Annotated in this window: 30 protein-coding genes (1 of these 30 only partly in view); 14 read left to right on the top strand and 16 right to left on the bottom strand. The window is 57.0% G+C overall.

The features are described from left to right. The first annotated feature begins 86 nt into the window (after nucleotides 1-86). The 4 genes from blaOXA to AAFH99_RS05080 all read left to right on the top strand — a co-directional run bounded on the left by blaOXA (nucleotide 87) and on the right by AAFH99_RS05080 (nucleotide 3,386). A complete protein-coding gene (gene blaOXA, locus AAFH99_RS05095) occupies nucleotides 87-851 on the top strand; it encodes a class D beta-lactamase (RefSeq protein ID WP_406829165.1) in 765 nt (254 codons plus the stop codon). 44 nt (nucleotides 852-895) lie between these two features. Then, the gene (locus AAFH99_RS05090; protein ID WP_406828849.1) at nucleotides 896-1,702 is read left to right on the top strand and encodes an alpha/beta fold hydrolase; all 807 of its coding nucleotides are present in this window, start codon (nucleotides 896-898) and stop codon (nucleotides 1,700-1,702) included. Nucleotides 1,703-1,867: 165 nt separating this feature from the next. Continuing rightward, entirely contained in the window at nucleotides 1,868-2,317 is a 450-nt protein-coding gene (locus tag AAFH99_RS05085) for a VOC family protein (protein WP_406828848.1), read from the top strand. A 670-nt stretch (nucleotides 2,318-2,987) separates the two neighbouring features. Further along, nucleotides 2,988-3,386 carry a hypothetical protein gene (locus AAFH99_RS05080; RefSeq protein WP_406828847.1) on the top strand — a complete coding sequence of 133 codons (399 nt, stop codon included), beginning with the start codon at nucleotides 2,988-2,990 and terminating at the stop codon, nucleotides 3,384-3,386. Between the two features lie 38 nt (nucleotides 3,387-3,424). On the opposite strand, the gene AAFH99_RS05075 is transcribed toward AAFH99_RS05080, so the two are convergent. Then, nucleotides 3,425-4,129, bottom strand: a complete 705-nt coding sequence (locus AAFH99_RS05075; RefSeq protein ID WP_406828846.1) for an MnmC family methyltransferase — start codon at nucleotides 4,127-4,129, stop codon at nucleotides 3,425-3,427. A 42-nt stretch (nucleotides 4,130-4,171) separates the two neighbouring features. Continuing rightward, nucleotides 4,172-5,041, bottom strand: a complete 870-nt coding sequence (locus AAFH99_RS05070) for an alpha/beta hydrolase (RefSeq protein WP_406828845.1) — start codon at nucleotides 5,039-5,041, stop codon at nucleotides 4,172-4,174. A gap of 215 nt (nucleotides 5,042-5,256) precedes the next feature. Between AAFH99_RS05070 and pgaA the strand changes: the two genes are divergently transcribed. From pgaA to pgaD, 4 genes are read left to right on the top strand one after another with little or no spacing between them, the layout of a single operon-like run. Then, nucleotides 5,257-7,275, top strand: coding sequence for a poly-beta-1,6 N-acetyl-D-glucosamine export porin PgaA (gene pgaA / locus AAFH99_RS05065; RefSeq protein WP_406828844.1), 2,019 nt, complete (start codon nucleotides 5,257-5,259; stop codon nucleotides 7,273-7,275). 2 nt (nucleotides 7,276-7,277) lie between these two features. Then, the gene (gene pgaB / locus AAFH99_RS05060; protein WP_406828843.1) at nucleotides 7,278-9,107 is read left to right on the top strand and encodes a poly-beta-1,6-N-acetyl-D-glucosamine N-deacetylase PgaB; all 1,830 of its coding nucleotides are present in this window, start codon (nucleotides 7,278-7,280) and stop codon (nucleotides 9,105-9,107) included. Beyond that, nucleotides 9,104-10,360, top strand: a complete 1,257-nt coding sequence (gene pgaC / locus AAFH99_RS05055; RefSeq protein WP_406828842.1) for a poly-beta-1,6-N-acetyl-D-glucosamine synthase — start codon at nucleotides 9,104-9,106, stop codon at nucleotides 10,358-10,360. The genes pgaB and pgaC overlap by 4 nt, the downstream gene beginning before the upstream one ends. After that, the gene (gene pgaD / locus AAFH99_RS05050; protein ID WP_406828841.1) at nucleotides 10,357-10,836 is read left to right on the top strand and encodes a poly-beta-1,6-N-acetyl-D-glucosamine biosynthesis protein PgaD; all 480 of its coding nucleotides are present in this window, start codon (nucleotides 10,357-10,359) and stop codon (nucleotides 10,834-10,836) included. Before pgaC ends, pgaD begins: the two co-directional genes overlap by 4 nt. 36 nt (nucleotides 10,837-10,872) lie before the next feature. Here pgaD and AAFH99_RS05045 read toward each other — a convergent pair whose 3' ends face one another. After that, entirely contained in the window at nucleotides 10,873-13,140 is a 2,268-nt protein-coding gene (locus AAFH99_RS05045; RefSeq protein ID WP_406828840.1) for an alpha-amylase family glycosyl hydrolase, read from the bottom strand. A gap of 301 nt (nucleotides 13,141-13,441) precedes the next feature. Between AAFH99_RS05045 and AAFH99_RS05040 the strand changes: the two genes are divergently transcribed. The 4 genes from AAFH99_RS05040 to AAFH99_RS05025 all read left to right on the top strand — a co-directional run bounded on the left by AAFH99_RS05040 (nucleotide 13,442) and on the right by AAFH99_RS05025 (nucleotide 21,093). After that, nucleotides 13,442-15,331, top strand: a complete 1,890-nt coding sequence (locus tag AAFH99_RS05040; protein WP_406828839.1) for a glycoside hydrolase family 13 protein — start codon at nucleotides 13,442-13,444, stop codon at nucleotides 15,329-15,331. Between the two features lie 145 nt (nucleotides 15,332-15,476). After that, on the top strand, nucleotides 15,477-17,936 hold the full coding sequence (locus AAFH99_RS05035; RefSeq protein ID WP_406828838.1) for a TIM-barrel domain-containing protein: 2,460 nt from the start codon (nucleotides 15,477-15,479) through the stop codon (nucleotides 17,934-17,936). A gap of 183 nt (nucleotides 17,937-18,119) precedes the next feature. Then, on the top strand, nucleotides 18,120-20,012 hold the full coding sequence (locus tag AAFH99_RS05030) for an alpha-amylase family glycosyl hydrolase (protein ID WP_406828837.1): 1,893 nt from the start codon (nucleotides 18,120-18,122) through the stop codon (nucleotides 20,010-20,012). Between the two features lie 238 nt (nucleotides 20,013-20,250). Then, nucleotides 20,251-21,093, top strand: coding sequence for a DUF3014 domain-containing protein (locus AAFH99_RS05025; protein ID WP_406828836.1), 843 nt, complete (start codon nucleotides 20,251-20,253; stop codon nucleotides 21,091-21,093). Between the two features lie 65 nt (nucleotides 21,094-21,158). Here AAFH99_RS05025 and AAFH99_RS05020 read toward each other — a convergent pair whose 3' ends face one another. The 3 genes from AAFH99_RS05020 to AAFH99_RS05010 form a co-directional block, all read right to left on the bottom strand. After that, nucleotides 21,159-22,592, bottom strand: a complete 1,434-nt coding sequence (locus AAFH99_RS05020; protein WP_406828835.1) for a DUF1552 domain-containing protein — start codon at nucleotides 22,590-22,592, stop codon at nucleotides 21,159-21,161. A gap of 148 nt (nucleotides 22,593-22,740) precedes the next feature. Further along, complete coding sequence (locus AAFH99_RS05015) at nucleotides 22,741-28,398, bottom strand: PQQ-dependent sugar dehydrogenase (protein WP_406828834.1); 5,658 nt, start codon at nucleotides 28,396-28,398, stop codon at nucleotides 22,741-22,743. Between the two features lie 418 nt (nucleotides 28,399-28,816). Next, nucleotides 28,817-30,571 (bottom strand): alpha-amylase family glycosyl hydrolase, encoded by a 1,755-nt coding sequence (locus tag AAFH99_RS05010; protein WP_406828833.1) that lies wholly within the window; start codon nucleotides 30,569-30,571, stop codon nucleotides 28,817-28,819. Nucleotides 30,572-30,833: 262 nt separating this feature from the next. On the opposite strand from AAFH99_RS05010, the gene AAFH99_RS05005 reads away from it, so the two are divergent. Beyond that, nucleotides 30,834-31,679 (top strand): universal stress protein, encoded by an 846-nt coding sequence (locus AAFH99_RS05005; RefSeq protein WP_043320673.1) that lies wholly within the window; start codon nucleotides 30,834-30,836, stop codon nucleotides 31,677-31,679. 59 nt (nucleotides 31,680-31,738) lie between these two features. Here the strand turns inward: AAFH99_RS05005 and AAFH99_RS05000 are convergent, their stop codons facing one another. The 3 genes from AAFH99_RS05000 to glk form a co-directional block, all read right to left on the bottom strand. Beyond that, on the bottom strand, nucleotides 31,739-33,232 hold the full coding sequence (locus tag AAFH99_RS05000; RefSeq protein WP_406828832.1) for a tryptophan halogenase family protein: 1,494 nt from the start codon (nucleotides 33,230-33,232) through the stop codon (nucleotides 31,739-31,741). 107 nt (nucleotides 33,233-33,339) lie between these two features. After that, nucleotides 33,340-36,126: a TonB-dependent receptor gene (locus AAFH99_RS04995; RefSeq protein WP_043320671.1), complete on the bottom strand. Its 2,787-nt coding sequence runs from the start codon at nucleotides 36,124-36,126 to the stop codon at nucleotides 33,340-33,342. Between the two features lie 226 nt (nucleotides 36,127-36,352). Further along, on the bottom strand, nucleotides 36,353-37,315 hold the full coding sequence (gene glk, locus AAFH99_RS04990) for a glucokinase (protein WP_043320670.1): 963 nt from the start codon (nucleotides 37,313-37,315) through the stop codon (nucleotides 36,353-36,355). 580 nt (nucleotides 37,316-37,895) lie between these two features. Between glk and AAFH99_RS04985 the strand changes: the two genes are divergently transcribed. Beyond that, nucleotides 37,896-39,050: a helix-turn-helix domain-containing protein gene (locus AAFH99_RS04985; protein ID WP_406828831.1), complete on the top strand. Its 1,155-nt coding sequence runs from the start codon at nucleotides 37,896-37,898 to the stop codon at nucleotides 39,048-39,050. A gap of 265 nt (nucleotides 39,051-39,315) precedes the next feature. Here AAFH99_RS04985 and AAFH99_RS04980 read toward each other — a convergent pair whose 3' ends face one another. The 7 genes from AAFH99_RS04980 to AAFH99_RS04950 form a co-directional block, all read right to left on the bottom strand. Beyond that, the gene (locus tag AAFH99_RS04980; protein WP_406828830.1) at nucleotides 39,316-41,865 is read right to left on the bottom strand and encodes a glycoside hydrolase family 3 N-terminal domain-containing protein; all 2,550 of its coding nucleotides are present in this window, start codon (nucleotides 41,863-41,865) and stop codon (nucleotides 39,316-39,318) included. A gap of 232 nt (nucleotides 41,866-42,097) precedes the next feature. Beyond that, the gene (locus AAFH99_RS04975) at nucleotides 42,098-43,639 is read right to left on the bottom strand and encodes a family 16 glycosylhydrolase (RefSeq protein WP_406828829.1); all 1,542 of its coding nucleotides are present in this window, start codon (nucleotides 43,637-43,639) and stop codon (nucleotides 42,098-42,100) included. Between the two features lie 220 nt (nucleotides 43,640-43,859). After that, nucleotides 43,860-46,700 (bottom strand): di-heme oxidoredictase family protein, encoded by a 2,841-nt coding sequence (locus AAFH99_RS04970; RefSeq protein WP_406828828.1) that lies wholly within the window; start codon nucleotides 46,698-46,700, stop codon nucleotides 43,860-43,862. Between the two features lie 168 nt (nucleotides 46,701-46,868). Beyond that, nucleotides 46,869-48,368, bottom strand: a complete 1,500-nt coding sequence (locus AAFH99_RS04965; RefSeq protein WP_043320667.1) for a tryptophan halogenase family protein — start codon at nucleotides 48,366-48,368, stop codon at nucleotides 46,869-46,871. A 39-nt stretch (nucleotides 48,369-48,407) separates the two neighbouring features. Beyond that, nucleotides 48,408-49,448 (bottom strand): cupin-like domain-containing protein, encoded by a 1,041-nt coding sequence (locus AAFH99_RS04960; protein ID WP_406828827.1) that lies wholly within the window; start codon nucleotides 49,446-49,448, stop codon nucleotides 48,408-48,410. Between the two features lie 18 nt (nucleotides 49,449-49,466). After that, nucleotides 49,467-50,198, bottom strand: coding sequence for a SapC family protein (locus AAFH99_RS04955; protein WP_043320665.1), 732 nt, complete (start codon nucleotides 50,196-50,198; stop codon nucleotides 49,467-49,469). A 126-nt stretch (nucleotides 50,199-50,324) separates the two neighbouring features. Then, nucleotides 50,325-51,403, bottom strand: the end of a protein-coding gene (locus tag AAFH99_RS04950; RefSeq protein WP_406828826.1) for a TonB-dependent receptor. Its footprint extends 1,915 nt past the window's final position; the window shows 1,079 of its 2,994 coding nt (coding positions 1,916-2,994); its start codon lies off the right edge, out of view — the gene reads right to left on this strand; its stop codon occupies nucleotides 50,325-50,327.

The following is a 51,403-nucleotide window of genomic DNA, read 5'->3' as shown; positions in this document are numbered from 1 at the left end:
GATCTCCTGATCGTTAAAAATCAGAAGCGTACCGGGCAGGGTTGCCGAGTTTTAGATGGGGTTTATTGAGCGCTTACTTTGTAGCTATATTTTTTGCCATTCTTTCTACTCCGTGCTTTTCCACAGATTGGGAAGAAAGTTCTGCAGTCAATGGTCTATTTACTAGCTCCGACGTCTCTGGAACATTTGTCCTATATGATTCCGGCTCTGGAAAATTCATAGGACATAATCTTCAAAGATCTGAAGTGCGGTTTGTTCCAGCATCTACATTCAAAATTGCAAATAGTTTGATTGGTCTTTCTGTGGGCGCAGTAGAGGGCGTCGACGACATTCTCCCCTACGGCGGGCAGAAGCAATTATTTAAAATCTGGGAAAGGGATATGGGGCTACGTGAAGCTATTTCTATATCCAACATTCCCATCTACCAGGCGCTGGCTCGTCGTACTGGTTTAGAGCGAATGCAGGCGTATGTCACGAAGCTAGGTTTTGGGAATGAAGATGTTGGTACATCTATAGATACATTCTGGCTTGATGGGCCGCTGGAAATCAGCGCTCAAGAGCAAGCTATCTTTCTATCACGACTCGCTCAAGACCAACTTCCGGTATCAAAAGATATCCAAAAAGCTGTTCGAGATATCGTCCTGCTAGAACAAGGTGAAGGCTGGAAGCTTTACGGAAAGACAGGCTGGGAAAATGTACCGAATCCTGGCGTAGGATGGTGGGTCGGATGGGTCACAAAGGGTAACCATGTGTATTCGTTTGCCCTAAATATGGACATCAAAAACACATCCGATGCGAAACAGCGTGTGAAACTAGGGAAAGAAAGTCTCAAAGCTTTGGGGATTCTATAAGCGAGCTGAGACTTGCAAGTACAGATACCGATCGGATTCGACCTATGGAATTGGCCTTAAGTAGCAAGGCTGAATCCTTGAGAGAAATAGCAAGCGCGGCGCTATACGTAGCGCACAGCCCGCTGCACTGGCTGATAGGAGAAGCTATGGAGTTCGTACTCGTACCTGGTGCATGGGCAGGAGGCTGGATATGGGATGAAGTTGCCAAGTCGCTGCGTGATAGAGGACACAACGTTCATCAACTCACCCTTTCGGGCCTCAATGAACAAAGCGAGACGTGCGAAATTGGCCTGAGCACGCATATTGAGGATGTTGAATCGTACATCATTAGGCATGGTCTAGAGTCGATCGTACTTGTCGGTCACAGCTATTCTGGAATTATCGTAGGCCAAGTAGCTACTCGCGGGCGCGTATCTATCCGGCATACCATTTTCATTGAGGCCTTTTTACCTGTGTCTGGCCAATCACTCCTGGACGTGTCGGGCCTGTGCATTGATGAGGAAGAAAGAGCAATTTTAGAGAACGAAGGCATGTGGCCGGCACCCTCCCGGGCGGAGTTAGCGACGCAACCAAGGCTCAATGATGCCGACATTAACTTACTTTGCGCAAAGCAGAGGCCACATCCGGGCAAAACCGTTACCGATGCAGTAAAGCTAGAATCTCCTCTGGTAGATATACCAGCCACATTCATTGCGCACGAGGGTTGGCTGTCTTTCTCCCGCGCACATGACTTACTTGCTACGTTGAAATCCAGTGGATCTTGGCGATTTAAGAATATTGAGGGTGGGCATTGGCCGATGCTTACCATTCCCCAAAAGCTAGCAGAGCTAATACACTCATGCGTGGCTTGATGGCAGAAGCGACCTTACGGTGTACTTTACAGAGCTACAAACGAGTTTACTAACTATTTAACGTCAACAGTGACAGGATAAAATTGAAACACATGAATCCACGGGGACAGTGCGCTCAGCAAGATTCCCCACCGCGGATAAATTCATCGATATTTGGCGGTACATATGACTGTAAAAAGAATGGACAATGTGGCAATTGCGGTCGAAGATCTGGACGCCAGTATTGAGTTTTTTAGTGCCATTGGCCTTTCTCTGGAAGGCCGTATGGTTGTAGAAGGCGACTGGTCTGGCCGAGTAACCGGTGTACGAGGTCAGCGAGTTGAAGTTGCTATGATGAAAACCCCAGACGATATCAGTCGAATTGAACTAACACGTTTTGATTTCCCGGCTGTCGTATCTGACCATCGTACAGCTCCGGTAAACTCTTTAGGGTATATGCGTGTTATGTTTACCGTTGAAGATATAGAGGACACCGTGACCAGTCTTCGTCCACTTGGTGCCACAGTGGTTGATGAAATTGTCGATTACCAGGGGATCTATCGACTCTGCTACATACGGGGCCCAGAAGGAATTCTCATTGGCTTAGCACAAGAGCTGGGTGAATGCAGCCACTGACAAAGCAAAAACATGCCATCTGAATCATTGGTAGTTTTCTTCGCTCACTTCAATGACATTTAGACTTATTCGCTCCTACGCAGGCCATACAACAGATGCCGACGAACATGGATAGCTGCCCGATTTGTAAAAATAGCGTCACCACCCGCCCCAAAGAATGGAGTGGTGGCCGCATGTTCGTCGAGTGCGCAAAGTGTGGAGCTTACGAAATCTCTCCGAATCTATTTGAAGAACTTTCAACTTTGCCAGAGTCCGACTGGCAGATTCAAAAATTGAGCTCGGAGATTGAGCACACTGCTGAACCTAGAATGATCTGCAAGCCATCCAACAATATACCCCAGTTTTTCACTGTCGGTGCCGACAAACCAAGCAAACTTGGAAAAAGCTTTCTTAGAGCCAAGGCTGAAGGAAGGGTGATAACTGTTGGCACAATTGTTCACAAAGAGAGCGAGGACGATAAACCCGGGAAGTAGTATGTGTTGCGGATCGAACGGTACCCGGGGGTGAGCTTACCCTCGACAACTACATCGACAAAGGCCTGCTTATAAATGAGGTCAACAGCTAAATTATTGAGGCGTTTCAGGCAGCGTTACCGATGCCGGTAAAATCCACTTCGATAATCAGCAGATAACAGCCTTGGCACATTAAAACACTTTCAATAAGGATTAATATGAAAAAAACCGTTTTAGCCCTTGCACTTTCCCTGATTAGCACCTTCGCAAGCGCCGATAACCTTACCGGAGCCTGGGAGTTGGTTTCCGGGAATTATGTAGACAACAAGGGTACTCTGATCGATTATCAGGATCTCGATTTTAAGGCGCTGAAGATCATCAGCGATCGTCATTTTAGCTTTACGTCGATGAAAGGCGGCGAGTTCTGGGCATCGGGTACCGGGACTTATGAGGTCGCCGATGGGAGGTATACGGAAACACTCCACTTCAATTCTTTTGGCGAGCAGTCTGGTGCAAAATTTGTGTTTACCACCAGAGTTGAAGATGAATACTGGTATAACGAGCGCTGGAAAGATGGCGAGCGCGCTGAATATGAGATTTGGCGCCGCGTCGAGTAGGCCGGGTCGGGTCACTCTCATAAACTACCGAGTGCAGATTAGCGGCCTCGATTCTTGTTTTCTGTACCCGGTCTTTGGGCGAGAAATATCGCATGGCGGGCGCCCTTCCCCGGTCGCTCGCGCACAGTCTTCACCTCCACCTGAAACCCAGCCTTCTTCAACCGACTGGCGTATACCGTGTCCGGTGACGCCGACCATACGGCAAGCACACCTCCCGGCTTCAGGCATTTATGGATACTACTAGTGCCTTCAATGGAATACAGCCAGTTGTTGTCGCTGTGCGTTAGCCCCTCCGGGCCGTTATCGACGTCCAGCAGCACGGCATCATATTCATTGCTTCGATCTACCAGCAGCTCGCCCACATCGCCGATGTGTACGGCGACCCGGCTATCATCCAGAGGTCGCCCGGCACACTCGCCCAGTGGGCCACGGTTCCACTCCACCACTTCGGGAATCAGGTCTGCGACAATCACTTGTGCCGACGCATGTACGGCTTCCAATGCGGAAGCCAGCGTATAGCCCATCCCCATACCACCGACCAACACCCGGGCATCCTTACGATTTTGCAGATGCGCGCAGCCCAACACAGATAGCTGCTGCTCACTGTGGAACCTGCGACTGTTCATCAGCTCGCCACGAGGGCCAGACAGGGAGATGGAGAACTCCTGGTCGCGCTTTCGTAGGGTCAGCGTACCGCCATCATTGGGAATCTCTGCAGTACCGAGTTGAATCCAGGGTTTCATAGTGGGGTTCGCCTTAGAGGACAGATGAGCATTCTGCTGCTTTTAGTGAGCGGCCGTTAAATTTCCAGGGACCTCTTTTGCCCCATCAATTTCTGCTTTAAACAACAGCCGCAATGCCGCTCGATAACTGTCTGTGCTATTCGCGGCATGCGTACCACCTTCAATATTGACCAAATGTGTAGTCCATGGGGCATCATCACGTGTTGACCAATGGGATTGCCACTCGAATGACCGGGTTCGGTTATCTGTGTACCGGTCCTCTGATGAACTCGCCACTATTACCATTAGGTCCCCCCGCTTGCCGAGTTTTGGCTCTTCGAAGAACTGCTCTCCATCTGGTAGAAAACTGGGGTTACTGGCAATGCGCGCCCAGAAGAGATCCGGATGATTGAAAGCAGAGTACAGCGCCATAAACCCACCGCGACTTTGGCCGAATAGTACGCGTCTTTCTGAGTCCGCACGGTAGCGATTCTCAACTACTGGCAATAATTCGTGCTCCAGAAAGTTATGAAAAGCCTCCGCTCCGCCACTGCGCTTCCAGTCAGCGGCGTAGGTGGAGAAGTCGAAATCTCGCCAATTGGTTTCGGGGTCGAAGCCGCCATAAGCAATCCCTACTACGATGGCTTCCGGAATATCATCGTCGTAGTGCAGAAACATGTGGTTGGCGGCCAAAATTGGGAATAGAGAATCACCATCCAGAAGGTAAATTATCGGATACTGCTTCTGCGAAGAATCTGCATAGTCTTCCGGCAGCCGAATATAGATATGAAATGGGCGGCCAACCTGCTCCGAGTCGAACCGGAAGTAGTCACCGGATAAGGCCGGAAGAAAGTCCATGGGGGTTGGCTTTGCACCTGTCATTTTTGACTCTTCATCCTTAAAAACATCACAAGCCGACAGCAACACGCTCATGGCCACTGCCGCAACTGCCCAGCATATGCGCTTCACCTATCTGGCTCCTCTCAAATCCATCCTGCCACGATACCACTTTCCCAGCACTCATCGCGATTCCGCGCTCTCATTCTTTTCAATGCCTCGCACCGAAGCTGCTAAGTTTTAAAGCTGTGATCTAAAAAAACGAAAAACAGGATTTGGAGCCTGAGCGGCTCTTGGTCCGGAGCGAAGGAATGCGAGCTTTTCTGGGCGCGCTCTATTTGGCGGCAATGGCGCCGCTTAGTGCATTTGCGAACAATGAAGCGCCACTGCCAGCGGAGGCGGCGGCGTTACTACTCGAAGAGGGTCGTGCTGCCTTTCGAGAGGGCGACCGTTACACCGCGCTTCGCCTGATTGGTGAGGCGCGGTTGATTGCGCCTGATAATCCGCATATTCGCCGCGCCCAGGCCGATATTGTGATGGAACTGAATGCGCCATTTGCTGCAGAGCGCGCTCGGGGCTCCAGCGATCCCGGTATCGATGCGCGCCAGGCGGCACTGCTGGTGCGCTGGGGGGAGCAGGTCAATACGGGCGGGCCGGCCCACCAGTACGATGGCACCGACCGGGCCATCTTAGCGCTGCGTTCCCAGTTACAGCGCGCCGAAAACAGCCAGCCTGTGGATCAGGGACTGGTTACCCGGCTGCGGAGAGATCTGGTGATTGCCCTGCGCGACAGGGGTTTCTGGCAGCAGGCACTGGATGAAATTGCCAGGCTTGAACAACACGGCGATGCGCTCCCACTCTATGTCCTTCAGGCCAAAGCGGATGCATTGCTGGCGGTGCGCCTTCCGCTGCGCGCGATTCCCCTCTATCAAAAGGTGATTGCCGAGGGCGATTACAACCGCGATGCCCGCATCGGTCTCTTCTATGCCCAACTGGAAGCAGAGCAGCTGGATGCCGCGCTGGCAACAGCGGATGCCCTGGCGTCGGAAGGCAGTGCCTGGCGACGTATCGGCATCGATGGGCGCCCCGCTCCCAATGAGGAATGGTTGAGTAATCAGACGCTTGCGGCACAGGCGCGTCGCCTCGTCGCCATGCCAAAAGCCGGCTGGCAGCGCCTGCAGCCACTGGTGAAGGCGGCACCGGCGAATGCCTGGCTGCGGGCGGAACGGGGCGAGACCGCCGCCGCCCGCGAATGGCCAAGGCGCGCACATCAGGAGCTGCTGATTGCTCGCAGCCTGTCTCCGGATGCCCTGGCTATCCGTATTTCCACTGCGGAGTCGCTGCTGCGAAGGCGCCATTGGCACATCGCTGAGCAGGAGATTGATGCGCTCGCAGAAGTCGCTCCGGGCAACGGTCAGGTGCGTCGGCTGCAACGGGACCTGGCCATTCACCAGGAAGCGGAGTTACAGCTGGAACTGCGCCCCTCAAAGACCCGGGGAGGCGGCCCCGATGCGGAGGGCGGCGGACTCGATGGCTCTCTCAAGGTATTCACGCCACCGCTGCAAGAGCGCTACCGGCTGTTCGCCGCAGATATCCGCACCAGCTCTACCCCTGAGGGACGCTCGCTGCAACACAATGCGATCGGAGCCGGTATTGAGGGGCGCTGGCCGGATCTCACACTGACTCTGGCGGGCTGGAACCACCGCGGGGAACTGGACGGCGGCGGCGCCAGCCTGTTGGCGGAATGGCAACCGAGCGACCACTGGGGTTTTTCGGCCGACCTGCAGCGCTTCTCGGAGATGACACCACTGCGTGCCCTGGAGGCGGGGATTCGCGCGGACTCCGCCAGTGTGTCCGCTTCGTACACGTTCGGTGATACCGGCAGTGTGTCGGTAAATACCGCAGTGGCGGATTTTACCGATGGCAATCACCGTACCCAGTGGATTATCAGCGGTATGTCGAAGGTGCACGACGGCCATTCCGTGGATGTCTATTTGCGCCCGACCCTGTATACCTCCAACAACAGTCTGAGGGGAGCGCCCTACTTCAATCCGGAGGAGGATTACTCGGCGATGCTGTCCGCCGCGGTGCAACACCGTTTATGGCGCTGGTACGATGCGGATCTGGTGCAGCAGTTTTTTATCGAGCTGGGCAATTACTGGCAGCAGAACTATCCCTCCGGCCCCATCGGTTCCCTGCGCTACAGCCAGTATTGGCAACCCTCGCCGCGCACCTGGTTGCACTATGGTATCGAGCGTTCGATGCGCCGCTACGATGGTGAGAATGAATATTCCTGGGGGCTGTTTCTCGATTACAGCCAGAGGTTCTGACCATGCGCTGCTGGCCGAACCTGCTAGTGGGAATCCTGCTTTGGCTGATAAGCGCCTGCGCTGCCGCGCAAATCCAGACTGCCGCGCCCGGTGTGTTTTACAGTGTGGCGCTGCACGATATTGCGGACTCGGAAGACCAGCTGGACGACTCCGGCATCACCAGTGATCGGCTGGTCGCTTTTTTTGAATGGCTTGCCGGGAACGACTGGACACCCATCCGCCTCGACGATATTGCCCGCGCACAGCGCGGTGAAATCCGCTTACCGGAGAAGGCCATTCTGCTGACCGTAGACGACGGCCGCCGCACCACCTTTACCCGGGTCTACCCACTCGCTTTGACCTATCGCTTCCCGGTGGTGGCGGCCGTTGTGGGGCGGTGGATGGATACGCCTGCGGGGGAGACGGTGACTTACGGGCGCCAGCAATTGCCGCGCAGTGCGTTTATCACCTGGGATGAGGCGCGCCAGATGCAGGCCTCCGGCTTTATCGAATTTGCCTCACACACGTTTAACCTGCACCGGGAAGAAATCGGCAACCCCCAGGGCAATGGTTTGCCCGCAGCCGTCACCCGCCGGTATGACCCGGCGCGGGGATATGAAAACGAAGCGGCATACCGCGCCCGTATCCGCCGCGACCTGCAACGCGCCCGCGACGGCATGCAGAAACAGCTGGGTCGCGCGCCCCGTGCACTGGTGTGGCCTTATGGACGCTATAACCAGACGACGCTGGAAATCGCCCGCGCCATAGGTTTCGAGTTTTCATTAACCCTGGATCCCGAACCCGCGCAGCTGGCGGCACCCTCTTCTGCGGTCCCCATGGAGATCGCCCGCTACCTGCCCACCGAGAACCCGTCGCTCGGTGAGTGGGTATCGGCGATGCAATTTATCGATCCATGGACCAATACCCGACGCATCGTGCCCCTGAACCCGGCAGCCTTCGCCAGTAGCAGTGCACAGGTGACGAATCTGCGACTGGGGACCACACTGGAGAACCTGCTGACGCTGGGTACCACCCATGTTCTGATTGATGCCCTGGCGGCGGACGAACACGGCCGTATCGAGGCCAGCTGGTTCCCCACCCAGACCTTGCCACTGCGCCAGGACCTGCTGTCGCGGCTGGCCGCACAGATAAACGCGCGCGCAGGCACCCGGGTGATTATCCGCTTTCCCCATCGGCAGGCGCTGCACACCCTCGGTTCCACCGGGGCGGTGGAACAACTGTGCCGCGATCTGGGACGCTATGTGCCATTTGACGGACTGCTGCTGGAAGACGTTGCCAGCCTCGCCCGGCAACCCGCCGATCCACAGGATATGCCCTGGCAAATGCGTGCCAGGCGTCAGCGCACAGACTTCAGCCGCTGGCCGCTGGCCGACCGACTGGCGATGCGCTGTTTCGCCATAATTGAGGAGGAGCGATCCGGGCTGCAGCTTTTCTGGCGCGCCCCGCAATACTATCCGCTGATGCGCGGCGCAGCGCTTGCGGATGTCACTCTGGTGCCCGGCCCCACCAGTAACCCCATTCCATTGGCGCGGGATGCGCGCGACCCGGCCCCGCCCGATGGACTTTCGCCCTATCAGCACATTGCACACCGTACTGGCCTGTGGGGCTATACCGGCGGCAAGGCGAATGTGGCGGAAATCCGCAATGCGATTCTGCACTACCAGAGTTATGGCGGTACCACCTTTGGCTGGGAGCCCCAGGATCTGATCGACAACCGCCCCCCGGCAGACACACTGGCGCCCACCAATTCTGCCCGCGCTTTCCCGCCTCGGGGCACCTTTAAAAAAGACACCACGCCCCCCGCCGATCAGCCCGGGGAGAAGGCACCGTGAACTGGGCGTATGTCGAACAGGCCCTGGCCATCTTCTGTTTCGGTTATCCGTTTGTCATGGCCTACTACTGGATGACCGGAGCCCTGCTCTTTTTCATCGTACGCGAACGGCATATGCCGCGTTTTGACCGGCCCCCGGCACTGACCACCTACCCGGGGGTTTCCATACTGGTGCCCTGTTTTAACGAGGGCCCACAGGTCAGGGAAACCATTGAGAACCTGAGCCGCATCACCTATCCGAATTTTGAGGTGATCGCGATAAACGACGGCTCAAGAGACGAAACCGCTGCCACCCTCGACGCCCTGCGCGAAACCAATCCGCGCCTGTCGGTAATTCACCTCAGCAGCAACCAGGGCAAATCCTGTGCACTGAACACCGGCGCTCTGGCGGCGCGCTACCAGATACTGGTGTGTATCGACGGCGATGCACTACTGGATCGCAATGCCCTGCACTGGATCGTGCGGCAGTTTCAGGTCAGCCCGCGGATCGGCGGTATCGCGGGCAATCCGCGCATTCGCAACCGCAGCAGTATTGTGGGGCTACTGCAGGTGGGGGAGTTCTCCGGCATGGTGGGGCTGATCCGCCGCGCACAGAATATTTACGGCAGTTTCTTTACGGTGTCGGGCGCGGTCTGCGCGTTTCGCAAACGCGCCCTGCAGGAAGCCGGCTGGTGGAATACGCAGGCGCTGACGGATGATGTGGATGTGACATGGCGTTTGCAGATGGCGGGCTGGAATGTGGAGTTTGCCCCCAAAGCGCTGGCCTGGATACTGACCCCGGAAACGTTTCGCGGTCTGTGGCGACAGCGGGTGCGCTGGAGCGAAGGAGGCACAACGGTCATCCTGCGCTATTTTCCGCAGCTGTTTACTCGCAAAGGCCTACGCATGTGGCCCATCTGGGCCAACTATGTGGTTTCGATTCTGTGGTCCTACACCATACTTCTGTTTATGGGTGTCGGGCTACTGCATCAGCTGGGAGTTTCGTTTGGGCTGGGTTTTAGCAGCTTGGGGTTCCTGCCTGACAAGTGGGGAATGACCCTTGCACTGACCTACCTCTTGCAGGCGCTGGTCGCCGCATTGCTCGACCGGAGAGTTGAACCGGATATTTTCCGCAGCCTTTACTGGATTATCTGGTATCCACTGATTTTCTGGGTAGTACAGGCGCTGACTGCGATCGTCGGTCTACCTCGCAGTATTCTCTACTTGCGACGTCAAACCGGTACCTGGACGAGCCCTGACCGGGGGTTCCGATGAAAGCAGACTGGCCACCTATTATTGACCGGGCACGCGTCCCCAGATGGTGCCGTTTTCGCGATGGTGTACTCACCTTTCTGGCGTGGGCCCTGATGATCGGGTTGCTGCAACCACTGCTGATCATCGCCTGGCATGCTGCCGAAGTGACGCTTGGTCTGCGCGACGCTCTTCCTCCGGTACACGCAAAACTTTTTTTTCAGGAACTGCTACCTTTCTTCAAATTGATCGTATTGTTTTCTCTATCACTTTCCATTCTTGCGATCAGCCGCCGCGAATACCTCAAGTCGGTTGCCGATGCCAGAAATCCACCCCCACCCCTACCACCGGAGCAGCAGGCGCAGAACTTTTCCCTGCATCCCGGCCAAATGGAAATGCTACAGGTACAGAGAATTTCTCTGGTGCAAATCGACAATGGCAGTATTACCAAAATAGAAAGCCCCGAGCGGCTGCCCGGGGCTTCAGGAAAAGATCGCTAGTCCAGTGTCCTGTGAGCAGGCACGGGACAATGCGGTTTAGTGCAACACGATGACTTCGTTGGCATCCAGATTCAGAACCGCGGAGCCACCACTCACACTCACCGAATCACTGCCCACCAGGCTGCTGTACTGCCCGTCGGCCAGTGCCAGATTGCTCACGTTGATGGAGGTGCTGCCACCGCGGTTTACCGCGACCATTACCGCGTCGTTACCCTGGATCCGCTCGAACACCAGAATGTCCTGGTTCACCCAGCGCTCGTTGTAACTGCCGGAAGCCAGTGCCGGGCTCTGGGCGCGCAGGTTGGCCAGGGCGCTGATCAGCTGAAACGCCTGCGTGGTTTCGCTGAAGGAGGGCATACCCTCGCGGTTGTAGGGGTCGTGACCGATCTGACCGTCGCCGTTGGCGGTGAACCAGGTGCTGTTCTGCTCGCTGCCGTAATAGATGGTGGGAATGCCCGGCAGGGTCATGACCAGGGCCATACCCAGGTTCTGGCGCGCGTCGGCGAGCGCCTTGCTGAAACCTTTGCCGGTACGGCCGTTGTCCACAGGCCCTGTGGTTTGCAGGAATACACTGGTGCGGGTGGCGTCGTGGTTGTCGAGGAAGATAGGCTGCCAGCTTTCGCGGTTGCCCATCGCACCCGCGCGGGACTCGATGTGGGCGTTCAGCTGGGTCATGGAAATATCGCCGGCAATGGCCGCTTCGATGTTGTTGCGCAGCTGGAAGTCCAACAGCTCGGAGCCGCGGTTCTCATTGAGGAAGGTCATCGACAGGCTTTCACCCGCACCGGCGCCGTACCACTCACCGAAGATATACACATCCGGATCCACCGCGCGTACGGCCTGACTGAAGCGATTGATGAAGTTGGGCTCGATATGCTTGATGGCATCGATACGGAAGGCATCCACGCCGTGACTCATCCACTTGATCGCGGCATCAATCAGGTACTGGTCCGCCGCGCTATTGCTGTTAAACCCGTGGTTGAAGTCGGTGAGGTTGAACAGGGTCTTGTTGGTGAAAGACCAGGGGTCGTCCCACTCGCCACCGCAAGTGGTGGCAGGATCACTGTCACCGCAGTCGGCGATAGCGCCGTTGTGGTGATACCAGGTACCGTTATCCTGATTTACATCGGTGATAAAGGTGCCCTCTTTATAGAGCGCGCCAAACTCGTACTGATCGTCCTGGTTGGAGTGGTTGAGGGCGATATCCAGCACCAGCTTCATACCGCGCGCTTCCATTTCCGCATCCAGCTGGTCTACGAGTGCCCAGTCCCCCAGGTGCTCGTCAACCTCGTAGAAGTCGCGCCCCCAGTAGCCGTGGTAGGCCCCATCCGATCCTGAATTGTCGATATTGTCGTTCAGCGGAGTAACCCAGATAGCGGTAACGCCGAGGGACTCCAGATAGTCGAGCTTGTCGATCAGGCCCTGAATATCGCCGCCCCAGTATTTTTTCCACTCGGACAGGCCGCCAGCGGATTTGGTGCTGGAGGTTGCGGCCGGGTTGTTGCCGTTGTCATTACTGGGATCGCCATTGGCGAAGCGGTCCACAAATACGAAGTACATGCTGCGGTTGCGGAAATCGCTCAGTACCGGCTGCTCCACTTCGCAGCCATTGGCATCCACAGTGGCACCAGCGGGCGTGTTGGGGCATTGATCGGTAGAGTCCGGCACGCCGTCGCCATCGCTATCCTGGGGAGCTGTGCCACAGTTTTCGCCGAGATCCACGGTGATGCTCACAAGGCTGTTGCTCTCGCCATTGGCGACAATATGGGTCCAGCCACTGGCGGTGGCATCTTGTGCGGGGAACTGACTCCCGGCCCAGCTGCCGCTGGGATCGATTTTGAAGCGCGGACCACCGTTGCCGTCACCGCTGGTGAAGTTGCGACAGGCTTCGTATTCATCGCTGTCACCGATCCGCGTAAGCAGGTCACCGGCGGCCCAGCCATTGTGCGTCCCGCGCAGGTGCAGGGTGGCCGCGGGGGTTACCGGGTCGTCCGCCGGAATAATGTGATAGTCGTGGGTGTCGGTGTAGAACTTGATGTCCCAGGTGCCGGCAGCGACCGGTATGTTATTGCCGTTCTGCTGGCCGTTGGCACCATAGTTTTCACTCCAGTCTCCCCAGCGGTCGAATTTGATCTCGCCGGCGGTGGTGAAGACCACATCGTCGGCGAGCATGGTGTTGCTGCCGACATCCTGCATCTGATCCGCTTGCCAGTTGTTGTGGGTGCCGCGCAGGAACCACTCCGCCTGCGCCATAGAACTCGTACCCAGCAGCAGTGCCGCCAGGGCCAGGTAACTCTTGTTCATATTCATCATCTCGGTTGATTATTTTTCTTAAATGCGTGCCCGTCGAACTTTCTACTGCAGATCCGCGCTACTACGGGCTCCTGTACATACTGCCGAAATGGCGCTGCGGTACCTCCTCCCCGGGTGGGGCGTGGTGAAATTTCGCGCCAGCCCCACGAAAGGGGAGCCCCGGCGACTCCCCCCGCCGGGAGGGGGATAACAGGGGGGTGCAGAGTGGGCACAATGGTGAAAAAAAGTGCGAACAGTCCCCGGATTAGCGTCCCTTGGGATAGAGCGCCCAGACCAATAACAGGTGACCGCGATGATGATGGATACTCCCCGCCGCCCTCGGGCACGACTGTCCGCCCCGCTGTTTTCGGCGCTGATGGCACTGACCATGGGCGCGAATGCCGCCGACAAGCCCGCGGTTGAACGGGTGGAACCACCCTTCTGGTGGACGCAGATGGCGGAGCCCAATCTGCAGCTGATGCTGCACGGGGACGATATTGCAGACGCTGCAGTCACCATCGACTACCCCGGTGTAACCCTGACCGGTACCGAGCGGGAGCAGAGCCCGAACTACCTGTTTATCAATCTCGCCATCAGCGAGGACGCCAGCCCCGGTACCCTGCCCATAGCACTGCGCAGTGACGACACGCAAATCACTGTGGAGTACACCCTCAAACAGCGCCGCGCCGGCTCCGCCGAGCGCCAGGGGTTCGACAGCAGCGACACCATCTACCTGATCACCCCCGACCGTTTCGCCAATGGCGACACCACCAACGACCGCACCGGGGACACCATAGAAGGCCCGGACCGCAGCAATCCCGGCGGCCGCCACGGCGGTGATATCGCCGGTATGCAGGCGCACCTGGATTACATCGCCGATATGGGCTTCACCCAGATCTGGCCCAACCCGCTGGTGGAAAACAATCAGCCGGCCTACTCCTACCATGGCTACTCCGCCACGGATCTGTACCGCATCGACCCGCGCTACGGCAGCAATGAAAGCTTCCGCGCGTTTGTCGCCGCGGCAAAACAGAAAGGGATCGGGGTGATTCAGGATATGGTGCCGAACCATATCGGTGACGGGCACTGGTGGCTCAAGGATCTGCCGGGCGATGACTGGCTCAATGGCACCGGTATCGAAAAGGGCGAGTTCGAATACACCAATCACGCGCGCACCGTGCACATGGACCCCTACGCCAGTCACAAGGACCACCAGCTGTTTACCGACGGCTGGTTTGTAGATTCCATGCCGGATCCCAACCAGCGCAATCCGCGCGTGGCCAACTACCTGATCCAGAACGCCATCTGGTGGGTGGAGTACGCGGATCTTTCCGGTATTCGCGTGGACACCTATGCCTATTCCGATGCGGATTTTCTTACCCGCTGGTCCGCGCGCCTGATGCGGGAATACCCTAACTTCAATATCGTCGGCGAGGAGTGGACACGGCAGGCGGCGCTGGTGGCCTACTGGCAGGCGGGCAATAAAAACCGCAATGGCTACGTCTCCCACATGCCCAGCATGATGGACTTCCCGCTACTTTACGGCCTGCGCGAAGGACTGGAAAAACCGGAGACCTGGAGTACCGGCCTGATTTCCCTGTACGAGTCACTGGCCAATGATGTGCTCTATCCCGATCCGAACAATCTGGTGATCCTCGCCGGCAACCACGATATGAGCCGGATTTACAGTCAGCTGGATGAAGACCTGGGCAAATTCCGTATGGCGATCGCCTACATCGCCACCATGCGCGGTATTCCGCAGTTCTATTACGGCGACGAGATTCTGGCAAAAAGCCCCAAGCAGCGGGACGACGGCATCGTGCGCAGCGATTTCCCCGGCGGCTGGGCCAGCGACAAGGTAAACGCATTCACCGGTAAAAACCTGAGCGCAGAACAGAAACAGGCCCAGCAATTTGTGCGCACCCTGTTCAATTGGCGCAAGGACAAAGACGTTATCCACAGCGGTAAGCTCAAACACTTTGCCCCTATCGATGGCCTCTATGTGTATTTCCGCTATGACGACAACGACACGGTCATGGTAGCGATCAACAAGAGCGATACAGCCCGTGAGGTGCCGCTGGCGCATCTGGCAGAAATGCTGGGAACAAAGTCCAAAGCAACCGACATTACCTCCGGCAGGTCCACTCCGCTGAGAGAGATGGTGATCCCTGCAGGTGATGTGGCGGTTGTTGAGGTCCACTAGCGAAACCCTCTCACTTCGTCATACCGGACTTGATCCGGTATCCAGATCCAGCACAGCTGGATGCCGGATCAAGTCCGGCATGACGGAGTTGCGGAGCGAGCACCGTAAACCCGAATTAAAATTACAGATACAAAAAGCGAAGACGATGAAAGTAGTAAATTCCAAGAAGCCCACGAGGCTGCTGAAAAAACTCGGGCTGGCTACCCTGCTGCCCAGCCTCCTCGCCACCGCCGCGCAAACAGCGCTCGCAGAACCTGTGCGGGAATATCGCAGCCACCAACTTGTCGATAACCAACTGGTGATCGAAACCAGCGACAGTCAGGTAACCCTGACCCCGGTCAACCCCAGCGCACTGGAAGTGCACTACCAGCGTGACGGCATCAAGCAACTGCCGTCGTTTGCCCGCGCCGATCAACTCAAGCGGGATGTTGCGGCGCAACTGAGCGTTTCCCAGGACGCACTACAGTATGCCCTCGGCGATCTCACAGCAGTTATCCACAAGTCGCCGTTTACTATCGAATACCTGCGCGACGGCAAGCCACTACTGAGTGAAGAACACGGTTTCTTTGCCAATCAGACCATGCGCGGCTTTCGCTTTACTCTGAGTGAAAATGAAAAACTGATTGGCGGCGGCCAGCGGGTACTGGGTATGGATCGTCGCGGCCATCGCCTGCCGCTCTACAACAAAGCCCATTACGGGTATACCACCGAGTCGGACCAGATGTACTTCGGGCTGCCGGCGGTTATGAGCAGTAACAAGTACATCCTGCTGTTTGACAACAGTGCCACCGGTGCTATGGACCTGGGCGCCAGCGAGGCAAACGTACTGCAGTTTGAAGCTCAGGCGGGCCGCACCAGTTATATCGTGGTGGCCGGAGAAACCTACCCGCAGCTGATCGAGAATTATGTGGATGTCACCGGCCGGCAGCCGATGCCTCCGCGTTGGGCGCTGGGCAACTTTGCTTCCCGCTTCGGATACCGCACAGAGCAGGAAGTGCGTGACGTGGTGGAAAAATTCCGCGAGGAAGATTTCCCGCTGGATGCATTGGTACTGGATCTTTACTGGTTCGGGCCGGATATCAAGGGCCATATGGGCAATCTGGCGTGGGATAAAAACGCATTCCCGACACCGGTGGAAATGATGGCCGACCTACGCGCTCAGGGAATCGAAACCATCCTCGTCACCGAACCGTTTGTGCTCTCCACCTCCGAGCGCTGGAGCGACGCGGTGGCAAGCAATGCGCTGGCAAAAAATCTCGTCGGCAACGCCAAGCAGTTTGAATTCTATTTCGGCAATACCGGCCTGATTGACGTTTTCTCCGAGGACGGTCGCGACTGGTTCTGGGGAATCTACAAAGACCTGAAAGAACAGGGCGTTTCCGGCTGGTGGGGCGATCTCGGCGAACCCGAGGTCCACCCCGCAGACACAGTGCACGCTATCGGCATGGCGGATGAGATTCACAACGCCTACGGACACCGCTGGGCCCAGATGCTGTTCGAAAACGAAAAGGCAGACAGCCCGGAACAGCGTCCATTTATCATGATGCGTGCCGGCTTCCCGGGCTCGCAACGCTACGGCATGATTCCATGGACCGGCGATGTGGCCCGGGAATGGGGTGGATTGCAGCCGCAGGTAGAGCTCTCTCTGCAAATGGGTCTGCTCGGATTCGGCTACACCCACTCGGATCTGGGCGGCTTTGCCGGTGGTGAAAAGTTCGACCGGGAACTGTATATCCGCTGGCTGCAATACGGTGCTTTCCAGCCGGTATATCGCCCCCACGCTCAGGAACACATCGCCCCGGAGCCCGTGTTCCACGACCGCAAAACCCGCAATATCACCCGCGAGTTCGTCAAGCTCCGCTATCAGCTGCTGCCCTACAACTACACCCTGGCGTTTGAAAACAGCCAGACCGGCATGCCGCTGATGCGCCCGCTGTTTTTCGAAAACGAAAACGACCTGGCGCTGATGGATAACAAGGACGCCTACCTGTGGGGCAATGATTTTCTGATAGCACCGGTCACTTCCGAAGATGTCGATGAAGTAGCGGTTCAGCTGCCCGGTGGTATCTGGTTCGATTACTGGAACGATAACCAGTACGGTGGGGACCTGGCGAAAATTGATGTGGACCTCGAAACCATTCCGGTTCTGGTCCGTGCCGGCGCCTTTATCCCAACGGTGTCCGGTCTGAACAATACCCGCGATTACTCCAGCGCGAACCTGCGTCTGGATTACTACGCTCACGAATCCGCACCTCGCTCCAGCGGCTATATCTACGACGACGATGGCGTTACCGCGGATGCCTACGCCAAGGGCCAGTACGAAAAGCTGATGTTTTCCAGTGAACGTAGTGAATCGGGTATCGCATTCCGCTTTGACCGTGAAGGCAACGGCTATACCGGCGCACCCGAAACTCGCAGTATCGAGCTGATATTACATAACGTAGCGCAACCCTCTGAGGTACGGCAGGGTGAACAGGCGCTGGCGCTGGTGCGCAAGGAAAGTGCGCTGGCCGAAAATACGGCCTGGTACAACAAGCGCGCCAAGACCCTGCATGTGAAATTCGACTGGTCCGGCCCATCCCAGAGCCTGACCGTTACCCAATAATTCAGACTACAACGTACAGCTTGCAGGGCAAATCTGAGCGCATAGCGAGCACTGCTCGCTGCTCATATTTGCGACCGGCCATGGATGGCCGGGCCGGCGTTTGCTCCATGGAGGGCTGCTTGATTTGCAGCCCGAAAATTCGCCTGCAAGCAGGCTCCTACACCAGAAAAAAACACCGAGCTTATGAAAAAATTTATCCACCTGTTTTTGGCCACTTCCATTGCCGCCGGCACACTCAGCGCCTGCACTCAGAAATCGGAAGATTCCGATGCACAGCCCGCAGCAGCCGAAGAAATTAAAAGTAACGGCAAACCGGTAATCTACCAGGTGCTCCCGCGTCTGTTCGGCAACACCAACCCCACCAACAAGCCCTGGGGTACCATTGAGGAAAACGGTGTTGGAAAATTCAGTGACTTCACACCCAAAGCACTGGAAGAAATTCGCGCACTGGGAGCCGACTACATCTGGTACACCGGTTCCCTGCACCATGCAGTGGTGCGTGATTACACTGCGTTCGGCATCAGTAATGACGATCCGGATGTGATCAAGGGGCGCGCGGGATCTCCCTATGCGGTGAAGGACTACTACAGTGTGAACCCGGACCTTGCCAATGACCCATCCAAGCGGCTGGAGGAATTCAAGGCGCTGATCGAACGCTCACACGAAGCGGGCCTCAAGGTTCTGATCGACATAGTTCCCAACCATGTTGCACGCAATTATCAGTCTCTCGCCAAGCCCGAGGGCGTACGCGATTTCGGGGTGGACGACAACACCAATGTTGCCTACGCCCGCGACAACAACTTCTACTATGTTCCCGGCGAACCCTTCCAGGTGCCGGTGGCGGAAGACGGTTACCTTCCACTGAACGGCGAAGCTCACCCTCTGATTGACGGCACCTTTGAGGAAGTGCCGGCAAAATGGACCGGCAATGGCAGCCGCGCGCCGCAACCGGCTCAGGGGGACTGGTACGAAACAGTTAAAATCAATTTCGGTGTGCGCCCGGATGGCAGCCACGATTTCCCCGAGCTCCCGGCAGATTTTGCGCAGAAAGACTACCGCGCACACGCGGCTTTCTGGGCAGACAAAGACGTTCCCAACAGCTGGGAAAAATTCCGTGAGATCACCGACTACTGGCTCGCCTTCGGCGTGGACGGCTTCCGCTACGACATGTCTGGCATGGTGCCGGTGGAATTCTGGAGCTACCTGAATTCCTCCATCAAAATGCAGAACCCGGACGCGCTGTTATTGGCGGAAATTTATCAGCCGGATCTTTACCGCGACTATATCCAACTGGGGAAAATGGATTACCTGTACGACAAGGTGGGTACCTACGACGCCATCCGCGCGGTAATGGAAGGCAAGTCCGGCACTGATCCTCTGGTGGACATTCAGGAGAGCCTGAGCGGTATCGAGGACAATATGCTGCGCTTTATGGAAAACCACGACGAACAGCGTATCGCCAGTCCGGAATTCGCCGGCAACGCCAAAGCCGGCATTCCCGCCATGGTGGTCTCCGCCACCATCAGCGGCGCACCGACATTGCTCTACTTCGGCCAAGAGCTGGGTGAACCGGGCGCCGGCGACGCGGGCTTCGGCAAGGCCAGCCGCACCACTATCTTCGACTACTGGTCAGTCCCTACCATTCGCCGCTGGAATAACGAAGGCCAGTTCAACAGCGAAAAACTCAGTGAATCGGAACAATCCCTGCGCGACTTCTACGGCAAGTTGCTGACCTTCTCCCGCCAGAGTCCGGCGCTCACCGGGGAATACCTCGACCTGCACCGCTACAACAGGGAACAGAGCGACACCTATACAGACAAGCTCTACAGCTTCGCCCGGTGGGCAGGGGACGATCAGCTGCTGGTGATTGCCAACTTCGCCGACAGCGACGCCACCACTACCCTGCAGCTACCAAAAGCACTGGTTGAGGAGTGGCAGCTAGCGGCCGGTAAGTACACCCTTACCAATGCGCTCCGCGACGGCGGGACAGAACTGGTGGTTACCGATGATTTGTCCGCGCAGGTGTCGCTAACCGCGCCATCGCTCTCCGGGCAAATTCTGAAGCTCTCCCGATAACGCTCCCCCTCAATTCATTAGGGGGCGCACTTGCGCCCCCTCTTCACTCTCTCCGTCTACGCTCTCCCTCTACTCTTTCCTCTCGATCCCGCCCCACACTATTGGTCCGACCCTATAGGCGAAACCTTCCCGACCTGCTACTGTCCTAGACTTCGCAGTCAGTGGTTTACACTGACTTTTGAGGCGCCAGGCTTGGTTTTACAATCGGGCACACGGGAATCAACGGGAGAATGTCGAGATGGGTGGCACGATCAAAGAGTGGCTGATCGCCCTGCTGGTGACAGCGGCGGTTGCCTTTGGTATCTACTGGTTTGCGGTACGCGAAGACATCAAACAGGACGTTCCCGAGCCGGTGCCCGAGACCGCCCCCGAAACCCAACCCAAGGTCGACCTTGATGAGCCGGAAGACGAGCCGGTCATTCCCCCAACGCCGGAACCCGCCGAGCCGGAAGATCCACCGCGCCAGCTGCCCACCCTGAACGACAGCGATGAAGAAGCCCGCAAGGACATCATCAGCCTCTCCGCCGACGGCGCCCTGGCCAAATGGATAGTGCCCGATGAAGTGGTGCGCAAATGGGTCGCGGCGGTGAACACCGCCACCAAGGGCGATTTGATGCACAAGAACCGCCCGTTCAATAACGTGGACGGCAAGCTCGCAGTCAAGGAACTGGAAATCAAAGACGACGGGCAGAAGGTGTATGTGCTGTCCCAGGAGAACTACCAGCGCTACGACCAGCCGGTGCGTCTGTTCGCCATGGTGGATACCGATACCGCAGTGAACCTCTACCAGTTCTGGTATCCGCGCCTGAAACAGGCCTACGGTGAGCTGGGCCTGAAGAACAAAAACTTCCACGCCGCCCTTCTCGCCGCCATCGACCAGGCCCTCGCCGCCCCGGAAATCGAAGGCCCGATCAAACTGGTCCGCCCCACGGTGTACTACAAGTTTGAAGACGAGCAACTGGAAAAAATGCCCGGCCTGCACAAACTGATGATACGCATCGGCCCGGACAATGCCGCAAGAGTGAAAGAAAAACTGCGGGAGCTGAAAAGCGCGCTGCAGAGTATGCCTTCAGAGCAATAAGCTCATTAAATAAACAAAGCCCCGAAATCGGGGCTTTATTTTTTCCGCGAATGTAAATCCCCAGTTTAAACCACCCCACCCGACCAGTGATTTTCCGGCAAAGAATTCACCCCCATATAGCGTGCGATATCCCCGAACAGCTGGTGGGTGCCGTAGATCCGCTGGCCGTTGTTGATGCCATCCCCACAGTTGATGATACGCCCCATCTGCAGGGCGCCGCCGGCGCCTCCGGCCAGGGTTACGGCACCGGCGGCGCCGCCGTGTTTGGAGCCGTCGCCGACTTCGCTGAACATCACCACCAGGGTGTCATCCAGCAGGCCTTTGTTTTCCAGTTGCTGCAGGGTATAAGCGAGGAGTGAGTGGTACCAGCGCACCTGGGCGGTGTGGGGTACATCGCCGGGGCGGTGGGAAGCGCTATGGCTGGCAAATTCGTTATACCAACGGGTCATGGGGCCAACGGGGCCGCTGCCGTTGCTGTGCTGAACACCCTGGCTGATGGCGTCCTGAGCCATCTGCCAGCATTCATCATAGGAGTAGTTCACCAGATTGCCGTTTTCATCGCCTTTGGAAAGCTGCAGGGTGGCGACGCGGTGCAGGCCACAGGAAAAAGCGCCGACGATGTTGTCCACCTGGGCGCGGGCCAGATGCGGGAACATCTGCCACTCGGTGGGCGATAACGGGCTGGAGGATGCGTAATAGGGATCGCTCATTACGTTGGTATTGAAACTGCATTCGCCTACCTGGTTTCCGGCCAGGTCCCGCAACCGCTTCAGCGCATTTTCGTGCAGAGTGAGCTTATCCCTCTGTGCATTTTCCAGAGTGACGTCGGCGAGACTGTCGAAGTCATCCAGAATCGCATCGTAATAGGCCTGCTTGTCGGGGTCATTGCCGCCTGTGCCACCGCCGCCCCCTCCACCAGATATGCCCACCGCCAGTTTCTGTGCAGCGTCCGCCGGATCATTATTTGGAATGGGGCGTGCGCCGGACTCTACATTGCGCGGTTTGGAAATCATGATGTCGGAGCGGTTGCCAGTGCGTACGCCGAGGCTCAGCACACCTTCGCTACCCAGCTGCTCGGCAATCAAATGGTCGATACTGGCACTGCCATACCCGATCTGATTATTGCCGGTAAGAATTCCGCGCATATCGTTGTAGTGGGCACCAGCGCCGTCGCCGATATCCAGAGTGAGGTTCTGCAACACGATCAGGCGATTGTGCCAGGACGACAAAGGCCCCAGGCCAAAACTCAGCTCCTGGCTGCCGCTGATACTGCCCGGCCCCTGCTGCGGCACCCAGTTGTATGGGACTACACCATTGGGGTAGTAAAGAAACAGTACCCGCTGCGCACTGCCACCCTGCGCAAGTACACGCTGGCCGAGCATACTCCCCGCCAGCGGCAACAGCACGCCCGCCTGCGCCAGATTGCGCAGAAATTTACGGCGCGAGCGGCTGCTGGATTCATTGACCGAGGTAAATCCGAATTTATTGAAGAGTTTCATTATTGTTATCCCTCATTATTAAGAGGCTATTAAAGCGTAGCGAGCGGGTGGCTGGCAGTCACCGCCGGAGCGGAGGTGGCGGAATGTATGTTTTATACATGAGCATTCCGAGCACCGCCGGTGGCTGCCAGGCGCACGCGCAGTAGCTTTAACGGCGCAAGGTGAAAGCGTCGGACAGAACCAGCGTCCGCAACATATCGCGCATGCCACCGCCATTGCGCAGGTCTTCACTGGTGGAGTGAATGATCACATCGTCACTGGCACCCTCTTCACGCCCAACCACATAGCGGTAGAACTGCCGCGCAAAACACGCCTCGCCCTGGTCACTACCGGCAATCAGGCCCGCCAGTTCCGGCACGGAATAGAAGTCGTAGCTGGGGCTGGTCGGATCCATCACCGTCGCGGGGGTGTACAGACTCTTGATACTGCCGCTGTCGTCAATCTCGCGTTGTTCACCGGTACCGATGGTTTCGATGGTGCGATACAGGGCATCGCTGCCGAAGCGCTCAAAACCGAAGCCGACACCGTCGATAAACTGGTGGCAGGCGGCACAGGCCGGATCGGACGTGTGACGGGCAGTGGCTTCGCGGTTGCTGTCGGTATCTTCAAATACCACATTGAAGTCCGCAGCAGCAGGAGGCGGGAACTCCTGGCACATCAGCACTTCGCGCACGTAAACGCCGCGCTTGATCGGCGCCGGGTTAACGGTGCTGGTACGGGAGGCGAGGAAGCTGCCGTGGCCGAGCAGACCGCTGCCACTGCGGGGATCGCCCGCGGGGAAGGTGCGCATGGCCCAGTCGCCGCCGCTCGTATCCAGGCCGTAATGCGCGGCGAGATCGCCGTTGGCCCAGGTGTAGTTGGCGGAGAGCAATTCGCCGAAGGCAGAATTCGAGCGAATGTTCTCCAGCACAAAGCCGACGGTTTCTTCCTTAAACGCCGCTACCAGATCGGTATCGGTGATTGCCGGGAAGGGATACTGGTTGTTGATCAGCCAGCCGCTGATAAAGCGGCGCAGACCGCGTTCTGCACGGGGGTCCGCCAGCAGGCGATCCACCTGTACGGCAATATCGAAGCCCGCTTCGGTGGCGGCCAGCAGTAGCGCGTCATCCGGTGTCGTGGCCCAGAAGGTGTAGGACAGCAGTGTTGCCACTTCGTAATTATCGAGCCGGTAGAGGCCGCTCTCGCTGTCCAGCACACCGAGCTCGGAACGATACATAAAGTGCGGTGACATCAGCATCGCCTGCAGCGCCAGGCGGCCGTCATCGTCGCTTTGGTAAAGTCCTGCGTAGCGGGTGATTTCCGCACTCTGCAGCGGTCGACGGAACAGGCGGAAGCCGAGGGTATCCACCACACACGGCACATCGCCACAACCGCTCACCAGATTCATGAAACCGCCCTGCGCGATGGCGAGGTCCGCGACCTGCTCGGCCACCATTTCATACCCCAGGGTGCGGTCGTTGTCCGCGGAGAGGTAGGAAGCGGTGTCGAAATTGCGGTAGCGACCGTCTGCGGGTACCGGGCTCATCAGTGAACTGTCGAAGTCGATTGCGAAAATATCCCGCACGCTGTTGAGGTATTCCTCACGGGTGAGCAGGCGCAGGTTGCGCTGATCCAGATTGCTGCCATCGCAGTCGCTGCCACTGCAGCTGCCGCTGTCCCAGGCTTCGTCCACAATCAGCCTCGCCACTTCAAAGGCACAGGCACCGGCCTCGTCGCCGGTACAACTGGCGGCGGCGTCCATTGGCATAAAGTCTTCGATATATTGCGTCAGCTCGCCCAACTGCCAGTTGGCGCCACTGCCGGCCAGCGTCTGGGCAACCGCGCCCTGGCCCTGGTCACCGTGACAGTTTGCACACTGGGCCGCGTAAAAATTCTGCCCCGCCTCGTACTCGTTGGTTGCGCTGGGGAAGAGTGCCACCAGGGAAAGGTCGTGCTGTGGAATCAGCAGCTGCACCTGGGGCAGCGACGGGTCGCTGACGATATAGGGCGCCGCATCGCCGCTCCAACCGCCAAATACAGTGCCCAGTGGCGCATCGTCGGCGTTGACGCTGATCACGCTGCCGATGGCGTAATCGCGCCCGCCGTCCGTCGTGATGCCGCCGATCACAGAAACCCGCGATGTGTCGCCGCCAACAGGCCCTTCCGGCGTCCAGGGTTCCCAGGCGCCGCCGACAAAACTGGAAGACTCGCCGATGTTCCGCTGGTCACCGGTCTGCTGACCGTTGCCACTGTTGAACACTAGGTTGACCTGGCCATTGTGCAGATCCTGCTGATCCACCGAGTGGGTCCACCAGCCCTCGGTATCAGGTCCACTCATCAGCAGCCCCGGCCACTGCGTCAGCCCCTGATCCTGACCATCCACGGTTACCCACAGATGCACGTAGACCTGTGCCCAGTTGTCGGGGTTGTCGTAGCGCAGGCGGATGCCGTCAAAACCCTCGGCGAGATTCAGCGACGCGGTAAATTCTCCGAGGTTCGCCTCCACGGTAATGGCACCGGCTCCGGTACGGGTTACCAGGCCGCTCTGGTCGATGGTGGCGGGTCCACTGGCCACCGACCAGCCGACCTGCCCGAAAATATTTTTCCGGGTGCCATCGGCACGAATGCCCACCGCAACCAGCTGGCGACTGCTTTCCAGAGACTGTCCCTGGGGCGCAATTTCCAGTCCGGTAATGGCGGTATCAATAGAGGTTACGGCAATGGTCAGCTGGCTGCTGAAACCGCCCTGCTGCACCGTGACACTGGTAGATCCGGTATTGCCGGCGCGCAGTACAAAGTGATCATCACCCACCGATTCCACTGCGAGCACATCGCTGTTACTGGAGCTTACGCTCGGCGCATTGGGTACCGGCGCGGTAAAACCGTTGTCGTAGAGAGAGTAAACCTGCACCGTCAGCGCATCGCCGCCATTCAGGCGATCGCTGTCCGCATCCAGCTGAATCCCCACCTGCTGCAGGCCGGCACCGTCGATCCAATCGCGAAACAGCGCTTCCGCCACCGGGTTTGTATAGCGGGTGCCTTTGGGCATACGGTTGTTATCGGTAGTCTGGTAGATGTACACCAGGCTGTTGGCATGGTCGAAGGGGCGCAAGCGGGCGGCGCCGCCGGTGGTTTCCACGTTCACGATACGCATGTCCGCGAGCGGGGTGTCGTAGCGCAGATCCATAAAGCCACTGGCGTGACAGTGGGCGCAGTTGGTTTCGAGATAGGTACGCGCGCGCTCATCGAGATCCGCGCTGGTATCGGCGGCATTCACGAAGGCACCGTAACTGTCCGCGCTGCCGATATTTTCCGACAACAGCGCGATGGTGTTGAACACATCCAGCTGATTGGCCACCGAGGTTTCGGTCTCACCATACTGGAATTCCCGATTGAATTGACGGGTGTGCACCGCCAGGGGCTCGCGACTGCCACTTCCGATATGGCAGGATCCGCAGTCGGCGGCTGACTGCACGGCCCGCTGGCGGTTTTCAATGCCGCCGTCCATCACTGTGAGGGTTTCGGTCACCAGGTCAGCGTCGGTGCCGGCGCTGTTCCAGTAATAGTTGGCCGCCTGCCACTTGCCCGTATCCTGCCGGAACAGAACGGACGTGGTAAACGGTTTGTGCGGATTCTCCGCGGTGGCAATACTCTGGTGTTTTACCAGCACGGTGCCGACCGGCAAATCCCATTTTCCGGTCTCAGTAAAGTTGATCTGCTGGTCGTTCGGTACCGCAATAAAATGCCGCAGTGCCGCCCCGTCGAACCACCCTTCACTATTCAAGGCATATTCAATAACGCCGCTTACCGGCTCCAGGGTTTCAAGATCTGCAAACAGGCCGGTCTCGGAGAGCTTCGCCGGGATGACCGCCGCTTCCGCATCGTCGTCCACGATTTTGTAAATGGTGGACTGACCGCCGTACTCCACACCGTAAGTGGAAACCAGCAGCGTATCGCCACTCAGGTCGGTACCGAAGGAGGCGATATTTTCCGGGAAGGCATCGCTGATCAGTTCTTTGGCTTCGCCATCCACGATGGACCAGATGCGCTTGGTGACGTAATCGCCAAACACAAAGTTTCCGCTCAGGCCCGGCAGAGCATTCCCGCGATAGACCACACCCCCGATGATCGAATAGCCGGTCGGGTGCGCGTAGCCATCCCGCGGCGGCTCGAAATCGGTACTGCAGTTTTTACCGGGATCGCCACCGAGATCACCACGGTTGTTGGTACCTTCACACACCGGCCAACCGTAGTTTTTGCCTTTTTCGATCAGGTTTACTTCTTCAAATCCCGCCTGGCCGACTTCCGTTTCCCACAGGGTGTAGGGCGCTTCGGTATCGAAGCTCCAGCGCCACGGGTTGCGGTGGCCGTAAGACCAGATTTCTTCGCGGAAGCCGGGGACACCTACAAACGGGTTGTCCGCGGGAATTTCGTAGTATTTTCCATTAACCGCCTGCTCCAGCGGTTTGATACGGATAAAGGTACCCAGCAGGTTGTCGGTTTCCTGGGCACCGTTGTTGGTGCGCGGATCTTCCGGATAACTCATGGTGGCGCTGTGACCGTAGGCGCCGTCACCGATACTCAGGTACAGATAATTGTCTTCCGGGTGGAACTGCATCATGCCGCCCTTGTGGTCCGGCCCGCGCTGGGGAACCCGCAGAATTTCCGTGCGCGAAGAAGCCAGCGCCTGAGACGGATCGTTCGGGTTGTCTAGGGTCCAGCGTTCGAGAATCGCATCGCCGTAACTGCCATCCGGTGCGCGCTCATTATCATCGGTGCCGTGAATGTAATAGATGTAGATATGGCCATTGCTGGCAAAGCCCGGGTCAAAGGCCATGCTCAGCAGTCCCTGCTCGTGGTAGTTGCGCACCTCACCGTTGATATTCAGCAGCTCGCGAATTTCACCGGGCGCCACATCTTCGCGATTGGGGAATACGAAAATGGTGCCGGTTTTGTCCACCACATACAGCAGGTCATTGATGCCGTCCGGAATCACCATCACCGGAGACATAAACTGCCCCTGCAGATTCGGATAGGCGATCTCAAATCGGTAATTGCCGCCAGAGACATTGCCGGTAATCGGAAAGTTCAGTGGCTGCGCCAACAACGGGCGGGTGCTCGGCGGCAGGTCATCACCAGGCTCCTCATCCAGTCCGCAGGCCGCCGCCGGCTGCCATTGGTTGCCGATATAACAGGGGTCTCCGCTGTACTGCAGGTCAGCGGATTGCGCTCCGCCATTGTCATTGAAAATGACATTGAGCGAGTCCGGCATTTCACCGTTGTTCAAATGCGCAGAGAAGTCGTAGCAGTAATGCTCACCGGATTCGCTCATCGCTGCGCCGGGCCAACCGGGCAGGTTATTCACACTGCCGCCGGGTGCCGGATTCCAGAAATAGATTTGAGGACTGGTATAGTTCTGCGCGTTATCAAAGCAGAGACTGGTTGATGTCCCGGCGGGCGGAGGTTCGACGACTTCTGAAACGGTGATTGCCTTACTGACATCATCAAACGTGATTCGGTAGCGGCCACTGACCACCTGGTAGTCCGCCCCGGGATAGGCCTCATTCCAGTTCTGATAGTGGCTGATTTTGAAGCGGGGGTTGTCGCTGGCAAAAGTCTGTTCCGTCACCCACACACCGGCAGTGGCATCGTAGGTCATCGCCGTTGTACCCCAGTCGTTGGGAGTACCTCGGAACCAGGCCTCGGACCAGGTTTGCGCACTGGCGCTGAGCGGCAGGGCGAGCAGACACGCCAACGCGACACAGGCGCGCAGGCAAACGGCAGCAACGGAGTGTGGCACTCCGGCTTTCACAGGGGCAGAAATCATCGCTATGCTCCGGGAGTTATTTTTATCCGGAAGTCCGTCCCGCTTTTTTGCGGGCGGCTTTTATTATTTATCCGCAGGTGCGCTCTTATATTTATCGGCAGAAGGCTACTCAGCGGGCTTGTGCTGAAACCGCATTTGCACAGGATCAAATTACTCCCTTACAGGGGGATTACCTCCTCCTCCCCCGGGGCGTAGTACTTCCGGATGCCAAAATGTTGATGCCTTACACATTTTTCTAAGCAAGCTGTGATCTCAAAATCCGACAGACAAAAAAAAGCCGATATCAGAATTCCTGATATCGGCAAGCCTTTCGACGAGAAAGAGAAGTTGCGGGTCTGAGCTGACCCCAAAAACGCAAGGGATCCCGCATACGCGGGAATGACAAGGTGCCCGATTCAATCGAAACCGTATGGCGCTGTTAGCGCGCACTGATCTCGGTAGATTCCGCCGCGCCCAGAAGCAAGGTGTCGAACTCGGTTTCAAACCTGAGGATACCGTTTTTCACACGAGCCTCGGCACCGGAATAGTAGTCTCTTACCAGGGTTCCCTCTGCAAAGACCTTGCCTGCGTCCACCGTTTTTTCACCGGCCGGCATCTCCAGTGCCACCATGACACTGTCGTCATCCAGGGTCCGGGAGAAAATATAGGGTGCTTCACTCAGCTGCTGATGCACCCCGGCCCCCACCGCCAGATGGGACTGGCGGAACTGGCCGAGTTTCTGCCAGTGACGGAGAATTTCGCTGGTTTTGGCCTGTTGGATACTGCTCCAGTCCATGGGCACGCGCATGGAAGCATCACCGTACGCCTGTTCATCAATCATCGGGCGGGCAATTTCATCGCCGTAGTAAATCTGTGCAGCGCCAGGCGCAAGCATCAGTTTCAGCGCGGCGCTCTTCACCTGTTTGCGCTCGCGGTCGAAGGAGTGGTGGTCATCGTGAGAACCGAGATAGTTCAATACCGATACACCTGACAGCTCACCACCATGCAGAATACTGGAGTATTCGCTGAAGATACTTTCCATATCCTGCGCGGCGTGCGCAGCAAAGCCCATATTGATCAGGCTATCGAAACCGTAGTTGAAAAAATCTACCTTGCGGTCACCAAAGTCATAGAAGCGGCCATCGCTGCTGGCGAAATCCTTCACGCCGTAGTGGTACACCTCACCCACCATAAAGAAGTCGCGATCATCCAGCTTTTCGTCAGGGTTGTTCGCTTTCCACTCGTCCAGCGCGAGGCTGGCTTCCTTTTTCAGAATCGCCCAGATTTCCGGCTCGACGTGTTTTACGGTATCGACACGGAAGCCGTCCACCCCATATTCACGCACCCAGTCGGTCAGCCATTTGACGATGTAGTACTTGGGCGCGCGCGGATATCCGGTACGCTCGAAGAAGGCGTCCAGCTCGGCCACTTCCTGTTCGAGACGCCCTTCCCGCTGCCACTTTTCGGTGAGCTGCGGCGGCAGTGCTACCGGAGTTTCGCTCTCGGTGAGAATATCCGGCAGGTTATCAGTGAGTGCGCACTGTACGTTCTGGGCAAAGCTGCTCCAGTCACACTGGGGATTGGTGCGTACCCAATCCGACGGCCACAGGGGGTCAACGCTTGTGACCGGGCCGGTGTGATTGATGATGACATCCAGCAGAATGCGTACACCCTTGCTGCGAGCAACCCGGATCAGTTCCGCCAGCTCTTCCTCGGTGCCAAAATTCGCATCCACGTTGGTCCAATCTTTGGGCCAGTAGCCATGGAAAGCGTAGGTGCGCTTGTCCCCTTCATCGTAACCGTGCACGTTTTCGATCACCGGTGACATCCAGATGGCGTCAACACCCAGATCGGTAAAATAACCCTCTTCCAGTTTCTGGATCACACCGCGCAGATCGCCGCCATGGAAACCGCGCAGATGGGCCGCGTCATTTTTGCGACCGTAAGACAGGTCATTGTCCGGGTTGCCGTTGTGGAAACGGTCCGGAAGCATGAAGTAGATGGTGGCGTTGTTCCAGAAGGGGTCCACGGTACCCTGCTTGACCTCGGTCAAGACAGGGGCGGTCTGTGGAGCGGAAGATACCGCGGCTTCCGCTGCGGTTGCCGCGGTTGAACTGGCGCCCTCGTCGGAACAGGCGCTCATGGTCAACGCCGCGGTGGAAATCAGCGCGGCCAGTGCGTTCATTTTTCTCATTATCTTCTCTGCGTCGTTATCGAACGGTCATCACTGCAGCCTAATGTACCCGCCTCACCCCGGGTTTCATCCTCCCGGGGTGGGGCGTAGATGAAAAGAACAGCGGCCGGTGATAGGCTTGACTACCCGTTCGCGGGGCCGCCCATATGCCCTCACAAGCCCATGTCAGGGCGCCAATAACAAAGGGCGGAGCGTCTGCGTCGGAGAAGATTGCGCAGAGAGAGAACTTAGGGAAACAGATTTCTAATTTGAAGGAGTGATCATGCAGGAAAAACCTGTTGTATTCGTAGTCGTGGACCCCAACGATGACCGCCATGTCGCCCTGGAGCGAGCCCTAGCCACCGCCCGTGAGCGCAATCCGCAGCCGAAGCTGGCGGTGTTCGTGGCCGTGGACGGCGAAGCGGTGGATACCCGTGCAGTGAATGACCACCTGTTCCGCGACGAATTCTGGTTCCGCGACCAGATCCGCAAGCCCATTGAGGACGCCGGTGTGGAGTTCGAGATCAACGTCTGCTGGTCCAGTGACTGGCAGGGGGCGATCATTCAGGAATCCAAGCGCTATAACGCGGAAATGATCTACCTGCCGGTGCACGCCCGCACCAGCAGCCGGCGCTTTACCTTCGCCGAATCCAAGTGGCAGGTGCTCAAGCACGCCAAGTGCCCGGTGGTACTGATTCGCCCGGGCGCGAAGGACCGCCGCAAAGTGGTACTGGCCACGGTCAACTACCAGGCTCAAACCAACCAGCAGCGCCAGCTCAACCGCCAGATTACCGAGCGCGCCAACTATATCGCCGAGGTGTACGGTGCGGAGCTGCACCTGGTCAATGCCTACCTGGATTCCATGCTTTACCCGGATCGCGGCGCGCTGGCCAAGCTGGCAGAGAAAACCGGCGTCCCCACCGACCGCATCCACGTAAAACAGGGCTACACCAACGAAGTGGTCGCCGAGATCGCCAAGGAGATCGACGCAGACGTGGTGGTGATGGGCACCCTGAACCAGTACGGCGAAACCGGCTCACTGCTGCGCGGCAATACCGCGGAGCGGGTGATCGGCTCGGTGGAAACCGATGTGATGGTGTGTAACGCGTTTACCACTACGGCACACTGACATACCCAGCCCCGCGCGAGTTCGCGGGGCTTCCCTCAGATCTTTTTATATTTGCAGGCTTACGCTTGCTGAGCCAGATAGCGTTCATGTTCCGGCATATTACCCACCGCTCCCTGAAAAATTGTCTTGAGGCTCTGCATAAATTCCGCTAGCTGTACTTCCGATAAGCCATCAGCATTGGGGTGATAATCCTGTGGCCACACTTCCTGCCCAAGCAATACCTGCTGCCAGGCAACCTCCGTAAACAAGTCATCGAAGTCGCGAAACAACTTACCGGTCGCACGAAATAGCTCTATTTTTTCCTGCAGGCTCTCCGGAACGGCCATTTCCTCGCAACTTTTCCAGAAATCGCTATCACGACGCTGATTTGCCTTGTAGTGCAGAATTATGAAATCGCGGATGCGCTCCATTTCTACCCGCGACTGGCGATTGAACTCGGCGATCTCTTCATCGCGAATACCGCGATGGGGAAAGCATTTGATCAGTCGTGTCGCCGCCGACTGCACCAGGTGTATTGATGTACTCTCAAGTGGCTCGAGAAAACCGCTTGCGAGTCCCAGGCTCACCACATTTTTACACCACTGCTCCCGGCGGTGCCCGGTTTTGAACGGAATGGTCCGCGGCTCCGCCAGTGGTTCCCCTGGCAAATTTGCCAGCAGTACCTCCCGCGCTTGCTCATCACTCCAATGATCACCGGAAAAGACAAGCCCATTTCCGGTACGGTGCTGCAGCGGTATCTGCCACTGCCAGCCGCAGGCATGGGCAATGGAACGAGTGTAGGGCACGATGCGTTGCGCCGATTGACTCGGTACCGCCATGGCGCGGTTGCAGGGCAACCATTTGCTCCAAGGCTCATACTCGACCCCCATAACCTTTTCGATCAGCAGAGCCGCGAACCCTGAGCAGTCAACAAATAGATCGCCGTTAACCTGAGTACCATTTTCCAGCTGCAAGGCCTCAATAAAGCCGCTTTCACTATTTCTCAGAACATCACTGACCTTTCCCTCAATGCGCTCTACCCCATTCGTCTCACAATACCGACGCAGGAATTTCGCATAGAGCCCCGCATCGAAGTGATACGCGTAGGAAACCCCTGGAAGGTTTGTGTTAGGTATTTTCGCCAGCGGGGCAAACCGGTTCTGTAATGCCGCCTGATAGTTCAGGGAGTAATCCCACAGAGAAGAGGTATCGCCCTGGGAGCGCGCGCGAAGCCAGTAATTATAGAAGTCGCAAAAAGGAAAATCCTTTCCAATACTCCCAAAGGCGTGCATATAGCTCGCGCCTCGCCGGGACCAGTTTTCGAACTGAATTCCAAGCTTGACTGTCCCTTTGGTTGCCCGAAGAAACTCCCGCTCGTCCAGGCCCAGAGCGCGATTGAAACTCTGAATAGGTGGGATGGTCGCTTCTCCAACCCCAACTGTGCCGATCTGGTCCGACTCCACCAATACAATATCCAGCGTATTGCGCATGCTGCGCGCCAGTAACGCTGCCGTCATCCAACCGGCGGTACCGCCGCCGAGAATAACGAGTCTTTTTATTATTTTCTGATTCACGGCTTATTCCGAAAGCTTTGCTTGATTGAATGACCGCCTTCCCTGCTACAAATAAAAAAGCCCCTGCAATCAAAATTACAGGGGCTTTCGAGACAACTCAATGACACTTACAGCTCGTAGCTGAAGCCCAGCAGATAGGTCTTACCATAGCTCTGGTAGTCACGTACCTGGAGGGCGTTGTCACCGCTCAGCGTGGTGAACGGCTCATCCGTCAGGTTCTGACCCTGCAGGAATACGGACAGACCGTCGAGGCCGCTGATGTTGGACTCGGAGAAATCATAGCCGATCTGTGCGTCGACAATGGTTTCGCCCACCACATCTACCTGCACGCTGTCGAAGCCAACACCGTAAACTTCGCCTTTAAAGTCATCACGCTTACGCATGCTGACACGCGCAGACAATCCGCGATTGTCGTAGTAAGCGGTCATGGTCTGAATACTTTCAGACAGGCCGGGCAGTTCGTATTCGTTTCCGTTGGGATCTTTCACATCGGACGACAGGCCGGTGTGGCTCGCCAGCAGACCAAAACCGTCCAGGCTCTCGTGGAACATATTGAACGGCAGAGTCGCTGCCAGCTCGTAGCCCTGCAGAGTACCGCCACCGCCATTGATCATGCCGTAGGCAGTCGCGGTGGAGTTCTCAGGAATCTCGCCGGTAGCTGGGTCGGCAACGCCTGAGAAATCGACTTCGTAGTTACCGTCGAAGTGCCATTGCTTCAGATCTTTCCAGAACACCGCAACAGAGAAGTAGCCCTCTTCGCTGAAGTAGTTTTCGTAGGACAGGTCTACACCCACCGCTTCCTTCGGCTCCAGGAGCGGGTTACCACCACTGATGCTCCAGTTGTTGCCATTGGCATCCGGGGTCTGGTTGTAACTTACTTCCACAGACGCATTCATCTGATCCATGCGTGCGCGGGAGATGGTTTTCGCTGCACCGAAGCGCAGAGTCTGGGAATCGGTCAGTTCCAGAGCCAGGTTCAGGCTAGGCAGAAAGTGTCCGTAGTCGTGGCTGAGGTCCGTGGCTTCTGCAACAACCCGGCCGTCGATCACCTGGCCACCGAATCCTTCGGACTGCTGTTCGGTGTAAACGTAGCGGGCTCCCAGATTACCGGTCAGCGCGAGGCCAGCCACTTCGCTTTCAAAGTTCGCCTGGGCAAACGCGGAAGTTACGGTTTCGGCAACACTGTAGGACTTGGTCAGATGCTGAATGCCAGTGAGGGATTCGTCGGTCAGGTCGTAGTAACCGTCACGCAGCATAGCCGCCGCATCATAGGCAATCATGTCACCCATACCGATGAAGTCGAGGGAAGCGCTGCCCAGACGATACTCTTCCGGCACAATCAGAGTACTGTTTTCAGTGGTGCCATCGAAGTTTGCCAGGGTCATGTAGTAACCCTCGGAGCGCTTCACCTTCTCACGGTCGCGGTAAGATACACCGTAGGAGATTTCATTGACCGGTCCCAGCTCCACCAGCTGGGTGGCAGCCAGTTTCAACTGAGTCAGCTCATCGTCGATTTCCGGGGCGTTGAGGAAGCCATCCTGAGCAGCGTTTTCGTAATCAGTGCCCGCCAGGTTGTACTTGTCGTTCAGCGCCGCGCTCCAGCCCCAGGTCAGCGGACCACCGAGCTGAATCAGATTAAAGTCGCTGTAATCCAGCTCGTGGGTAAACTGGGCGCCGGTGTTACCGGGGCGGAAGGTATAGCCCAGGTTATCCGCAACACCTTCGCTGTCGCCACGGCCGGTACCGGAATAGCTTTCAAAGCTCCAGATCTCGCGTTCAACCTTGGAGTGGCTCGCATCAAATTCAAGCTGGATGGTGTCGGTGAAATCGTACTTGGTGTTAACACCAAAAGAGTTCATTTCTGCCTTGCGGGATTCCAGGTCGTTACGCACCACAACCCGCTGGCCATCCGTATTAGCGCTGGTCAGGAAGCCGGAAGCCGGGTCCGCATCGGCGAAATCGGCAGACAGGCTGCCCTGCCCCCAGGCAAACGGAATTTCAATACCGCGCAGAATGCGCTCATCTTCGAAGTCAACGTAAAGTGCGTCGAAAGTAGTGTGCAGTTTTTCATTCGGCTGCAGCTCAACAACCAGCATGGCGCTGTCGCGATCGAGAACCGAGGAGCGCACAAAAGGCTTGGCTCCGCCGAGGATGGAGTAGTTCTCACCATCGACTTCGAACTCCGGGTAACCCCAGGAATTCCAGCGCTCTTCCTGACTGGGAGAGCTCATGGTGTTATAGGCGAAAGCCACACCAACGGTGTCATCGGCGAACTGATCGATATAGGAGAAGGTTGCGCGCTGACCCTGGTCTTCACCGTCCGGGTTCAGCTTCCCAAAGCTGGTCTGCTCCATTTGCGCATTGAACTGGATGGTACGCTCACCGCGCTCCAGAGGTTTGACGGTCTGCATGTCGATGACACCGGCAATGCCTTCCGCTTCGAGGCTTGCTTGCGGGGTCTTGTAGACGGTCACACCGGCCATGATTTCAGAGGGATACAGGTCAAACTCCACACCGCGGTTGTCGCCGATGGATACCTGCTCGCGGCCATTGAAGGTGGTCGCGCTTTCGTTTTCACCAAATCCACGGATGGATACCTTGCTGGCGCGGCCATCCAGGCGCTGGGCCGCCAGGCCCGGCAGGCGGGAAAGAGATTCGGCAATAGAGGAATCCGGCAGTTTGCCGATGTCTTCCGCAGAGATTGCCTCGACTACGCCCTTGGCATCGCGTTTGGTGCCGATGGAATCCTGCAGACTTTTGCGGAAACCGGTAACGGTGATTTCTTCCAGGCTGGTGCTGGCTTCTTCCTGGGCGAATACGCCTACGGAGGTCACGGACGCGGCAATGGCTGCAGACAGCAGTGCCGGCCGGAATCGTTTGTTCGTCAGACTCATCATCTTCTCCCTTGGACTTATCGTTATGGTGAGTAATGCCATCCTAGGCTTACCCGAAGTCCTTATCCTCCACCCCCATGGGGGGAGGAGGGGGGAGAAGCTGGGGCCGGCGGAGGAGTAGAGGGATGGGAGGGCCGACCCAGGTCACCATCAGGTGCAAGATTATACAGGCTGAATAAAATTTGTTCAGAAGCAATCGATAGGGGAGCGGAGGAGAACCCGGCGGTCAGCGCTCCAGCCAGGCAGCGGCCCCAACCAGCGCCGGATAGCCGGCCTTGAGAACCTCAACCCGCACCCCCTGCAGCCAGTCACCGAGACGCCCCTTGGTGGTGAAGCGCTGTTCAAACTCACTTTCCGGCAGTAGGGACTCGATCCGCGGCAGCACGCCGCCGCCGAGGAACACTCCCCCACGAGCCACATAATAGAGGGCGGCATCTCCTGCGGCACTGCCAAGGAAATTGAGGAAATCGATCAGGGTTTCCCGGCACAGGGGGTCGGAGCCATCCAGGCCGCGTCCACTCACATCCGGGGGGGTCAACTCTTCAGCCTGGCGGCCGTGCAGGGCCGCAACCGCTCGGTACAGATTCACCAGGCCGCCACCGCTGAGCACATACTCGTTGTACACAGGCATCTGCTCGCGGGCCAGGATGCGCAGCAGCTCCAGTTCGCGCTCACTACCCGCCGACAGGTTCGCGTGACCGCCCTCTCCGGGCACAACCCGGTACTTGCCCGCTTCACTGACCAGCGCGGCCACACCGAGACCGGTGCCGGGGCCGAGAACCACCATGGGGCCACCGGTTTGCGCCGGTACGTCCCGCAGGGCCCATTTGTCTTCTTCCTGCAGACGCGGCAGGGACAGGGCCAGTGCCGCAAAGTCGTTCACCACCAGTGCACGGTCGAGGGAGAAGCGTCGGCACAGCTCTTCGGCGCGAATGTCCCAGCCCAGGTTGGTCATGGTGACTCGGCCCCCCTCGGGAGTCTTTTCCACCGGACCAGCTACCGCGACGCAGGCCTCGGTGGGCCGCGCCTGCTCCAGGCTTTCGAGCCACTGGTTCATGGCGGTGTAGAAATCGTCAAATTTGGCGCAGTTCACCACGTGAATGGCTTCCAGCCGATAGCCGCCCTGATAGGGATGGGCGATGGCGAAGCGGGCATTGGTGCCGCCGATGTCCGCAACGATTCTGGTCATGACGCTTTCCTTAATAGGTTCCGAAAATAGGTTCCGAAATAGATTCCGAGTAGTTTCCCAGGCTGGATAGGTTCCCTGGACAGGGCTTACCGCCGCAAAAAAGGCGCTATAAGGTAATGATTTGCCAACAAAAACTCCACCCCTCGCGAGCGTGGGAGAGGGAAATATGGGGGGATGAGGCGCCTGCAACAACCGATTGCGGCTGTCAGCGCGAGACAGGTATCCATAAAGCTGGAAAAAGTCCGGCAGGTGTCCCTGCCGGTCCTGCCAAAATCGGTAGGTCGACGAGAATTGCCCTTCATGGGGAGAAGAGAGATGAGTCGGGCACCAGTCCGGCCTTTGGCCGCCACCGGGAACCCGATATCGGCAGTCTCTCTAACCACCGCCGCCACGTCGCCCCACTTTGAACAGATCCGCAAACTGGACTGTGTCACTTTGCACAAAACCGCAAACCGGGATGGTCGCAACCGGTGATCACCGCGGTCTGCGCTCCTCCCCTGTGGGGAATTCTCATATACTGCTCCCGATAAAACCCATAAAAATATAACAACAACGACTAGAACTCTCCGGCGATGACTCAATGAAACAATACATCTTCAATATCCACGACGTGGTCCTGTTGATGACCGCAGCCGAGTGCCTGCTTCTTGCGGTATTCCAGTCTATTCTGCCCACCCGTGCCCGCCACGACGGCCGACTGCTGACCGCTTTCCTGCTGATCATCGCCATCGCGTCCGGCTGCACCCTGCTGCTGTGGAACGATCAGTTCACCGTAACGCCGTGGCTTGAGCAAACGGCACTACCGTACCTGTTATTTGCAACACTATTGCTGAAAGGTCCGGCGATTTACCTGTATGTCTGCTCGCTGACGCGACAGAAGCTGAGCTTCACGCCGAAAATGGCGATACACCTTGCACCAACAGTAGTGGTACTGCTGTGCATCGCGCTGTTCGGCATATCCAGCAGTGATCTGCGCAATGCGCACAATCTGGAACAGGCACTACCCGGTACGTTTATCGAGCTGATCTGGGATCTGGCATCTCTAATCCCGTTCGTCTATGCGGTAGCGGCGCTGCTGCAACTGCGCCGCTACCGCCACGCACTGAAAGACGAGTACTCACATATTTCCGAAGTGGAATTGCACTGGCTGTCCGCACTGGTATGGGGAGTGTGTATCGCCTGGGCCTGGACCATGGCGGTACACGTGGTGGCGAAATTTTCCAGCGAAATTGTCGCGGACTATATGGGTATTGCAGACAACTATCTGTCGTTCATCCTGATCAATGCGTTTTTCGCCTATAGCCTGACCTACGCGCACCAGCTGCTGGTCACGCAACCCAAGGAGGAAACGCCAGAGGTAAATGCAGAGGAGGAACCCTCTGAGCCCGCCATCGAGAAGGTCCGCAACGCGATGGAAATCGACAAAATATTTCTCAAGAAAAACCTGAACCTGGAACAGTTTTCCGAGCGTATTGATCTGCCGGCTAAAGATGTATCAGCGGTGATCAATAAACATTTTGGAACCAATTTTTTTGAGTTCGTAAACAGCTACCGGGTAGAAGCGGCCAAGGCCCTGCTGGCAAACCCGGAAAAGGCCGATATGACGGTGCTGGACGTACTGCTGGAGTCTGGCTTTAACAGCAAGTCGGCTTTCCACCGCTTTTTCAGTCGCCTTGTGGGCATGTCCCCCACCGAGTTCCGAAAGCAGGCGCTTGCCGCCCACACCGCTTCCTGACCGTCTGCTACCTGACTGCCTGCAGTGCCGCCCCTCGGGGCGGTATCTCCGTATCCCTGCCTGCCGCCTTTGCCGTTTCCCGCGGATGTTGAGATCGGCCCGCCTCTATATACCCACACAAGGCTGACGGGATCCGCAGAGTGATCGATAGAAGTTCTCGGGGAGGAACACCGTAAAGGAAAGGGCGGTGATTGTTGGGGCGCACCGCCCCAATCCGGTCGCCAGGATGGGAAAAATGGCGACCGGGGTAAGTGGCAGGGTGCGATTACCCGCAGTGGATATCCGCACTGGCCTGGGATGCGACACGCACATTGTGCACGGTCATATCCAGCGCGCCTGCAGTGCGCACATAAAATGGCGAAAGCACCATGTCCATTTTCGCACCACCGTTGGCGAGGCACTGAAGGTCAACGCTGATGGTGCGCCATTCACCCGGTGTCGCACTGTTCAGGACATCCGTAATCGACTGTTCCGCGCCGCAGTCCTGACCACAGAATACGCCGAGATTGACCGCACTGCTGGGTGCGCCGTCGACTTTCACATCAAACACCAGCGCGCCCTGATTCTCCAGATAGCCCGTGAGATCGGTACGGCTGTTAGCAAAGAACCCGGCTACCGCATTGCCCTCACCGGTCCACTGCAGACGGCGACTGTCTTCCTGCACGTTGCGATCGACGGACTGCACGCTGATTCCCTGTAATTTCGACACACTGCTGGCGATCACCGTCTGATTATTTCCGACATCGGTTACCTGCAGGCTCCAGGGATCCAGTGCGCGGCCATTGAATACCGCCAGAGCCTCATTGCCATGGGAAAGCTCCAGTCCGCTCTCCTCCGATAGCGCGGCAAGCTGCACGGATTGGCCATAGTCGAGGCCGTAACCGTATTTAAATTGCGCCAGTGCTTCGTTTTCCCCGCGGTTGCGCACCGTAGGCAGCGCACTGTCGGGCCAGGAGAAGGTCAGCTGGCCTTTAAAATCGTGATTCACTTCGCCCTTGCCATCCCGAAGAATGACGTCGGCAACACCGGCACCTTCCGTGCCCGGCTGCCAGATCACAACAAACGCATCGGACGCATTGATCTCGGGGTTTACCCACAGTGGACGACCGGTAATAAACAGCGACACGACCGGAATACCCTGTGCCTTCAACCGCTGTATCAACGCCAGATCCGCGTCCCCGGGGTAATCCAGGTTCGACACGTCGCCCTGCATCTCCGCATAGGGGTCTTCACCGAAGACCACGATAGCGACGTCCGGCTTTTCCGTATAGTGGCCATCGACGGCGAGCTCCGCGACACCACCGGCACTCGCTACCGCCTCGGCAATGCCTCCAAAAATAGAGGTAGCGCCGGGAAAATCGCTGTTCTCGTTGCCGGTCCCCTGCCAGGTGATACTCCAGCCACCAGCCTGTTTACCGATATTATCGGCTCCGTCACCGGCAACCAGAATCCGCTGGCTTCTCTGCAGGGGCAGCAGCCCGTCGTTGTTCTTCAGCAGTACCAGAGACTCGCGCACTGTCTGGCGGGCAATGGCCCGGTGCGCCGGCGCACCGATCAGGGATTCATCCGCGGCGTAGGCCCGGGTGGATGGAGCACCGGCATCAAACAGGCCGGCTCGCAGCTTTACCCGCAAAATCCGCCGTACCGCATCGTTCAGGCGTTGAGCCGAGATTTCCCCACTCTTGGCCTGTGCCACGGTGTTGGCATACAGCGTTTTCCAGCTGGGGTCCGGCGCCATAAACATGTCCAGACCGGCATTCACCGCCTGTGGACAACTTACATTGGAACACCCATTTACAAACTGGTGCCCGGCCCAGTCACCCACCACAAAGCCGTCGAAACCCAGGCGTTCTTTCAGCACATCAGTGAGCAGGTATTTATGGCCGTGTAGCTTTTCCCCATTCCAGCTGCTGAAGGATGCCATCACGGTCTGCACACCGGATTCGATGGCGGAAAAGTAGCCCTGGGCGTGGATTTCGATAAGCTCCGCTTCGGACATGATGGCATCACCACGGTCGATGCCATTTTCCGTACCACCGTCGGCGATAAAGTGTTTCGCCGTACTCACTACCCGCTTGGGCGCAAACAGCTCATCGCTACCGGGCCTGCCCTGCAGGCCCTCCACCAGCCGCCCACTGTAGCTGCGCACGATCTGCGGGTCTTCTGAATAGGACTCATAGCTACGCCCCCAGCGGTCATCCCGGGTGACCGCCAGTGTGGGCGCAAAGACCCAGTCTATTCCGGTAGCCGAGACTTCCGCTGCGGTAACCGCTCCAACCTGGCGCATCAACTCGGGGTTTTGCGTGGCGCCCAGACCGATGTTGTGAGGAAACAGCGTCGCACCAATGACATTGTTGTGGCCGTGTACCGCATCGGTGCCCCAGATAATCGGGATGGCGACACCGCCGTCACTGGTATCCATGGAGGCCGCGTAAAAGGCATCCGCCAGTGCCACCCAATCGGCCACGCTCGCGTGTTTGTCATTATTCGGAAAGGCGCCGCCGCCATTGAGAATAGAGCCCAGGTGGTAAGCTCGGGCCTCTTCCGGGGTTACATTTTTGATCTCCGCCTGGATCATCTGCCCGACTTTCTCCTCCACCGACATCCGGCTCAGAAGGTCGTCGATTCTCGCTTCGATAGCCGGGTCTTTGGGAATACCCGAGGTGAGTGACGGCCAGACGGCGGCCTGTGCATCCCCATATTTCCCCCCGGTTTTTGCCGCCCCTGCCTCGGTCAATTTCTGCTCACCGCAGCCCGAGAGCACTGCCCCGGCCACCAGTGCGGAGATGACCCCCAGCAAAATTCGCTTTTTCATCACCGTGCTACTCCTATTCCCAGGTTCCCACTTGTTTTTGTTGTGCCATCTTTGACGTATGCACCGGGCAGCCTTACTTACAGGCAGGAGCACCCGGTTATTCCAGGCTTCTTTGTACGGAATCCCGGGAAAGGGATCGTCCCACTTCCCCAAACCATCACAAAATGGAGCTGACCACCTTTCCACTCTGTACGGTTCGGGAAAATGGGACGGTATGTGGGGGCATGAACCGCTAGCGGGTCCAGATAATATTATCGATCTGCAATATTGCCCCCATCTGATTATCCCAGGTGGGCGATATGACAAACGGCGTATTGACGCTACTGGCGTTGAGACCACCTTCGACCAGTGCCATCACCGGAATTTGATAATGTGTCCACTGGTCCGGCGCGGGCATATCCAGCGGGTAATCACCAGAGGAACACGGATGGCCGCAATCCGCGCGGAATGTTAAACCCGCAGCACCGGCATCCGCCGGCTCGTTGAGAACCCGCAGGTCAAACTCCACATAGGTGTAATCGCTCAGGTCGTAAGCGCTGTCGGATTGATAGAAACCGATCCCCTGATTGGTGTTGTAGGTGATCTGCGCCACCTCGCCATACTCACCACCAATGTTCTCGATGGTGTAGCCAATATCCCCATGGGCGGTCCAGGTATACCAGGCGTATGGGGCCTTGGCCTCACCGTCAAAAATCACCAGCTCGCCGTCGGTACTGTCCGGAGCCTGCGGAGGCTCCAGCCCCGGGTTGTGGACAAAATCACCGTCGCTGCTGGCACAGCCTTTACCGGTATCAAAATTTTCCGTGCACTGATATACCCGCACGTAGTCGATGACAAAGTCCTGTGGAAAAGCTTCTTCATCGATACCGGTATCATTCACGTTCGCGGGCCAGTCGCCCCCCACAGCCAGGTTCAGTATCAGGTGAAAGGGCTGGTCGAAAGGCGCCAGCGGATTTTCCAGTTCCGCGGTGGTATACCAGCCGTCGCTGGTCTGGGTCGCATAGTGGTCCCCGTCCACATACCAGCGTATCTCCCCCTCTTCCCACTCCACGGCGTAGGTGTGAAAACCATCGGCAGGATTGAGGTCACCGGGAATCTGGTAGGCCTCACCGGTGTGTTTGTTGCCGGGCCAGGTACCGCCGTAGTGCAGCGTGCCGTACACCCGATCTTCGCCGCCGACTTTCAGGTTGACCGCCTCCAGAATGTCGATTTCGCCAGAAAGGGGCCAACCACCATAGGCCCAGTCCGTGGGCAGCATCCAGAACGCGGGCCAGCTCCCCTGTCCGAACGGCAATTTCGCGCGCATTTCAAAACGACCGTATTTCCAGTCGCCCATGTTCTTGGTGCGCAACCGGGCGGAGGTAAAAGAGCCACTGCCGGAGGTATCGTTGGCGTCGTAGTTCGGATCATCGTCCACCACGGAAGGTCCTGTGGCATCTTCGCGAATGGCCCGAATATGCAGCATGTCGTCCGCTACCCAGGAGTTATCCGGGGAATCCGTATAACACTGGGCTTCGTTATTGCCGCCACCGGTGCAATTTTTTTCGTGAACCCATTTTTCAGCATCGATCGCACTGCCGGAAAACTCATCGGACCACACCAGACAGTAACCGGAGTTTTCCGGGTCCTCCAGGCATTGTTCGGGGCGGGTATCGACCACCGGCGGATCAACAATAGTCTCACCCGGATCTTCGTTATTGGAACTGCCACCGCCACATCCGACTGCGGCCACGGCAACTGCCAGTGTGGTACTGCGGATCAGGAATCTCGACATCGCTGTCTCCTTTTACTGTGTTTATTCTTATCACTGTTTATTTTTTCACTCAGGTCCCCACAGGGAACGCCACCTTTTTAGCGCAGGAAATGAATATCCGTCGCCCCACATTCCGTTGGTACACAACCTGGGCCCTGTGACTTTCTGCCCCGCCAATAAAAAAGGCGCGGAAAAGTTTCCGCGCCTTTCTATCAGTCCTTGCCAATTATTGTTTGAAAAATCAGAGTGAATTCAGGAAGCTCAACAAATCCTGTTGTTGTGCACCACTCAGGCTCTGGTAAGCATTGTTGGCCGCCTGACCTTCCCCACCGTGCCAGAGAATAGCCTCTTCAATGCTGCGCGCCCGCCCGTCATGGAGATAGCCGTGCTGAGGTGTACAGATTTCGTTGCCTTGACCACCCTGAGGGTTTATCACCCCACCAGTAACACAAGCGGAAAGCCCCAGTCCCCAAAGTGCCGGGGTACGCCATTCGGCACCGCTGGCTTCGGCTTCACCCAGGTTGTCCGCAAGCCCCGGTCCCATATCGTGCAACAGCAAGTCGGTGTAAGGGTGAATGGTCTGATTGCGCAGCTCCGCGAACGGATGCTGTGAACTGGTCTGATGGGTTGGGGTATGGCAACTGGCACAGCCAATATCCGTGAACAGTTGCTTGCCATTTACCACAGCAGGATCATCATAGTTCCGCTGCGGGCGCACGCCGAGCAGCGCCACATATTTAGTCAGATCCTGCAGATGGTTATCGGCAAGTTCCGCTCCAGTCGCACCGCAATCGCTCTGGCTACTGCCGCAATCTGGTTGTGGGAAGACCGACGTCATGACCCCCATATCGGTATTGAACGCCCGGGCCAGCTGGTGACGGATACTGGCCATACCGGCCTTCCAGCCAAAACGCCCCAGCCGAGTCTCTCCGGTTTCAGGGTCAATCACGCGATTCACTCGACCGGAAATACCATCGCCATTGCTGTCATCTGGGTCCGCCAGTGCAATGACCGAGCTTTCGTCGATGGCTTCCAACAAACCCATGCCGACAATACTCGGGGCGATACGTGCGGAAAACCGCTCGGGCACAACACCGGTAAAGGCATAGTTGGGAGAGCGCAGTCCATTCTGCTCCGTCCAGCTCGCGATCGATACCTGGCCTTCGCTGACGGCCCCGTTACGCGCCTTGGGCTGCAGAGCAGAGCCAAGATATGGATCTGGATCACCATTGGCCGCGGCCACCTTGAATGTCCACTTATCCAGGGGTTCGCCCACCGCTGCTGGCACCGCACGTCCATTGCGCTGGTGGCAGCTGGCGCAACTGTCGTTGATATAGTGAGGGCCGGCAAGACCGATCATTGGTGCGAAGGGCGGGTTATCCACGGGATTCTCGTCATGCACTCCATCGATGGCAGAGCTGTGTAATACACGACGCCCGAGCATAAATGGCTGCGCATTGTCATAGCCGAGATTGGTGGCCATCTGCATATAGTGGTTGTCTGTCTCTCCGGAAGTCAGCGCGTGTATGGTGGTATCGCCTCCAAGCCATGCCGTCTCGGGAATTTTGACCGAGTCTTTTATTCCACCAAACGGTGTCGCGCCGCCAACATCCCAGGGAACCAGTCCCTCACCCACGATATACAGGAACGTAGTTCCGTAATAATTTGCACGACCGTTCGGCACGCTGGGGTCCAGAAACTGGCTGATTTCAAACTCCAGCTTGTCACCCACCTGAATGTTGCGGCCTTCCCGGCAGTTATAGGTGCGCTCCTTGTAGTAGTTGTACTGATCGACAACCACCATCACTCCGTTGTCACAGTATTCCGCCACGGTGCCAACGCCGCGATAAAACCAGCGATTCTCTGCTTCGGTATCACTCAGCTTGAACTGGGTGCGTACATTCATTCGCACCGAGTCTCCCCCCTTGGCCACTTCATCAATAATTTCGATAGAAGCGGTGCGATCCTCCCAATAAAAACTCAGGTAGTGATCATACGCCTGAAACATATCCTCTTTGGCATGACGGTCGCGCGCCCGATCTGAAAAACGGGTAACCAGCGCCGTTGGTGTCTCGAATGTGATCGCCGGCTCCAACTGTGTGCTGCTGTCATACAGCGGAACGATCGATCCCAGGTCTGCACCAGACGACGAGCCGCCAGATGACGAGCCGCCAGATGACGAGCTTCCGGAAGAAGCACCTCCCGATGAGCTGCTGGAACTGCTGGAGCTGCCGGAGCTACTGCCACCGGACCCACCTGAGCTACCGCCGGAAGAGGACGAAGAAGAAGATGACGAGGAGGACGACGAAGAGCCGCCCTGACCGGAAAACACATATTGGCTTGCCGGAATATTTTCGCCAACACCACCGGTTATTTTCGTGTAGGAAACATTGAGCACGTCACCGGCAGTCAAACCGGGAATATCGTATGTCCAGAGACCGGAGGTCTCGACCATGCGCACATTCATCTGGCCGCCACCATTGATTGAATAGTGAATATCGACAATATCACCACCGGTCACCCGCGCCTGAAAAGTGCTGCCATTCAGTTCCACCACACAGCCTGAATCGCAATTTGCCGGACTACCGAACACGCCCATTTCCCAAATAGAGTAACCCCAGTAATTCCCAGCACTGCGGCTGATTCCCTGAATTCTCACATGCTGATAAATACCACTCACATCGACGGTGTCGGTGCGGTGCCCAAACTCGCCGCCGGTCTGCACACTCAGCGTGTTCCAGTCCACACCATTGTTGGAGCCCCAGATTTCGTAGGTTTCAGGGTTCGCGGCCTCCCAGAATATTTCCACCTGATCCAGGTCATAGGGCTGGCCGAGATCCAGCGCGATCCAGGAAGGATCTGTCTGCCCCGCAGACGCCCAGCGGGTGCCTGTATCGCCATCAATGGCATTACTTGCGGGGAGGTCGGCGGTGCTGGCAGAAACACTTGCACCGGTAGCCAAGTTGGACTGTTGTGCCAAAACAGTGAGCGGGAATGTCAGTGCAAAAACAATCGCACTGCCGGTGATTACGGGAAAGGCGGGCACAGAAGTAGTGCCACGCCTTTTGGAAAATAGACGCATGGTTGAGCCTCGCTTCAGCATAGTTTTTAGTATTTGGAGCACGAGCATCGAGACGCCCGTATCGGTTCACCTCGAGAGTGAAACTAGTTTCTCGGGTGCGTAGTGTCGTCCCACTTTGGGGGATCTCCGAACATGGTGCAAAGCGAGTCATGCAAAGCGTCTACCTCATCACATTGCGCCCTGTTTTGACCTGCAGTAGTGCTCAATAAATTCCATATGATGGGGCCAGCTTTCCACGGTGTCGCGGACCTGGCGACGGATACCGTCAAGAAAGTTGGTAAGTTCGCGCTCACTCATCATGTCGACGATTGGGTGGTAGGTCTGCGGCATCAACCCCTGACCAAGCATCACCTGCAACCAGGAGCTTTCTCCAAACAGCTCGGTACCGTTCTGATAAACTCGACCGCTCTCCTCAAAGACCTGCATACGCCGAGCGAGTGATTCTGGAACGTCCATTCCACGACAGTGACGCCAGAATTCGGAATCCGTTCGATCTGTGAGCTTGTAATGGAGAACCACAAAGTCGCGCACATTTTCCGTCTCTTCGCGAATCAGCTGGTTATATTCATCGACATCCGCCTGAACAACTCCGCGGGACGGGAAAAGCGTGAGCAGGCGCACAATACTGCGCTGAATCAGATGGATACTGGTGGATTCCAGGGGCTCGATAAATCCGCTGGAAAGACCTATAGCGATACAGTTTTTGTTCCAGTGCTGGCGACGGGTACCGGTACGAAATGGAATGACTCTCGGAGCATTCAGCGGCTCACCTTCCACATTTTCCAGCAGTATTTTTGTCGCATTTTCTTCATCCAGGTAGTGACTGCAGAAAACCAGTCCATTACCAGTGCGGGACTGCAGCGGAATACGCCATTGCCATCCGGATTCCCGCGCAATTGAACGGGTATAGGGCACAGGGCTTTGCGCTTTACCAGTCTGAACCGCGACCGCCCGATCACAGGGCAACCAGTGCCCCCAATCGTCAAAGCCGGTGTGTAATGCCTTGTCGATCAACAAACCCCGGAAACCCGTGCAGTCTATAAACAGGTCGCCTTCCAGCCGCTCACCACTTTCCAGCATCAGGGACTGGATATAGCCGGTGTGAGGGTCTAGCTGAACCTGTTCGATCTTTCCTTCTATTCGTACGGCACCGTGCTTTTCTGCGAGGCGGCGTAGAAATGTTGCATATAGACTTGCATCAAAGTGATACGCATGGGTACGTTCACTACGAGGGGAGACGGCATAGCGACCCATCCGTGCACCCAGGTGCTCTTTGGTGTAGTCGCCAATCTGATAGTCGATACCCAGTTGCCGGCCCCGGACCCAGAAATGGCTGAAATTACACGCCCAGCAATCCTTGCCCGCGGCACCAAAGGAGTGAATGTAGTCCTGCCCCTTCTCTTTCCAGTTTTCGAATGCGATCCCCAGTTTGAAGGTCGCATTGGTCGCCGCCATCATTTCCCGCTCGTCAATCCCGAGCAGCTGATGGAAAAGATGCAGGGTCGGAATGGTTGCCTCGCCCACGCCCACGGTACCGATTGCCTCGGATTCAACCAGGCGGATATCCAGATTTTTTCCCAACAACTTTGCCAGCGCGGCCGCGGCCATCCAGCCCGCCGTTCCACCACCGGCGATGACCACCTTACGAACTCTTTGCTGTGTACTCACACTTTCGCTCTCAATTATTATTTTCAGGATTTATGACTTTTAACGTTTCAGATCATTCTGCAGTTTGGTCCGCAACTGCATCGCAGTTTCAAGCGACATAGGCTGTTCGAGAATCCCCCTTGCTGCGGGCTCGATATGTGCCGCGCCGCTCTCCCCGGCAGCAAACACGTAATAATCGAACAGTGCGCGCCACGCGTTGCGCTGGTGTGCTGGCAGATCCCGCAGACCGAGCATGGCATGCATCAGCGCATTGGTGGGGCGCCCCAGATACGCGGCAGAATCCCGCCACCAGTGGGTATAGAGGACATTCAGCGTGTCCAGGCTCTCCACGTGATGCCACCACATCCCCGGAATATACAATGCATCACCCGCCTGCAGCTCGGCCGTTTGCGCACGGGCCAATGCGTCGCGAAAACGGGGGAAGCGCTCGAAGTCTGGATTGTAGAAATCCACAAGACTGATTTCCTGCCCTCCCGGCGCGAATTCCAGTGGCCCTGGATAGAGGTTGACGATTTCTTCCGGTGGAAACAGGGTAAAGCGCCGTCTGCCGGCAATATTACAGGCCAGATTGTTGGGGAAGTCGTAATGGGCAGCGACACGCACCCGGTTACCGAGCCACAAGGAACCCACGGGCGATACATCGGACAGTCCCGCATCATTTGTGCTGGCGAATGGTGGAAACCAGAAGGAGGTCTGACTGGAAGGCATATAGCGCATGGGCGCGGGCGACGCCCCGGCGGTAGAAAGCAGGTCGTCCAGCAATTCCCCAAGAGCCACTCTGCGGGACTGAAAATTAAACCCGGTAAGATCTTTATTGTAAAAGATCCGCCCTTCCGTTTCCGGGTCGCCATAGCAGCCGTTAACAGGCTGGCCACTGTAATGGTCGAGAAGATATTCCGCCATTTTCCGTGCAGACTGCTTACCGGCACTTACCGCGGGGAAATGTGCGCAATAGTTTCGCAACACCAGTGGCCGGGTAACGCCTTCCACTGAAGCCAATACATTTTCCGGAGTAACATCCCAGGTTTCGTCCGCATACGGCAGACCTGCGGTTTCTATAAATGGTCGCCCGGATTTCATGCTTGCCCTCCGGTCAGATCAATCATGTACACTGCGACGATTTTTCTCATCAATCAAACGCCGGACCTGAGACTGGGACGCCAGCACCATATAGATTGCTTCCAGAAAACCGGCCCGGTGCAGTTCACTGAGGTCTTCACCATTGAGTGCCCGCAGGCGTGGCTCATCGATGGTATAAAACCCCTTCAATTGATTGATCGTACCGTTGTTCAACGTGACATCCATGGTGAATGGTTCCAGCAATCCGTGAATTTGCAGCGCGCGGATAAATTTCTCACTCTGTTCGATACCCTGGTGAATGGCTTCAAGCATATCCGACACGCCGTCAAGAAACGGCGAACTGCCACCATACTCCAGAAACAGAGGCTCGCCCTGCTCCCGACTGACGCGAGGACTGTCGAGGTCGATATGAATCACCCGGCGGGTTTTCTGCACACCGTCTTCGACAAAATGCTGGCGCCCAATTAAAAATGGTTCCCGGCGTACGGTCAGAGGAAGATAGGAAGCGGCCCATTGATCATTGTTGAGATAGAGATTTTCACCGGGCTCCAGGCCAAGCAGTACCAGAGGAAAGAATGCGCCGGTACTGGCATCCCGCTGAAAAAAGATGGGGTACTGCCCCTGAAGCGCGCGAAATTCCAGGGGAAATGTCAGTGCATACCAGACGTCATCACCCAGCTCTGCAGAGCGCCCGGTTCGCACCCGAAGATCACAGTGCTCTACGTTATTCAGCAATACCGCATTCGTCATACTATTATTCTCTTCCTTTTTTATTATCTGCCATCAGATTTCAAGCATGTTATCTGCTATAAAAAAAGCCGCTGACCATATGATCAGCGGCTTTCCCTGCCAGTTCAAACCATCCTGTGCTCTGGTTTAAAAGGCGTAGCGCGCACCCAACTGCCAGCGCGCACCACCCTGGTAGTAACCCATCAGCTGACGTGAATCACGGCCGTAAACACGCTGGTACTCATCGGTTACGTTAATCCCCTCAAGGAATACCTGCATGCCTTCAAGCTGTGGTAGTTCATAGCTCACGTTCAGGTCAATCTGGCTGTAAGCTTCCACATACTGTGGGTTGGCACCGGTGTTCTGGCCGCGGGAACTCAGGAACTCATCCCGCCAGTTATAGGCGATCCGCGCCTGGAAGCCGTTCTTATCGTAAAAGCCCACCAGGTTGGCAGAGTCGCTCAGGCCGACCATGGCCTCCTGATCCACCAGTATGTACGGGTCATAACTGAGTTCGGAATCTACGATGGTGTAGTTCGCCTGCAGGCCAAACCCGGTTTCACCGAACATGTGCTGCACTGCCAGTTCGACACCGTCGATGGTATTGTCCACATCGCTGTTTACCGGGGTATCCACCAGGAACACCATGTCATTGTCGGTGGCCGGGTTACCGGTAATAAATATCTTATCCACGGTAACGCCGTCTTCGAGGTAGGTCACATTGACGAAGTCGCTGTCGGCGTAATTGGCGGCAATATACTGACGAATGGATTCCGCATCATTGGCACCGTTCGCACGCGCCTCATCCACCAGAGCACCGTCTGCCGGGTTGGCAATATTGAACAGTGATTTCTCGGTTTTGGCATTGCTGATGAAGTTGGATACATCCTTGCGGAACAGGCCCACCGACGCGTAGCTGGTCTCGCCGTAATACCACTCCACAGACAGGTCGTAGTTGATGGACTCGTAGGGCAACAGGCTCGGGTTGCCGGTGGAGCCGCCACCAATGCCGCCGTTGGCGATGGTACCGATCGTGGTGCCACCTTTGATGGAATTGTAATCCGGACGGGTGATTGCCTTGCTGACTGCCGCGCGGGTCACCACGTCTTCTGTCACGTCCACTTTCAACGCAATACTGGGCAACCAGTAATCGTAGTTACCCTCTTCGCTCAGATAAACCTGTTCACCGGTGCCGATGATCGCCACTTCGTTGTTGGAGTTCCATT

Source organism: Microbulbifer sp. ARAS458-1 (assembly GCF_045348205.1).
In the GTDB taxonomy this organism is placed as follows: Bacteria; Pseudomonadota; Gammaproteobacteria; order Pseudomonadales; family Cellvibrionaceae; genus Microbulbifer.
This window is presented reverse-complemented; position numbering and strand designations above follow the sequence as displayed.

Coding starts and splice junctions, on each gene's coding strand:
- AAFH99_RS05040 (WP_406828839.1), top strand. CDS start 13,442: ATGATGATGGATACTCCCCGCCGCCCTCGGGCACGACTGTCCGCCCCG.
- AAFH99_RS05015 (WP_406828834.1), bottom strand. CDS start 28,398: ATGATTTCTGCCCCTGTGAAAGCCGGAGTGCCACACTCCGTTGCTGCC.
- AAFH99_RS05080 (WP_406828847.1), top strand. CDS start 2,988: ATGAAAAAAACCGTTTTAGCCCTTGCACTTTCCCTGATTAGCACCTTC.
- AAFH99_RS04960 (WP_406828827.1), bottom strand. CDS start 49,448: ATGAAATCCGGGCGACCATTTATAGAAACCGCAGGTCTGCCGTATGCG.
- AAFH99_RS04985 (WP_406828831.1), top strand. CDS start 37,896: ATGAAACAATACATCTTCAATATCCACGACGTGGTCCTGTTGATGACC.
- pgaD (WP_406828841.1), top strand. CDS start 10,357: ATGAAAGCAGACTGGCCACCTATTATTGACCGGGCACGCGTCCCCAGA.
- AAFH99_RS05085 (WP_406828848.1), top strand. CDS start 1,868: ATGACTGTAAAAAGAATGGACAATGTGGCAATTGCGGTCGAAGATCTG.
- AAFH99_RS05005 (WP_043320673.1), top strand. CDS start 30,834: ATGCAGGAAAAACCTGTTGTATTCGTAGTCGTGGACCCCAACGATGAC.
- AAFH99_RS05045 (WP_406828840.1), bottom strand. CDS start 13,140: ATGAACAAGAGTTACCTGGCCCTGGCGGCACTGCTGCTGGGTACGAGT.
- AAFH99_RS04995 (WP_043320671.1), bottom strand. CDS start 36,126: ATGAGTCTGACGAACAAACGATTCCGGCCGGCACTGCTGTCTGCAGCC.
- AAFH99_RS04975 (WP_406828829.1), bottom strand. CDS start 43,639: ATGTCGAGATTCCTGATCCGCAGTACCACACTGGCAGTTGCCGTGGCC.
- AAFH99_RS05020 (WP_406828835.1), bottom strand. CDS start 22,592: ATGAAACTCTTCAATAAATTCGGATTTACCTCGGTCAATGAATCCAGC.
- AAFH99_RS05035 (WP_406828838.1), top strand. CDS start 15,477: ATGAAAGTAGTAAATTCCAAGAAGCCCACGAGGCTGCTGAAAAAACTC.
- AAFH99_RS05030 (WP_406828837.1), top strand. CDS start 18,120: ATGAAAAAATTTATCCACCTGTTTTTGGCCACTTCCATTGCCGCCGGC.
- AAFH99_RS05070 (WP_406828845.1), bottom strand. CDS start 5,041: ATGAGCGTGTTGCTGTCGGCTTGTGATGTTTTTAAGGATGAAGAGTCA.
- AAFH99_RS05075 (WP_406828846.1), bottom strand. CDS start 4,129: ATGAAACCCTGGATTCAACTCGGTACTGCAGAGATTCCCAATGATGGC.
- pgaB (WP_406828843.1), top strand. CDS start 7,278: ATGCGCTGCTGGCCGAACCTGCTAGTGGGAATCCTGCTTTGGCTGATA.
- glk (WP_043320670.1), bottom strand. CDS start 37,315: ATGACCAGAATCGTTGCGGACATCGGCGGCACCAATGCCCGCTTCGCC.
- AAFH99_RS05010 (WP_406828833.1), bottom strand. CDS start 30,571: ATGAGAAAAATGAACGCACTGGCCGCGCTGATTTCCACCGCGGCGTTG.
- AAFH99_RS05090 (WP_406828849.1), top strand. CDS start 896: ATGGAATTGGCCTTAAGTAGCAAGGCTGAATCCTTGAGAGAAATAGCA.
- pgaA (WP_406828844.1), top strand. CDS start 5,257: ATGCGAGCTTTTCTGGGCGCGCTCTATTTGGCGGCAATGGCGCCGCTT.
- AAFH99_RS04970 (WP_406828828.1), bottom strand. CDS start 46,700: ATGCGTCTATTTTCCAAAAGGCGTGGCACTACTTCTGTGCCCGCCTTT.
- AAFH99_RS05025 (WP_406828836.1), top strand. CDS start 20,251: ATGGGTGGCACGATCAAAGAGTGGCTGATCGCCCTGCTGGTGACAGCG.
- AAFH99_RS04980 (WP_406828830.1), bottom strand. CDS start 41,865: ATGAAAAAGCGAATTTTGCTGGGGGTCATCTCCGCACTGGTGGCCGGG.
- AAFH99_RS04955 (WP_043320665.1), bottom strand. CDS start 50,198: ATGACGAATGCGGTATTGCTGAATAACGTAGAGCACTGTGATCTTCGG.